The organism is Streptomyces sp. NPDC026673 (assembly GCF_040638135.1).
Taxonomy (GTDB): Bacteria; Actinomycetota; Actinomycetes; order Streptomycetales; family Streptomycetaceae; genus Actinacidiphila.
Window position 1 is genome coordinate 1 of record NZ_JBEZXR010000001.1, and the last position, 56431, is coordinate 56431.

A 56431-nucleotide genomic window follows, 5' to 3' on the forward strand; every position below is an offset into this window, starting at 1 on the left:
GCCGGGGGAGTCCCCCGGCGCCGCGGGGCCCGGCGCCGGGTCCGCCGACCAGGCGGGCCCGGCGGCCCCGGCCGGGGACGCGAACGCAGGCGTGGCTCTGCAGGCGCAGCTGGATCAGGTGCGTACGGCGCTCGGTGAGCGCACGGCGGATCTGCAGCGGCTCCAGGCGGAGTACCAGAACTACCGCCGCCGGGTGGAGCGGGACCGGATCGCGGTCCGCGAGATCGCGATCGCGAACCTGCTCACCGAACTGCTCCCGGTGCTCGACGACATCGGCCGCGCCCGGGACCACAAGGAGCTGGTCGGCGGGTTCAAGTCGGTCGGCGAGTCCCTGGAGACGGTCGCGGCCAAGATGGGCCTGCAGCAGTTCGGCAAGGAGGGCGAGCCCTTCGACCCGCTGGTGCACGAGGCCTTGATGCACAGTTACTCGCCGGACGTCACACAGACGACCTGCGTGCAGATCCTGCAGCCCGGGTATCGCATCGGTGAACGCACCATCCGCCCCGCGCGGGTGGCCGTCGCCGAACCCCAGCCGGGTTCGCAGGGCACGCAGAAGAACGACGACACGGCGGACGAGGAGAACGGTGGCCCCGAGCAGGGCTGACGTGGGTAACGCAGGGAAGGAGGGACGCCGCGGATGAGCATCAGCAGGGATTTGTTCGAGAAGGATCTCTACAAGGTCCTCGGCGTTCCCAAGGACGCCACCGAGGCGGAGATCAAGAAGGCGTACCGGAAGCTCGCCCGCGAGTTCCACCCGGACGCCAACAAGGGCGACGCCAAGGCCGAGGAGCGCTTCAAGGAGATCTCCGAGGCCAATGACGTCCTGTCGGACCCCAAGCGCCGCAAGGAGTACGACGAGGGCCGCGCCCTCTTCGGCAACGGCGGCTTCCGCACCGGTCCGGCCGGTGCGGGCGGGTTCGGCTTCGACCTCGGTGACCTCTTCGGTGGCGCTCCCGGCGGCACCACCCAGGGCGGCGGCTTCGGCGGCGGTCTCGGGGACGTGTTCGGCGGGCTGTTCAACCGCGGCGGCGGTACGACCCGTACGCAGCCGCGGCGCGGCCAGGACATCGAGACCGAGGTGACGCTGAAGTTCACCGAGGCGGTGGACGGCGCCACCGTGCCGCTGAAGATGACCAGCCAGGCCGCCTGCAAGGCATGTTCCGGCACCGGTGACAAGAACGGCACGCCCCGGGTGTGCCCGACCTGCGTCGGCACCGGCCAGGTCTCGCGCGGCGGCAGCGGCAGTTTCTCGCTCACCGACCCCTGTGCGGACTGCAAGGGCCGCGGCCTGATCGCGCAGGACCCCTGCGAGGTCTGCAACGGCAGCGGCCGGGCCCGCTCGGCGCGCACCATGCAGGTGCGCATCCCGGCGGGTGTCACGGACGGGCAGCGCATCCGGCTGCGCGGCAAGGGCGCCCCGGGCGAGCGCGGCGGCCCGGGCGGCGACCTGTACGTCACCGTGCACGTCGACGCGCACCCGGTCTTCGGGCGCAAGGGCGACAACCTCACCGTCACCGTGCCGGTCACCTTCGTGGAGGCGGCGCTGGGCGGGGAGATCAAGGTCCCGACGCTCGGCGGTCCCGCCGTGACGCTCAAGCTGCCGGCCGGCACGCCCAACGGGCGCACGCTGCGGGCCCGCGGCAAGGGCGCGGTCCGCAAGGACGGCACGCGGGGGGATCTGCTGGTCACCGTCGAGGTCGCCGTCCCGTCGGCGACCGAGGGAAAGGCGCTGGACGCCCTGGAGGCGTACCGAGTGGCGACCGCGGACACCGATCCGCGGGAAGAGCTGTTCAAGGCCGCGAAGGGAGTCTGAGCCGATGAACACGAGCGGTGGAATGCGTGGCGGACGGGGCCGCAACCCGTACGAGCTGACCGACGAATCCCCCGTCTACGTGATCTCGGTGGCGGCCCAGCTCTCGGGTCTGCATCCGCAGACCCTGCGCCAGTACGACCGCCTCGGCCTGGTCTCCCCGGACCGCACGGCCGGGCGCGGCCGCCGCTATTCGGCTCGTGACATCGAACTCCTGCGCGAGGTCCAGCGCCTCTCCCAGGACGAGGGCATCAACCTGGCCGGCATCAAGCGCATCATCGAGCTGGAGAACCAGGTGGCGGCCCTGCAGTCGCGGGTCGCCGAGCTGTCCGCGGCCCTGGAGGGCGCGGCGGCGGCGATGCAGCAGCGCGAGGCGGCCGTCCACGCCTCGTACCGGCGTGACCTGGTGCCGTATCAGGACGTCCAGCAGACCTCCGCGCTGGTGGTGTGGCGGCCCAAGCGGCCGGAGTGAGCGGGGCGTAGGCCCTACGGCCCCGAGGGGCCTCGGGGCCCCGAGGGCCTCAGATCCTCGGGCCCCTGCGACACGCGGTGCAGGAAGCGCCCCGAGGCGACCATCGCGTGCAGCAGGAGGTGGCCCTCCGCCGCGGGGACGAGCCCTTCGGCGCAGGCGTCCCGCATCAGGTCGAAGGTCTCCTTGGTGGTGATGCCGCGCCGGCGCGCGAAGTCACGGGCCGAGCGGTCGTCGGTGATCCAGACGGAGCCCCGGAACTCGCGGCGCCGGGTGATCAGCACGCAGGTCTCGGCCTCGCCGAGATGCCTGGTCGGCGCGTGGGACGGGCCGCCGAAGACCGCGCGGCGCAGCCGGTCGACCTCCCGGAGCTCGGCGGTGTCGGTGATCTCCACGGGCTCGCCGAGCCAGCCGGCCTCGGCCAGCCCGTCCAGCCGCGGCAGGAAGCGCGCGGAACGGGCTGCCTCCCAGGCCACCGCCTGGGTCCAGCGGCCGCGCCCGTCCAGCACCTTCTCCAGCAGGAGCAGCCGGTCGACGGCCGCGAAGTTGCACAGCACGGTGTTGTCGGGGAACCACCAGGTGGTCATGGCTGGAAGACCGGATCCCCTTCTTCCGCGTCCTGCTGTTCGAAGCCGTTGCCCGGGGTCGGCTCGGGGGCCAGGAGGCCGTGCAGCCGCTCCACGTCCGTACCGAGCAGCGCGGCCAGCGGGCGCAGGGTCGTCTCCCCCGCCAGATACGCCTTGTACAGCTCCGACGCGACGCGCGGCGGGAAGCGTTCCGCCGAGGCCCGGGAGGCCTGCTTCTGGTAGTCGTCGCCGGCACCCGTCAGCAGGTGGCAGGCTTCCGTGGTGAGGACGCGTAGCCGCCTGCGGCGTGCGGCGTCGATCAGCCCCAGCTGGTGGAGCCGGGCGGCGAGCGCGCTGGGCGACACCCGGAAGCGCACGACCAGCCGCTCGAAGACGGCGTCCGAGAGCCCGTCCTGCGCCGTCGCGGCCTCCGCCGTTGCGCCCTCCGCAGCCGCAGCCGCAGCCGCGGCCTCTGTCAGCTCCCGCGCGGGCATCAGCAGATGCGAGGCGAAGACATTGGCCCGGACCTCGGCCAGGTCCTTCTGCCGGCCGGGGGCGACGCGGGACTCCAGGATCACGCTCCGCGCGTCCTTGGCGAGGATGTGGCAGAGCTCGTGCGCGAGGGTGAAGCGCTGCCGCGTCCACAGGTCGGTGGGCGCGAGGAGGACGAGGCGGAAGGCGTCGGCCTGCCAGGCCAGGCCGTCCACACCCTGGGGAAGCCCGGTGATGGCGACGTCCACGCCGAAACGGTCCTCCAGCGCCGCGATCAGTTCGTCCGTCGCCATCTCCGCGACCCGCAGGCGCTCCCGGGCCTCGGCCGCCAGCCGCTCGCCCTGCGCCGCGTAGCGGTCCAGGGCCGGGTCGGGCTCCGGGACCTCGGGCAACGGCGCGGCGCGGCCCAGCAGTTCGAGCACCTCGTACGCGGTCGCGAACCGCGCGGTGACCTCCTGTGCCCCCGCCGAATCGGCGGAGGTGTCGCCTCGCGTGCGGGCCGCGAGCGCGGGACGCAGCGGCTCGGCGCCGGTCAGCAGCCAGTCCACGGTCGTGCCGCCGGCCTCCGCGATCAGCGCCAGGTCGAGCGAGGTGAAGCGGCGTACCCCGCTCAGCGACTTCGACAGCTTGTCGGGCGTGAGCCCGACCGACCGGGCGAAGGCGGCCTTGGTCATCGCCGCCGCGTCCATCACGGTGCGTACGCGTTCGATGACACATGGGTCCATGTCCACAGAGTAAGGCGGGCCTTGCGATTATCGCAAGGCCCGCCCTTTTCCGGCTGTCCCGGGGCGTTACGGTGTCACGATCGCGTAGGCCCCTCCGGGCAGCGACTCCGTTCCGTCCGCGTACACGGCGCGCACCCAGTAGAAGTGGGTGGTGCCGCGGGCGGCGGTGGTGTCGGTCCAGGCGGTGCCGGTGACCGGCTCCGGGGTGACGCTCTCGTACCGGCCGGTGTCGCGGTCCCAGCGGTAGACGAGGTAACCGACGGCGTCGGCCACGTCCTTCCACCCCAGCCGCACGCCGTCGCTGACGTCGTAGGCGGTCAAGTCGACCGGGGAACCCTCGGGGGTCCCGACGGACGGGGTGAGGTCGAGCTCGGTGAACTCCACCACATTGGTGTCGCGTTCCAAGAGGAAGAGGGAGTTGCCCCAGGTGTCCTGCGCGTCGACGAAGTAGCAGCCCTTCTCGCCGTCGGGCAGCCGCTCGGCGAGGTACTCGGTGGTGCCCGGGCTCAGCCACTCGACCGCGTGGGGGTCGTAGCAGACCCGCCCTTCCTCGTCCTCGTACAGCTCACCGCGGTAGACCGTGTAACGGGCGAGGTCCGGCTCGGTGTTGGGGTCCCAGTGCAGGCGCACCCCGTACTCGGTCGGCACAACGGTCAGACCGGCGACCTTGGCCGGGGGCTCCTCGTCGCCGGGGAAGGTGACGGCGGCCTCGCCGGAGAGGGGTGACTCGAGCCCGTCGGCGGTCTGGGTGACGGCGTAGTGGTACGTCACGCCGCGCCGCAGGGATGCGCTGTCGGTGCAGCTGAACTGGGCGGTGTCCCCGCCGAGTTCGCCCTCCCCGCGGATGGCGCAGTTCAGGGCGGTCGCGGTGGCCGGGTCCACCGGAGAGGTGGTCGAGCGGTACACCGTGTACGACCCGACGGCCTGTTCCCTGGGAAGGTTCCAGGTCACCTTGACGGCGATGACGCTCCCGGAGGCGATCGCCGCCACGTTGCGGGGCGCGTCCGGCCGGATCGCCAGCGGGGCCGCACTCGCGGCCGCCGACCTGCCGGAGATATTCGTGGCGGCGTCCATCGCGATGAGCGTGTAGAAGTACTGGGTCCTGGTGGCGACCTTGGTGTCCGTGTACGACGGGGCGGCAACGGTGCCGAGGAGCGTCCACGGGCCGTCCGCCGACGTGGACCGGTACACCTGGTACGCCGACGTGTCCGCGTTCGGGCTCCAGGTGAGCGTGTAGCCCCTGCCGTCGGCGGTCGCCGCGGCCTTCAGGCCGGTCGGCGCGGCCGGGGCCTGTTCGTCGATCGACGTGACGGTGACCGCGGCCGACAGGCCCGAGTCGTTGCCGGCCTTGTCGACGGCGGAGACCGCGTAGGAGTACGTGGCCCCCGTGGCCGCCGGCAGGTCGCGGTAGCCCGTGGTGGTGACGAGGGCGCTGCCGCTGATCCGCGTCCAGGCGCCCGTGCCCGTACGGCGGTGCACCCGGTACCCCGCGAGGTCCAGTTCCGCGCCCCGCGTCCACGCGAGCGTGAACGCGTGGCCGGTGGCCGGGGCCTTGAGACCGGTGGGTGCCAGCGGCTTCGTCTTGTCCACGGATGCCGTTGTGCGCGGCGCGTAGGTGAACTTGACGTTGGCGCTGCCCTTGAACGCGGCGAAGTCGACGCGGAGGGTGTGCTTGCCCTTGGGGATCGTGAGGTTGAGCGTCTTGTTCCGGGTGGTGGAGACGTCCTTCCACAGGTCGATCTTGCGGGTGCCGTCGAGGTAGACGCGGATGCCGTCACGGGCGGCGGCGGTGAAGGTGAAGGGCCCGCCGGAGCCGAAGTCGCGGGTGAGGCTCCAGCGGACGCCGAAGTTGTCCTTCGGCAGGGTGACGCCGGCGGGGTCCCCGGTGCCGTAGTTCTCGTTGATCGAGGTGTCGCAGGCGGTCTTCTTCGGGGTGCCCTTGAAGGTGGTGTTGGCGTAGTAGGACGCCAGCCAGACCCCGGTGGAGCAGGTGGTCGCCGCGTGGGCGGTGCCGGCGGGCACCGCGAATCCGGTGGCGGCCGTGGCGAGCGCGAGCGCGGTGGCGCGGGCGCGTATGGATGCGGTCAAAGATCCCTCCCTGAGGGGCAAGATCCTGACAGGCACCGAACACCCGTGCCAAGTCGATTCGGGTGCTCGTGATCAGGCCGTGCCGTACCGGTCCGGTGTCCGCCGAAGGGGTGGCCGTGCGGGGCGGGGCGGGCGTGTGGGTCGCGTGGTGGGGAACACGCCCCGTATGCCGCACAGAGGCGTGGAAGCCGGAGTCGTCGTGGGGCTGGCCGCGGGGACGGTGGCCGGTGCGGTGCCGCTCGGGACGAACGGGGGCGCCGCGGGTCTGGACGTGGCGCTGGCGACGGTGGCGATGTGGGCCGGGCTGCGGCTGGGGGCGCGTCGCGAGGGGCCCTGGTGGATCGCCGGGCTGATGGCGCTGGTCCTGGTGAGCGTGGGGCTCGCGGCGTACGGGGACGTGGGCGTGCCGCGGTACGCGGGGCTGGTGCCGGTCCCGGTCGTGGCGGCGCTGCTGGTGGTGGGCGGCGCCGGATCCGCGTGGTCCCGGCGCCGGGAGATGGGCGTCGCGGGTGCGGCGGTCGGCGCGGGCGCGCTGGTGGCCGCCGCGTGGCTGCCGGTCTGGGCGGCGGCCGTGCTGTGGGCCGTGGCTCAGGCCGGTTCGACCTCGCGGACCTCGCTGTCCACGAGGTAGTCCTCGGGCTGCAGCGGCATCCGCTCCCGTTCGGGGCTGTTCCAGTACCGGGCGTTGGCCGCGGCGAAGCCGTCCGCCCCCTCGTAGGCGATCAGCCAGACGAACCGGCTGCGCTCGCGGTCCACCCAGGCCGGCCCCATGTCGAAGCCGTGGGCCCGGCGCAGCGGCACGATCTCCGCGTGCCACAGGGCGAGCCAGGCGTCGAGCATCTCGGGCCTGATGGTGTACGTCCGCAGCTGAGTGGTCCTGGGCAATCCGGGGCTCCCTGGTTCCTCGGGGTCATCGGGGTCTTCGGGCTTCTGGGTCCTGGGGCTTCGCGCTCTTCGCGCTCATTCGGCCGTGTGCACGCGGACCTGCTGGGGGCGGATGACGCGGTCCCCCATGCGGTAGCCGTGGCGCACGACCTCGGCGACGTCGCCGGCGAGCTCCGGCCGGGGCGCGGGGACGGTGCCCACGGCCTCCTGGAGCGCGGGGTCGAAGCGCCCGGCGGTGACCGGGATGCGGGTCATGCCGTACTTCTCCAGGACGGTCAGCAGCTCGGCGCCGACCGAGTCGGCGAAGCCTCCGTCGAGGCCGAGGTGCCGGTCGATCCGGTCCAGGAGCAGGACGAGGTCGTAGAGCAACGGCTGCACCAGCCGGCCCTCCGCGGCCTTGCGTGCGTGGTCGAGTTCGGCGCGCAGTTCGTCCAGTCCGCGCCGCTGCTCGCGGTCGTTGAGCAGCCGGCGGCGGAACTGGTCGCCGAGCGCGGCCATCTCCTCGCGCAGACCGTCGACGGCGTCGGCGACCACGGCGAAGGGGTCCGGCGCGGGTTCCGCCGTGGCCTGCGGGCCGGGTTGCGGACCGGGTTGCGGACCGGGTTGCGGGGCGGCGTCCGCGGGGGGTTCGGGCGCGGGGGCGGTCCCGGCCGACCGGGACGTTTCCGCGGGCCGGGGCGGCTCGGCGGGCTGCGGTGGCACGGCCGGTACCGCCGGTACCGGCGGACCGGGCGGACCGGGCGGACCCAGTGGCGCGGGCGGACCGGGCGGCAGGGGCGGGGCCTGCGGCGGCTGCGGCGGAGGGGTGCTCATGCGCGGCTCCAGGACTGCTGCGGCGAGTTGAGGAGGTGCCGGGGGAGGGAGGCGCGGGTGTGCCACCAGCGCGGCTTGAAGCCGATCCACACGACGAGCGCGACGGCCGCCGCCGCCACGAGCAGGGTGTAGGCGGTCCCGATGGGCAGGAACACCGCGATGGCGGCGGGGACGACCACCCAGGCCATGGCCTTGTGCCACCGCCAGGTCTTGCCCAGGGACTCGCGGGCCAGCCCCCGGTAGAACTCCAGCCGTCCCACCAGGTCGGGGTCGGCCGGGCGTACGGCCAGGCCCTGGTCGACGCAGTGCAGGATGCGCCGCGCGTCCTCCTCGGATGCGACGACCAGCCGCCGGCTGGCCGGGTGGGTGATCATCGCGCTCTCGGCGCGCAACGACCAGATGCGGCTGATCTGGTCGCGCAGCCCCGGGTGCCGGGGGCTGTGGGCGAGGGCCTTCTCGTACCAGGTCAGGGCGTCGTCGAAGCGGGAGGAGGCGTACAGGCCGTCGCCGATGGCGAGTTCGGTCTCCAGGTCGCCCGGCGCCAGCTCGGCGGCCGTCAGATACCAGGTGAGGGCCGTGTGGTGATCGCCGAGCGCGGTGTGGACGGTGCCGATGCGGAAGTGGCTCGCGGCGTCGTCCGGCTCCAGTTCCAGCGCCCGGCGGTGCTCGTGCAGGGCGTCCTGATAGGCGCCGAGGTCCTGGTGGACGACGCCCAGCAGCCCCCAGGCGTAGGCGTTGCGGTCGTCGTGGTGCACGGCCTGGCGGAGCTCGTACTCGGCGGCCTGGAGGTCGCCGTCCTCGATGTTCCGCTCGGCGATGCCCACCCAGTCGCGCACGGTGCCGCCCGGGGCGGGCCGGCCGGACTCCGGGTCCAGGGGCCCCGGCCCCTTCGTGCGGGACCGGGCCAGCCGCCGGTCGTACAGGGCGCGGGCCGAGGGGTCGGTGAGCGCCCTGCGGGCCTCCAGGACGCGTCGCACCTTGTCCTCGGCCGCGCGGCGCTTGTCGGCGGTCGGGGCCTTGCTCGCCTTCCCCGCCCAGCTGCGGTGCTCGCGGTCGAGTTTTCTGCCGATCTCCTCGGCGGAGTCGCCGGCGCCGATCCCGAACTCGGCGTAGTAGTCGGGTACGTCGGTCGTGGTCATGGGGCGTCGGCTCCCGCTCCGGTCAGAGGGCCGCGGTGCGGGACACGCGGTCGCTGAGCTCCGCCAGTTCCTCGCCCCCCAGGTTGTCGGGGCGCTCGACCTCGAACTCGCCGAGCCACTCGCCGGAGGTCAGGTCCTTGACCTCGACGTGGATGATGCCGTCCACGTCGTAGGCGTAGAAGACCTCGAAGGGCGCGCCCTTGGCGTACGGAGGGATCTTCAGGGTGCTCTCGCCGACGACCTTCACGTAGTCCAGGTCCTCGCCCTCGCCCTCGGTGACCTGGACGCGCAGCGCGGTCTGGCGCGCCCTGATCGTGTAGAAGGTGTCGCTCTTCTTCGCGGGCACCGTGGTGTTGTGCGGGATGATCACCGCGTTGTACTCGGGCGCGCCGGGGGCGTCGTCGTGCACGGCGACCATCCCGAGGGACTGCGAGGTGACGTCCTTGATGGACGTGACCCTGCCCTTGGTGAGCCGGGCGAGGCCGTCGCCGGGGGAGGACTCCACGTGGGCGCCGCTGCCGAGGTACTTCTTCCGCTCCGCGGCCTGCTCGGCGCGGACCTCGGCGTCCAGGGCGATCAGCGCGGCCCCCAGGGCCACCACCTCGTCCTGGTTGACGCCGCGTTCCGCGGCCTTCCCGGACAGCCCCTCCACCAGGGCGGGGACCTGCGGCATCCGGGTGGAACCGCCGACGAGCAGCACCTTGTCGATGTCGTCCCAGGTGAGTCCGGACTCCTCCAGGACGCCCTCGGTGAGGATGCGCGTGCGGTCCAGCAGTTCCGCGGTGAGCTCGTCGAACTTCTCGCGGGTGACGCGAATCTGCTCGTGGCGGCCGCCGGCCGAGAGCATGACGACGGCCTGCGGGGCGTTGGACAGCGTGCGCTTGGCGATCTCCGCCTTGTCGCGCAGTTCGGCGAGGGTGGCGGTGTCGTCGGTGAGGTCGGGGCCGCCGGCCGCCATGAAGGCGCCGTTGAGGTGCTCCATCAGCGCGCCGTCCCAGTCGAAGCCGCCGAGGTTGCGGTCGCCGTCGGTGGCGATGACGTCGTACTCGCCGTCCTCGACCCTCATCACGGTGACGTCGAAGGTGCCGCCGCCGAGGTCGTAGACGAGGACGGTGCCGACCCGCTCGTCCTCGTCCCGGTCCAGGCCGTACGCGAGGGCGGCCGCGGTCGGCTCGTTGACGATCCGCAGCACCTCCAGGCCGGCGATCCGGCCGGCGTCCTGGGTGGCCTTGCGGCGGGCGTCGTCGAAGTAGGCGGGGACGGTGATCACGGCGCGCTCGACGGACTCGCCGAGCATCATCTCGGCGTCCTCCTTGAGCCGCTTGAGGATCAGCGCGGAGATCTCCTCGGGACGGAACGGGGTGCCGGACTCCGAGGTGTAGACGGGGGTGGGCTCGCCCATGTAGCGCTTGACGAACTGCACCACGTGGTCCGGGGCGGTGGCCGCGGACCGCTTCGCCTGCGATCCGACGACCACGATGCCGCCCTGGAACATCACGACGGACGGGGTGATGTTCTCGCCCTCGCGATTGCGGACGATGGACGCGGTGCCGGTCCGGTCCGCCACCGCGACCGCGGAGTACGTCGTGCCCAGATCGATTCCCACAACCCGTGCCACAGCCGGGCACCTCCCCGTAGCCGTACGTCGCCCGAATCATCCGGAGCGTCAATCATGCAGCACGCAGGGGTGTTTGCGGGATGGGATCGGCAGGGCCGCACGGCCGCGGGGCTCAGGCGCGGCCCATGGCGCGGGTCAGCGCGATCTCGACGACGACCCGGTCGGGGTTGGGGGCGGGGGTGCGGCCGTAGCGATCGGCGTAGCGCCGGACGGCGTCGGCGACGGCGTCCGGGTCGGTGTTGATCCGGGCCACGCCCTCCAGCGTCGCCCACCGCCCCTTGTCGACCTGGCACACGGCGACCCGGGCGCCGTCCGCGCCGGCGGCCAGGATGTGGGCGACCTTGCGGCTCGCCTTGTTGGTGATCACGCGGGCGAGCCCGGCCTCCGGGTCGTACGTCACGCCAACCGGCACGACGTGCGGGGTGCCGTCGGCGCGGTGGGTGGTGAGGGTGCTCATGAGGTACTCCCGCCAGAAGGCGAGGTAGCCGGGGTCGGGGGAGCGCGGGTCGATGGCCATGGCACCGACGGTACCGGGGTGAGCGGGGGGTGCGGCCGGGCCGTACCCGTGGGGAGGGCACCCCGCGCCGCGCTCCCGCCTTGGAAAGCAACCTTGAGTGGAATAGACTCAACTTGTCTTACGCTGGAAAAGGCAGCTTCGATGGTGGGCCGAGAAGGAGGAGTACGCGCACGTGGATGCCGAGCTGACCAACAAGAGCCGGGAGGCCCTGAACGCCGCCAACACCAAGGCGGTCTCGACCGGGCATGCGGATCTGACCCCCGCGCACCTGCTGCTGGCGCTGCTGGAGCAGCCGGAGAACGACAGCGTGCTGGACGTCCTCGCGGCCACCGGCGCGGACGCCGCCGCCGTGCGGTCCGGGGCCGAGCGCCTGCTGGGCGGGCTGCCCAGCGTCCAGGGGAGCACGGTGGCGCCGCCGCAGGCGAACCGCGACCTGCTCGCCGTGATCGCCGACGCGGCGGGGCGCGCGAAGGAACTCGGGGACGCGTACGTGTCCACCGAGCATCTGCTCATCGGCATCGCCCTCAAGGGCGGCGCGGCCGGTGAGCTGCTGAAGCAGTACGGTGCGACCGGCAGCAGGCTGCAGGACGCCTTCGAGCAGATCAGGGGAGGTCAGCGCGTGACGACACCCGACCCCGAGGGCACGTACAAGGCGCTGGAGAAGTACGGCACGGACTTCACCGCGGCGGCCCGCGAGGGCAAGCTCGACCCGGTCATCGGCCGGGACAACGAGATCCGGCGCGTGGTGCAGGTGCTGTCCCGGCGCACCAAGAACAACCCGGTGCTCATCGGAGAGCCCGGCGTCGGCAAGACCGCCGTCGTCGAGGGCCTGGCCCAGCGCATCGTCAAGGGCGACGTGCCCGAGAGCCTGCGCAACAAGCGCCTGGTCGCCCTCGACCTGGGCGCGATGGTCGCCGGCGCCAAGTACCGCGGCGAGTTCGAGGAGCGGCTGAAGGCCGTCCTGGCGGAGATCAAGGCCAGCGACGGCCGGATCATCACCTTCATCGACGAGCTGCACACCGTGGTCGGCGCGGGCGCCGGCGGCGACTCCGCCATGGACGCGGGCAACATGCTCAAGCCGATGCTGGCCCGCGGCGAGCTGCGCATGGTCGGCGCGACCACCCTCGACGAGTACCGCGAGCGGATCGAGAAGGACCCGGCCCTGGAGCGCCGCTTCCAGCAGGTGCTGGTGGCCGAGCCGAGCGTCGAGGACACCATCGCGATCCTGCGCGGACTCAAGGGGCGCTACGAGGCGCACCACAAGGTGCAGATCGCCGACGCCGCGCTGGTCGCGGCCGCGACCCTCTCCGACCGCTACATCACCGCCCGCTTCCTGCCCGACAAGGCCATCGACCTGGTGGACGAGTCGGCCTCCCGGCTGCGCATGGAGATCGACTCCTCGCCCGTCGAGATCGACGAGCTGCAGCGCTCCGTCGACCGGCTGCGCATGGAGGAGATGGCGCTGGAGAAGGAGACCGACGAGGCCTCCAAGCAGCGCCTGGAGAAGCTCCGCAAGGACCTCGCCGACAAGGACGAGCAGCTGCGCGGTCTGACCGCCCGCTGGCAGAAGGAGAAGGAGGGCCTGAACCGGGTCGGCGAGCTCAAGGAGCGCCTGGACGACCTGACCACCCGGATCGAGCGCGCCCAGCGCGACGGCGACTTCGAGGCCGCGTCCAAGCTGCTGTACGGCGAGAAGCCGAAGCTGGAGGCGGAGCTGGCCGAGGCCACCGAGGCCGAGGAGGTGGCCAAGCGGGAGACCATGGTCAAGGAGGAGGTCGGCCCGGACGACGTCGCCGACGTGGTCGCCGCCTGGACCGGCATCCCGGCCGGCCGCCTGATGGAGGGCGAGACCCAGAAGCTGCTGCGCATGGAGGACGAACTCGGCAAGCGCCTGATCGGCCAGGGCGAGGCCGTGCGCGCGGTCTCCGACGCGGTGCGCCGCTCACGCTCCGGCATCGCCGACCCCGACCGCCCCACCGGCTCGTTCCTCTTCCTCGGCCCGACCGGTGTCGGCAAGACGGAGCTGGCCAAGGCGCTCGCGGACTTCCTCTTCGACGACGAGCGGGCGATGGTCCGCATCGACATGAGCGAGTACGGCGAGAAGCACTCCGTCGCCCGCCTGGTCGGTGCCCCGCCCGGCTACGTCGGCTACGAGGAGGGCGGCCAGCTGACCGAGGCGGTGCGCCGCCGCCCGTACTCCGTGGTGCTGCTGGACGAGGTGGAGAAGGCCCACCCCGAGGTCTTCGACATCCTGCTCCAGGTGCTCGACGACGGCCGGCTCACCGACGGCCAGGGCCGCACGGTGGACTTCCGCAACACCATTCTCATCCTCACCTCCAACCTCGGCAGCCAGTACCTGGTCGACCCTGTGCTCGGCGACGAGCAGAAGAAGGAGAGCGTGCTGGAGACGGTGCGGGCGTCCTTCAAGCCCGAGTTCCTCAACCGGCTCGACGACATCGTGGTCTTCACCGCGCTGAACAAGGACGAGCTGCGCCGCATCGCCCGGCTGCAGACCGACCGCCTCGCGGCCCGGCTGCGCGACCGGCGGATCGTCCTCGACGTCACCGACGGGGCCCTGGACTGGCTCGCCGAGGAGGGCAACGACCCCGCCTACGGCGCCCGTCCGCTGCGCCGCCTGGTGCAGACCGCCATCGGCGACCAGCTGGCCAGGGAGATCCTGGCCGGGGAGGTCAGGGACGGCGACACGGTGCGGGTCGACCGGGCCGGCGACCGGCTGCTGGTCGGCACCGCCACCGGCAAGACCCTCTGAGGCCTCCCGCGGGAATCCCACGCGAATGGGGCACGGCGGGCCGCGCTTGCACGGAGCGGCCCGCCGTGAGGGAGGATGGGGTTATCCGTACGAAGGGAACTCCAAGGTGAGCATCGACCCGTCCTCGATTCCGAATTTCGGGGGCCAGCCGGACCCCCAGCCCGGCTCTGCCGGGAACGTGGTCATTCCTGACCAGGATCTGGTCAAGCAGCTGCTGGAGCAGATGGAGCTCAAGTACGTCGTCGACGAGGAGGGCGACCTCGCCGCGCCGTGGGAGGAGTTCCGCACCTACTTCATGTTCCGCGGGGAGGAGGACCAGCAGATCTTCGCGGTCCGCACCTTCTACGACCGCCCGTACAGCATTGAGGACAAGCCCCAGCTGCACGAGGCGCTCGACGACTGGAACCGCCGCACCCTGTGGCCGAAGGTGTACACCCACACCCACGACGACGGCACCGTCCGCCTGATCGGTGAGGCCCAGATGCTGATCGGCCTCGGCGTCGGTCTGGAGCACTTCGTCTCCAGCACCGTCAGCTGGGTCCGGGCGTCCATCGAGTTCGAGAAGTGGATCCTCGAGGCCCTGGGACTGGAGAAGGACGCGGAGTCCACGGACGACGACGGCGAGGACTGAGCGTCCGCCGCGGGGAGGTACACGACCCGCGCGGCGGTGGCCCGGCCGCGACGCGACCGCCTTCGAGGCGGGCGCGCGGCCGGGCTGCCGTCTTTTGGGGGTGCTGTCCGCGCTCAGGGCCGCATCGGGGCTGCCCCCCAGGGCTTCCCCCCAGGGCGAGGGGAAGCGCCCCGGCGCCCCGTGCGCGCCGGCCTCACAGCCGGCGCAGCCGCTCCACACTCTCCCGCAGCACGTCCTCGCGCTTGCAGAAGGCGAAGCGCACCAGGCTGCGGCCCTCCTCCGCGTTGTCGTAGAAGATCACGTTCGGCACGGCCACGACCCCGCAGCGCTCGGGAAGCGCCCGGCAGAAGGCGAGGCCGTCCTTCTCGTCGAGCGGCCGGATGTCCGTGGTGACGAAGTAGGTGCCCTCCGGGCGGAAGACCCTGAAGCCGGCCTCCTCCAGGCCGTCGGAGAGCAGGTCGCGCTTGCGCCGCAGGTCCTCGCGGAAGTCCCGGAAGTACGCGTCCGGCAGCGCCAGCGCCTCGGCCACCGCGTACTGGAACGGCCCGGCGCTGACGTAGGTCAGATACTGCTTGGCCGCGCGTACGGCGCTGACCAGGGTCGGGGCGGCGGTGACCCAGCCGACCTTCCAGCCGGTGAAGGAGAAGGTCTTGCCGGCGCTCGAGATGGTGACCGTGCGGTCCCGCATGCCCGGGAAGGACGCGAGCGGCACGTGCTCGGTCCCGTACGTCAGGTGCTCGTAGACCTCGTCCGTGACCACGATCAGATCGCGCTCGACGGCGAGCTCCGCGATGGCCGCCAGCTCCTCGCGGGTGAGGACCATGCCGGTGGGGTTGTGAGGGCTGTTGAGCAGCAGCAGCCGGGTCCGCGGGGTGACCGCCTCGCGCAGCGCGTCCAGATCGGGGCGGAAGGAGGGGGCGCGCAGGGTGAGCGGCACACGGCGGGCGCCGGCCATGGCGATGCAGGCGGCGTACGAGTCGTAGAAGGGCTCGAAGGCGATCACCTCGTCGCCGGGCTCCAGCAGCCCGAGCATGGCCGCCGCGATGGCCTCGGTGGCGCCCGCGGTGACCAGCACCTCGGTGTCGGGGTCGTACCCGAGCCCGTGGAAGCGCAGCTGGTGCTCCGCGACGGCCCGGCGCAGTTCGGGGACCCCGGGACCGGGCGGGTACTGGTTGCCCCGGCCGTCGCGCAGCGCCCTGACGGCAGCCTCGCGGACCTCCTCGGGGCCGTCGGTGTCCGGGAAGCCCTGACCGAGGTTGATCGCGCCGGTACGGGTGGCGAGGGCGGACATCTCGGCGAAGATCGTGGTCCCGAACTCGGCGAGTGCGCGGTTGAGCGGGGGTCGCGAGGAGGTCATGCCCGCCATCCTCCGCCGAACCTCTGGACTTCCTCAACTTTGCTTTCGGCCGGAGAGGACGGGGGCATCACCGTCGCACAACGGAAAGCACGGAAAGCGGGGGTGGGAACGATGACGGTCTTCGTCATTCTGCTGGTCTTCAGCGCGATAGTCGTGCTCGTCATGGCGGTCCGGAACGCCACCCGGCGCCACTGGCGGCGGCGCTCGGGCAGCTCCGCGGTGGCCGAGGGCGGCGTGATGAGCTGGTGGGCGGGGGACGCCGGTTCTCCCAGCGGCGGAGGCGCCGGTCACGGGGGCGGCCACCACTCCTGCGGTGGGAGCAGCTCGTGCGGCGGCGGGAGCTCCTGCGGCGGGGGCAGCTCGTGCGGCGGCGGCGGTGGTGGTGGCGGATGCGGCGGCGGAAGCTGACGATACGAAATTGCGTATTGCCCGTGCCGAATCGCATATGCGCCCGACGGGTTACTCACCCGTCGGGCGCATTCGTGGTGAACACCTGAACCCGTCCGAGTCCTTGGGGATGTAAAGCGGGTGGAGATGGGTAAAAACGCTGAAGGCGACGCGCCATTCATGATTGCGTATTCACCGACCCCTCGTGGGCACGAGCCGACGGACGTTCTCCCCACAGGCGCGGGTCGGCGCGTCCTCTCCCCATACCCGTGACCTTCCCTCGCTTGCTCGCTATGTGCCTGCGGAGCCGACTTCATGCTCACCACGCTTCAGACCGCCTACACCGACACACGCGCCGGGGACCTGGCCTGGTGTCTGGGGAAGGACGAACTCCCGGCGCTCGCCGTGCTCGACCGCGAACTCCCCGGCCCCGGCGACGGCCCCGGCCCCGGCGACGGCCCCGGTCCCGGCGACGGCACCGCCGCCTTCGCCACGCCTTCCGTGCAGGTCCAGCTGCGGCTGCTCGGCGCCTCCCACCAGGTCGTCCTGGACTCGCCACGCGGCCGCTGCTCGGAGACCGTCGCCTGTATGCCGGGCAGCAGCACACCGCTGCCGTTCGGCGTGGCCCGGCGGATCGCCGGCTGGGACTACGAGTTCGCGGCGCGGATCGAGACCCTCTCGCGGGGCTGCTTCGCCGGGCGCGCGCAGGAGCTGCTCGCCCTGGTGGCCGATCACCCGAACGGTCTGGCGGGGACGTTCCCGGGTGACCCGCACGCCTTCACCGCGATGCTCGTGCAGTACCGCGGCGGCAGCGTGCTCTGGCGCACATGGCACGCGTACCCCCAGGAAGGACGGCTGGTGGCGACCCGTTCGACCCTCAGCGCACAGTCGTGAGCGCGGTGGTACGGGCCCGGCCGACAGGGCGTCAACCCGCCGCCAAGTGCCGCGGATTGCACCCCTGCGGGTGACGTGGACCGCCATATACCTGACATAGCGTGCAGTCATGATCGACCAGTCCGCCTCCCGTACGGCCCGAGCCGCCCCGCGCGCCTGCCGGCTGCGGCTCCCCGTCCCGGTGGCCGCGGCCCGGGCGCTGGTCCTGGCCGCGGTCTTCGTCTGCGCCGCGTGCGGCCTGGTGTACGAGCTCGAACTGGTCGCGCTCGCCTCCTACCTGGTCGGGGACTCGGTCACCCAGGCGTCGATCGTGCTGTCCGTGATGGTCTTCGCCATGGGCGCCGGATCGCTGCTCGCCAAACGGCTGAGCTGTGCGCCGGCCGTCGGCTTCGCCGCGGTGGAGATCGTGCTGGCGCTGGTCGGCGGGCTCTCGGTGATGGCGCTCTACGCGAGTTTCGCCTGGCTGGGCCAGTCGCGGCCCGCGATGGCGGTCTTCGCCTTCGCCATCGGCGTGCTCATCGGCGCCGAGATCCCGCTGCTGATGACGCTGATCCAGCGGATCCGGCGGCAGGACGCGGGCGGCGCCGTCGCCGACCTCTTCGCCGCGGACTATGTGGGCGCGCTGGTCGGCGGGCTCGCCTTCCCCTTCCTCCTGCTGCCCTGTTACGGCCAGCTGACCGGGGCGCTCGTCACGGGCGCGGTCAACGCGGTCGCGGGCGGCTTCCTCGTTCTGTGGCTCTTCCGCAGTGACCTCACGCCGCGGGCCCGCGGCCGGCTGCTCGCCGCCAACGTCGTGGTCCTCGCGGTGCTCGCGGGTGCGGCCTGGGCCGCCGGCCCCTTCGAGCGGGCCGCCCGGGAGGCGGTCTACGGCGGGGACGTACGGCTGGCCGAGCAGACCGCCGTCCAGGAGGTCGTGCTCACCGGTGCGCCGCTCCAGCTGTTCCTGGACGGCCGGTTGCGGGTGCGCGCGCGGGACGAGTACCGCTACCACGAGGCCCTGGTGCACCCCGCCATGGCCGGCCGGCACCGCCGCGTGCTGATCCTCGGCGGCGGCGACGGGCTCGCGTTGCGCGAGGTGCTGGGCTACCCGGGAGTCGGCTCGGTGACCGTGGTCGACCCCGACGCCGAGCTGGTGGCCCTGGCGCGGGACGACCGCGCGCTGGCCGGGCTCAACCGGCACGCCTACCGCGATCCGCGGGTCCGGGCGGTCGCCGCGGACACCTTCGACTGGCTGCGGTGGGCACGGCCGTCCGGCGCGCGCGGCGGGTACGACGTCGTGCTCGCCGACCTCCCCGACCCGGGGATCTCACGCAGCGCGAAGCTCTACTCGCAGGAGTTCTACGGCCTGGCCGAGCGCGCGCTCGCCCCGGGCGGACGGCTCGCCGTGCACGCGGGGGCGCCGAGCGCCGGGCGGCGCGGCTTCTGGACGGTCGACGCGACGATACGGGCGGCCGGGCTGCGCACCGCCGCCTACTGGATCGGCCCCGGACACGGGGGAGGCGACTGGGGCTTCGTCCTCGCCGCCCGGCACCGCGCCCCGGCACTGCGCCTGCCCGCGGACGCCCCGCGGTTGCGGTCGCTGACGCCCGCCGCCCTCGCCTCGGCGGCCCGGCGGGCCGCGCGGGCTCCGATGCGGGGCCTGCCGCCGTCGACGCTGATGCATCCGCGCTCCGGGTGAGGGCGAACCGGCGCCGAATCCGCACCGAAGCGCCGCCCGGCGGATTAGGCTCGCGGCATGGAGCCGCATGAGGTGTTCGTTCCGTTTCCGGCCGAGACCATCCGCCGGTCCCTCGCCGACCTGGAGCGCGTGGCCCGCTGTGTGCCCGGCCTCCAGCGGGACGCCGGCGCCGAGGAGGGGCTCGCCGGCCGCCTCAGGCTCAGGATCGGCGGCTCGACCATCACCTATCGCGGCACCCTGCGGCTGGTCCCGCGCGGCGCGGGGCTGACCGCCGAGGGCGAGGCGGTGGAGGCGCGGGGCGCGGGCGCGGTGAAGCTGGCGCTGGAGGTCGGCGTGGACGCGGTCTCGGGCGGCACGCTGCTGACCTTCACCGGCACCGTACTGGCCGACGGCCGGCTCGCCGAGTACGAGGAGGAGGTCGTCACCGCGACGGGCCACCGCCTGCTGGACCGTTTCGTCGCCGCGCTCACCTCCGACCTGGAGGAGACCCCGGCCGGGGCGCCCGAGCCCGCCGCGGGGGACGCCGGGGCCGTCGAGGACCTCGCGGACGACCTGCCCGCGCAGCTCGACGAGTTCGCCGGACACGACGTCCAGGAACTGCGGGAGCTGGGGGAACTCCCGGACCTTGAGGGCGATGAGGGCGATGAGGGCGTCGCGGAGGTGCTGCCCGTGGCGGACGCGGTGCCGGAGGTTCCCGAGAACCCCGCCGGGATCGACCTGCCCGCCGAGGCCGCGCACGCCCGCCGCACCCTGATCGGCCGCAGTGCCGAGGAGGTCGACCACGCCCCGCCGCGCGGCCGGTACGCCCCGGTGCCCGCGCCGCAGAGCGGTGCCGCGACCGCCTCGCTGCGCCGGTACGCGCCCGCCGCGGCGGCGCTGCTGCTGTCGGCCGTGGTCGCGGGGCGAGTGCTGCGGCGGCGCAGGCGCTCGTTCCCGTAGGGTCTGTGCCGTGGCCACGGACAAGACCCCTGACGGGCGAGACGACGAGCACGCAGTCCAACTCGAAGCCGGACCGGCGCGGCTGACGATCCTTCCGGATCTCGGCTGCCGGGTCGGCTCGCTGACCGTCGGCGGCGTCGAGCTGCTGCGGCAGGGGCCGAACTTCGGGTCCTTCCCGATGGTGCCGTGGTGCGGCCGCACCCGGGACGGGCAGTTCCGCAACGGCGGCGAACTGCACCAGATGCCGCGCGACGCGGGGCCGCACGCCATCCACGGCACCGGCCGGCATGTCGCCTGGCAGGCCGCCCCGGGGACCACCGGCACCAGCGCCTGCTTCTTCTACGACCTGGCCGAGCCCTGGCCGTACAAGGGCCGGGTCAGTCAGCGCTTCGAGCTCTCCGAGGACCGCCTCGACCTCACGATGAGCGTGGAGACCACCGGCGACTCCTTCCCGGCCCAGGCCGGCTGGCACCCCTGGTTCCTGCGCAACCTCGGCCGGGGCGGGCAGGACGCCCTGATCGACTTCACGCCGGGCTGGATGGAGGAGCGCGGCGAGGACCATCTCCCCACCGGCCGCCGGGTGGACCCGGGGCCCCGCCCGTGGGACGACTGCTTCGGCATGCCGGACGGTGTGGACGTCACGCTGACCTGGCCCGGCGAACTCCGGTTGCGGGTCACCAGCCCCGACGCCTGGGTGGTGGTCTACGACGAGCAGCCGCCGGCGATCTGCGTGGAGCCGCAGTCGGGTCCCCCGAACGGGTTGAACACCGCGCCGCGGCTGGTCACCCCGATCGACCCGCTGGAGATGCGCGCGACCTGGGCCTGGGAGCGGCTGGGCTAGGCTCGTGGCCATGAGCGACGCGCGTGATGCCCTCCTGCAGCAGATCAAGGACAAGGCCGTGGTGCACGGCAAGGTGACCCTCTCCTCGGGTCTCGAGGCCGACTACTACATCGACCTGCGCCGGATCACGCTGGACGCCGAGGCCGCCCCGCTGGTCGGTCAGGTCATGCTCGACACCACCGCCGACCTGGACTTCGACGCCGTCGGCGGGCTCACCCTCGGCGCCGACCCGGTCGCCACCTCCATGCTGCACGCCGCCGCGGCCCGCGGCCGCAAGCTGGACGCCTTCGTCGTGCGCAAGGCGCAGAAGGCGCACGGCATGCAGCGCCGCATCGAGGGGCCGGACATCAAGGGCCGCCGGGTGCTGGTGGTCGAGGACACCTCGACCACCGGCGGTTCGCCGCTGACCGCCGTGGAGGCCGCGCGCGAGGCCGGCGCCGAGGTCGTGGCCGTCGCCGTGATCGTCGAGCGCGGTGCCGCTCCGGCCATCGCGGAAGCGGGTCTTCCGTACTACCGCGCCTTTGGCCTGGATGATCTCGACCTGGCCTGATTGCCCGTCTGACCTGCGCTTTCCCTCAGGGGTGGAGGGTTTCACGTGAAACCCTCCACCCCTGAGGTATGTCCGTGGTGCGCAGTGTGTGGAGCTCTCGCGCGCGTCTGCCAAGATGGGGGCGACGATGACGTCGATCCCAGGTCAGGGTCACTCACCGAACACCCGCACATCACAAGGAGCGGACAGATGCCCATCGCAACCCCCGAGATCTACAACGAGATGCTCGACCGGGCGAAGGCCGGCAAGTTCGCCTACCCGGCCATCAACGTGACCTCGACCCAGACCCTGCACGCCGCGCTGCGCGGTTTCGCGGAGGCTGAGAGCGACGGCATCGTCCAGATCTCGACGGGCGGCGCCGAGTTCCTCGGCGGCCAGTACAAGAAGGACATGGTCACCGGATCGGTCGCGCTCGCGGAGTTCGCGCACATCGTCGCCGAGAAGTACCCGGTCAACATCGCGCTGCACACCGACCACTGCCCCAAGGACAAGCTGGACGGGTATGTGCGCCCGCTGCTGGCGGTCTCCCAGGAGCGCGTGGCGGCCGGCCGCAACCCGCTCTTCCAGTCGCACATGTGGGACGGTTCCGCCGAGACCCTCGACGACAATCTCGCCATCGCCCAGGAGCTGCTGGCCGAGGCCGCCAAGGCGAAGATCATCCTCGAGGTGGAGATCACCCCCACCGGTGGCGAGGAGGACGGCGTCACCCACGAGATCAACGACAAGCTCTACACCACGGTCGAGGACGCCATCCGCACGGCCGAGGCGCTGGGCCTGGGCGAGAAGGGCCGTTACCTGCTCGCCGCCTCCTTCGGCAACGTCCACGGCGTCTACAAGCCCGGCAACGTCGTGCTCCGCCCCGAGCTGCTGAAGGAGCTCGCGGAGGGCGTCGCCGCCAAGTTCGGCAAGCAGGACCCGTTCAACTTCGTCTTCCACGGCGGCTCCGGCTCCACCAAGGAGGAGATCGCCACCGCGCTGCAGAACGGCGTCGTCAAGATGAACATCGACACCGACACGCAGTACGCGTTCACCCGTCCGGTCGCGGACCACATCCTCCGCAACTACGACGGCGTGCTGAAGATCGACGGCGAGGTCGGCGACAAGAAGACCTACGACCCGCGCAGCTGGGGCAAGCTGGCCGAGGGCGGCATGGCCGCCCGCGTCCTCGAGGCCTGCCAGGACCTGCGTTCCGCGGGCACCAAGCTCGCGTAACCACCGCGCGTCGCGCCGCGCACGGCATCGCGCCGCGCACCGGGCCCGGCCCTTCCACGTGGAGGGCCGGGCCCCGGCCATACTGGAACCCATGGCCATTCACGAGAACCTGCTCGGGGGACCGCCCCCGACGAACCTGCCCGACGAGCCCGAGCCGCGCGAGCTGCTCGCCTCGGGCGCGGCCCCCTCCGAGGTCGCCGCCAAGTACCCCTCGTCCTCACTGGCCTGGGCCCAGCTCGCGGACGACGCGTTCGAGGCCGGCCGGGTCGTCGAGTCGTACGCCTACGCCCGCACCGGCTACCACCGCGGCCTGGACGCGCTGCGCCGCAACGGCTGGAAGGGGCACGGTCCGGTGCCCTGGGAGCACGAGCCCAACCGCGGCTTCCTGCGGGCGCTGCACGCCCTCGCGCGTGCCGCCCAGGCGATCGGCGAGCAGGAGGAGTACGAGCGCTGCAGCGCCTTCCTGCGGGACTCCTCCGAGACCGCCGCCGAGACCCTCGGCTGAGTCACCGTCCGCCGCTGACCACGGCTTTCACCCCCGACCTGTCCGGCGCATCCGCCGGACAGGTCTTGCCGTACCGTGTCCTGACCACGCATGATGCGCGGTGGGCCCGGCGCCGATCGAGCGCGGGCCCGAGGGGACCGGGGCCCCGGCGCCGAAGCGCGCGGGGCAGACCGCTACCCGGTAGCTCGTATCCACGGAGACACCGATGTCCCACCTCCCCGACGTTTCCCAGGCCGGCGCCGAGGCCCCGAACCTGGACTTCGAAGGGACCACGCCCTACGAGGACTACGTCCAGGCGGACGTCCTCACCCATCTGCAGCACCCCCGTTCCGACGACCCCGGCGAGATGGTCTTCCTCGTGACCACCCAGGTCATGGAGCTGTGGTTCACCGTCATCGTGCACGAATGGGAGACCGCCTCCCGGGCGCTCGCCGCCGACGACCTGCCGACGGCGCTGGCCGCGCTCAAGCGGAGCACCTATGAGCTCCAGTCGCTCAACGCGTCCTGGGAGCCGATCGCGCACCTCACCCCGGGGCAGTTCAACGCCTACCGCGCGGCCCTGGGCGAGGGCTCCGGCTTCCAGTCGGCGATGTACCGGCGCATGGAGTTCCTGCTCGGCGAGAAGTCGGCGTCCATGCTGGTCCCGCACCGCGGCTCGCCGCGCGTGCACGACGAGCTGGAGAAGGCGCTGCACCAGCCGAGCCTCTACGACGAGGTGCTGCGCTTCCTCGCCCGCCACGGCCACGACATCCCGCAGCGCGACGACCTGTCGCAGCGCTACGAGGCCGACCCCGCGGTCGAGCGGGCCTGGCAGTCGATCTACTCCGGTGACCAGGAGACCGAACTCGTCCGGCTGGGCGAGGCGCTGACCGAGGTGGCCGAGCTGGTGTGGCGCTGGCGCAACGACCACCTGGTGGCGACCCGCCGCGCGATGGGCGCCAAGACCGGCACCGGAGGCTCCGCAGGGGTGTCCTGGCTGGAGAAGCGCGCGAGCAAGAACGTGTTCCCCGAGCTCTGGACGGCCCGCAGCCATGTCTGACGCGATGAATCCCACCGAGACCCCGGAGGCGCGGGCGGCCCGCCTCGACACCGCCGACGAGCTGGCCAAGCTCCGCGACCGCTTCACGCTGGACGAGGTCGTCTACCTCGACGGCAACTCACTGGGCGCGCTGCCCGCCGGCGTGCCGGCCCGCATGGCCGACGTCATCGAGCGGGAGTGGGGGGCCCTGCGCATCCGCTCCTGGAGCGAGAGCGGCTGGTGGACGGCGCCGGAGCGGATCGGCGACCGCATCGGCGCGCTCATAGGCGCGGCCCCCGGCCAGGTCGTGGCCGGCGACTCCACGAGCGTCAACGTCTTCAAGGCCGTCGTCGGCGCGGTGCGGATCGCCCGGCAGGCCGATCCCGCCCGCGACGAGGTGCTGGTCGACGCCACGACCTTCCCCACCGACGGCTACATCGCGGAGTCCGCGGCCCGGATGACCGGGTGCACGATCCGCGCGGTCGACGCCGCGGACATCGCCGCCGCGGCGGGTCCGCGCACCGCCGTCGCGCTGGTCAACCACGTGGACTACCGCACGGGCCGGCTGCACGACCTGCCGGGCACCACCGCCGCCGTGCACGCGGCCGGCGCCCTGGTGGTCTGGGACCTCTGCCACACCGCGGGGGCGGTGCCGGTGGGCCTGGACGAGCACGGCGTGGACCTGGCGATCGGCTGCACGTACAAGTACCTCAACGGCGGCCCCGGCGCGCCCGCGTACCTGTACGTCCGCCGTGACCTGCAGCCGCTCTTCGACTCCCCGCTGCCCGGCTGGAACTCCCACCGCGACCCGTTCGCGATGGAGGCCGCCTACCGGCCCGCCGACGGCAGCGTCCGCGGCCGGGTCGGCACCCCGGAGATCCTGTCGCTGCTGGCGCTGGACGCGGCCCTCGACGTCTGGGACGGCGTGTCCCTGGACGCCGTTCGGGCCAAGAGCCTCGCCCTCACCGACTTCTTCCTGGAGTGCGTCGCGGCCTATGTGCCGGACGGCCTCGTCCGGTCGGTCACCCCGGCCGCCCACGCGGAGCGGGGCAGCCAGGTCGCGCTGCGCTGCTCCGACGCGGGCGCGGTGATGCGGGAGCTCATCGCCAGGGGTGTCGTCGGCGACTTCCGGGAGCCGGATATCCTCCGCTTCGGATTCACCCCGCTGTACACGCGCTTCGCGGACGCCGAGCGGGCGGCGCGGGTGCTGGCCCAGGTCCTGGAAGGGACGCGGTAACCCATGTCCGACCCCACCTCGCCGAGCGACACCATTCCGGCAGGCGCCGACGGCCGCGCCGACGCGGTGGGGCCGGACCCCGCCCCGCGGGATCCCGCGGGGCGGGCCGCGGCCGAGGAGGCGTCCGCGTTCTCGCACGCCCCCGTCCCGCCGGACGCCACCGCCGCCTACGGGGAACACCCCGACCAGATCGTGGACTTTTACCGCCCGCGGGGCGAGGCGGGCGGCGCGCGGCCGGGGCCGCTGGTCGTGCTCTTCCATGGCGGGGCCTGGCGGGCGCCGTACGACCGCACGCATGTCTCGCCGCTCGCGGGCTTCCTCGCCGGCCACGGCTTCGCGGTGGCCTCGGTGGAGTACCGCCGCGGCAACGGCGGTACGGTCGCGGGCCGCTGGCCGGACACCTTCGACGACGTGGCGGCGGCCACCGACGCCGTGCAGGCGCTGGCCGTGGCCGCACTCGGGGCGGAGGCCGTGGACGTCCGGCGGACCGTCCTCACCGGGCACTCGGCCGGCGGTCACCTCGCGCTGTGGGCGGCCGCCCGGCACGTGCTGCCGCCCGGGTCGCGCTGGCACCGTCCCGCCGCCCCGGCGCTGCGCGGTGTGGTCGCGCTCGCGCCGATCGCGGACTTCGGGGCCGCGGTCGAACTGGACGTGTGCTCCGGTGCCGTCGCCCAGCTCCTCGGCGGGCCGGAGCAGCTCGCCGCGCGCGGTGCGGAGACCGATCCGGCCGCGCTGCTGCCCACCGGCATCGCCGTGACCGTGGTGCACGGCGACGCGGACGACGTCGTCCCGCCGCAGGTCGCGGAGGCCTTCGCGGCCGCCTCGGCGAAGGCGGGGGAGGAGATCCAGCTGACCCTGCTGGAGGGCGTGGGCCACTTCCCGGTGATCGACCCGGCGGCCGACGCGGCGGCCGTGGTCGCCGAGGAGATCGCCCAGCTCGCCTGGTGAGGCGTTCTCCTGCGGCGGGTCCTACTTGAGGATGACGCCGATACATCGTCTTCGCCGGTGACGACGCCGACGTGCCGAGTACCTACGGTGAGAGCGTGACCGAGACAAGCCAGACCTCGCTGCGGACCGAACTCCGCATGGCCCGCGGTGCCCTCAGCGGGCTGCGGCACGACCTGATCACCGACGCCTTCGCCTTCCGTCCGATGGAACCGCTCCGCGAAGGGCACCCGCTGCTCGGCCTGGTGCCGCGCAGGTTCCGGGGGTACGCGCGCTGGCTGCCGCACGCGGTGCTGACCGGGTTCGCGCTCTTCCTGATGTTCGTCTCGGCCGAGAGCTACGGGGGTCCGGGCGGCGCGGTGATGGCCGTGCTGGCCGGGGTGCCGCTGCTCACCACGATGTTCCGGCCCATCGGCGCCTGGTGGCTGTCCGTGGGAGCCGCGGTGCTCACCGGGGTGATCTTCTTCGAGTCGTGGTCCTCCACCTGGCCGTGGACCGACGCGGGCTTCGTCTCGCACCTGGCGGTGATGTCCGTGGTGGCCGCGCGCACCCGGACGCGGGTGGCCGCCGAGATGTGGCTGCTCACCGCCGTGCTGGCGCTGTCCTTCCAGCCGCTCTCCCACTCGTACGGGGCCGACCCGTTCATCATGATCTTCCTGTCCGGCCTCGTCCTCTTCGTCGTCTCGACGGTGCGCGGGCTGCGGCAGTCCCGCCGGGAGGTGGCCGCCCAGGTCGCCGTGACCGAGGTCGAGCGGACCCGGCGCACCCTGCTGGAGGAGCGCACGACGATCGCCCGCGAGCTGCACGACGTCGTCGCCCACCACATGTCCGTGATCGCGATCCAGGCGGAGGCCGCGCCGTACCGGGTGGAGAACCCGCCCGAGGAGCTGACCAGGAGCTTCTCGATCATCCGCGAGAACGCCGTCGTCGCCCTCACCGAGCTGCGCCGGGTCCTCGGGGTCGTACGCGCCGAGGACTACCAGGCCCCCGACGCGCCGCAGCCGACCCTCGCCGACCTCGACCGGCTCGTCGCCAATGTGCGCGACGCGGGGCTGGAGGTGGAGCGGACGGTGACCGGAGCGGCGCGCGAACTTCCCCAGGGCGTCGAGCTGTCGGCGTACCGGATCATCCAGGAGGCACTGAGCAACACACTGCGGCACGCGCCGGGCGCGAGCGCCAAGGTGGAGGTCTCGTACGTGCTGGGCGGTCTGGGGCTGCGGGTCGTCAACGGCCCGCCGCGCGGACTGGTCAAGCCCTCGCCGGGCGCCGGGCACGGCATCGCCGGCATGCGGGAGCGGGTGGCGATGCTCAGCGGCGAGATGACGGACGGGCCCACCGAGGACGGCGGCTACGAGGTCGCGGTCTTCATCCCGGTCGCCGGGGAGCGCGCATGAGCGGGAACACCATCCGGGTGCTGATCGCGGACGACCAGATGATGGTCCGCGAGGGCTTCTCGGTGCTGCTGAACGCCCAACCGGACATCGAGGTCGTCGGCGAGGCCGTCGACGGGCGGCAGGCGATCGAGCAGGTCGCGGCACTGCGGCCGGACGTCGTGCTGATGGACATCCGCATGCCCGAGCTCAACGGCCTGGAGGCGACCCGGGAGATCGTCGCCGCGGACGCCGCCGCGAAGGTGCTGGTGCTGACCACCTTCGATCTGGACGAGTACGTCTACCAGGCGCTGCGCGCGGGAGCGTCGGGTTTCCTGCTCAAGGACGCCTCGGCGCGCCAGCTCGCGGACGGCGTGCGGATCGTGGCGGCCGGTGACGCGCTGCTCGCCCCGGCCGTCACCAAGCGGCTCATCACCGAGTTCAACCGGCTGGGCACGCCCCGGCCGCCGACCCAGGACCGGGTCGGGGAGCTGACCGAGCGCGAGACGGAGGTGCTCGTGCTGGTCGCCCAGGGGCTGTCCAACGCGGAGATCGCCGACCATCTGGTGGTCGCCGAGTCGACGGTCAAGACGCATGTCAGCCGGATCCTGGTGAAGCTGGGGCTGCGCGACCGGACACAGGCGGCGGTCTTCGCCTACGAGGCGCGTCTGGTCACCCCCGGCGGCTGACGCGCGGCTGACGGGCGGCTGATGGGCGGCCCGCCGGCGAGCGGACGGCCGACCGGGCGCGGCCCAGGCGGAGGGTAGTCTCCGCACATGAGCAGCACTGCCACCGCCTTCGATCCCTGGTCGCCGCAGTTCGTCGCCGACCCCTACCCGGCGTACGCCCGGCTGCGGGCGGAGGGCCGCGCGCACTGGTTCGAGCCGAGCGGTCAGTGGCTGATCCCGCACTTCGCGGATGTGAGCGCGCTGCTGCGGGACCGGCGGCTCGGGCGGACGTATCTGCACCGCTTCACCCACGAGGAGTTCGGGCGCACCGCGCCGCCGCCGGAGCACGAGCCCTTCACCACGCTCAACGGCAACGGTCTGCTCGACCTCGAGGCGCCCGACCACACCCGCATCCGGCGGCTGGTCTCCAAGGCGTTCACCCCGCGCACGGTCGAGCGGCTCACGCCGACAGTGCAGCGGCTCGCGGGCGAACTCGTCGAGCGGCTGGTCGCGGAGGGCGGCGGCGATCTCATCGCCATGGTCGCCGAGCCGCTGCCGGTCGCCGTCATCGCCGAGATGCTGGGGATACCGGTCGCCGACCGCCATCTGCTGCGGCCCTGGTCGGCCGACATCGTCGGGATGTTCGAGCTCAACCCGAGCGAGGACGCGGCCCGCCGCGCGGTCCGGGCGAGCGTCGAGTTCTCCGAGTACCTGCGCGAACTGATCGCCGAGCGCCGCAAGGCGCCCGGTGAGGACCTGATCAGCGCGCTGATCGCCGCGCACGACGAGGGCGACCGGCTCAGCGAGCAGGAGATGATCTCCACCTGCGTGCTGCTGCTGAACGCCGGGCACGAGGCGACCGTCAACACCACGGGCAACAGCTGGTGGACGCTCTTCCGGCACCCGGAGCAGCTGGCGGCGCTGCGCGCGGCACCGGAGGAACTGCTGCCGACCGCCATCGAGGAGCTGCTGCGCTTCGACACCCCGCTGCAGATGTTCGAGCGGTGGGTGCTGGACGACATCGAGGTGGGCGGCACGGTCATCCCGCGGGGCAGCGAGGTGGCGCTGCTGTTCGGCTCCGCCAACCGCGACCCGGAGCGTTTCGAGGATCCCGACCGGCTGGACCTCTCCCGCGCCGACAACCCGCACATCACCTTCGGCGCGGGCATCCACTACTGCCTCGGCGCGCCCCTGGCCCGCATCGAACTCGCCGCCTCCTTCTCGGCCCTGCTGCGCCGCGCTCCGCGGCTGGAGCTCTCGGCGGAGCCCGCATGGCACGAGGGCTACGTCATCCGCGGCCTGCGCGAGCTGCGGGTGAGCTGTTAGGACGGCACGGCTGGGCCCGGGTCGAATCCGCCTTTCGGCCTGCCCGGCCGGCGAGCCCCGGCCTCATGACCGGGGCTCGCCGGCCCCGCCGGGCCCCGGTCAGGCCGTGATGTCGCGACGGCGCAGCGCCAGCAGGCCCAGAGCGGCGAGCGCCAGCGCCAGTACGGTGAGCACCGCCAGCGGGGCCACCGTGACATCCGCCGACGGCACCTTCGGCAGGTGCGTGAAGACGGACAGGTCCATCACCCAGGGTGAGAGCTTCAGCGCCGGCCCGTAGAGCCCGATGGCGAGCGTCAGCGACGCCACTCCCCAGCCCGCCCGCGCCAGCCTGGGCGCCGTGCCGTACAGCAGGAGCGCCACCGCCGCCACGCACCAGACCGCGGGCAGCTGCACGAGGCCGGCCCCCGCCAACCGCCCCGTCTGGCCGCCGGTGTCGCCGACCGTCACTCCGTACCCCAGGCCCATGGCGAGGCCGGAGACGGTCATGAGGAGTACGGAACCGGCGAACGCGACAAGGGCGTGGCCCGCGGCCCAGCGCACCCGTCCCACGGCGGTGGCGAGCACGGGTTCGGCGCGGCCGGAGCTCTCCTCGCCCTGGAGCCGGAGGACCGCCTGGACCGCGTAGATCGCGGCGATCATGCCCATCACCCCGGTCATGGAGGCGAGGTAGGAGTCGACCAGCCCGGAGGCTCCGCCCATGTCACGCATGACGTCCGCGAGTTGCTCGTTGTCCCGGACGAGGTCGGCCGCGCCGTTGGCGAGGCCGCCGAGCGCAGCGCCGCCCACGGCGAAGCCGGCCGTCCACCCCCACAGCGAGCCGCGCTGGAGCCGCCAGGCCAGCCCCTGGGCGGAACGCAGGCGGCAACCGGCGGCGGCCGGTCCGGGGCGCGGCGGCAGCAGGGAGGCGTCGATGTCGCGGCGGGCCACCAGGGCGTACGCGACGCCGACGAGCGTGGCGGCCCAGGCCGCGAACAGCGCGGCCACCCACCAGCGTTCGTCCGCGTAGGGGCGTATGTTCTCGGCCCATCCGAGCGGCGAGAGCCAGGTCAGCGTGCCGGAGCCGGCGTCGCCGACGGCCCGCAGCAGGAAGGCGAGGCCGAGGACGGCACCCGCGATGCCCCGGGCGGCGCGGGCGCTCTCCGTCAGCTGCGCGGCGACCGCCGCGACCGCGGCGAAGGCGCATCCGGCGCCCGCGAAGGCGATCCCGAAGGCGACCGCGCCACGCGCCCCCTGCCCGAGCAGGGCCAGAGTGACCAGCAGCCCCAGGAGCAGCGAGGCCCCGAAGCCGGTGACCAGGGCGGCGGCCAGCGGCGCCCGGCGGCCGACCGCGCCCGCGCCGACGAGCTCCAGCCGCCCGGCCTCCTCTTCCTCCCGGGTGTGGCGGACGACCAGCAGCATCGCCATCAGCCCGGCGAGCGCGGCGCCGAAGGCCATCATGCGCCAGGCCGTCAGGCCGCCGATGCTCGTGTCGAACACCGGCCCGTACAGGGCGCGCAGCGAGCCGTTGCCCGCGGAGCTCGCGGCGATCCCGGCGCGTTCCGCCGGGGTGTCGTAGAGGCCGCCGAAGGCCGAGGCGGTGGAGGCGACCAGCAGGGCGATCGGCACGACCCACGCCGGGATCGTGATCCGGTCCCTGCGCAGCGCGAGCCGGGTGAGGGTGCCCGTCCCGGTGAGGGCGCTCACGGCCGCGCCTCCGCGTTCGCGGGGGCGGCACCAGAGGCGCCGGAGGTACCGGGAGCGCCGGGAGCGCCGTCTTCGTAGTGCCGCAGGAACAGCTCCTCCAGGGTCGGCGGTGTGCTCGTGAGGCTGCGCACGCCCGTCTCGCTCAACTGCCTGAGCACGCCGTCGAGCTTGTCGGTGTCGACCTGGAGCCGGACGTGGCTGCCGCGCACGTCGAGATCGTGCACGCCGGGCAGCCCGGCGAGGCCGTTCGGCCGGCCGGCCAGCTCCGCGGTGACCGAGATCCGGGTGAGATGCCGCAGCTCGCCGAGGCTCCCGGTCTCGACCGTGCGCCCGCCCCGGATGATGCTGACCCGGTCGCACAGGGCCTCGACCTCGCTGAGGATGTGACTGGACAGCAGCACCGTCCGGCCGCGGTCGCGTTCCTCGCGGACGCAGTCGCGGAAGACCTCCTCCATCAGCGGGTCGAGCCCGGAGGTGGGCTCGTCGAGTATCAGCAGATCCACGTCCGAGGCGAACGCGGCGACGAGCGCGACCTTCTGCCGGTTGCCCTTGGAGTACGCGCGGCCCTTCTTGGTCGGGTCCAGCTCGAACCGCTCCAGCAACCGCCGCCTGCGCGCCTCGTCCAGCCCGCCGCGCAACCGCCCCAGCAGGTCGATGACCTCGCCGCCGCTGAGGTTGCGCCAGAGCGTGACGTCGCCCGGGACGTACGCCAGCCGCCGGTGCAGCGCGACGGCGTCCTGCCACGGATCGCCGCCGAGCAGCCGGGCGGCCCCGCGGTCGGCGCGCAGCAGCCCGAGCAGGATGCGGATGGTGGTGGACTTGCCGGCGCCGTTGGGCCCCAGGAAGCCGTGCACCTCGCCCTCTTCGACGGCCAGGTCGAGGCCGTCCAGTGCGTGCGTGCGGCCGAAGGACTTGTGCAGTCCGGCCACACTGATTGCCTTCGTCATGATTCTGAACGTACAGTAGATTCACAAATTTGTGAAGTTAAGGAAGTGTATAAACTTCGGGACGGGAGGCGATGGCGGTGGCTGATGAGTCCTTGGAGCCGATGACGTTCGTCGAGCGCTTCGCGGCGGAGCTCGTCGAGGCGGGCATGCAGCGCATGGCGGCGCGGGTGTTCGCCGCGCTCCTCGCCTCGGAGACCGGCGCGCTGAGCGCCGCCGAGCTGTCCGAGCGACTCCAGGCCAGCCCCGCCGCGATCTCCGGCGCGGTCCGCTACCTGGCGCAGGTCGGCATGCTCACCCGCGAGCGCGAACCGGGCTCGCGGCGCGAGCGCTACCGGGTGCACAGCGACCAGTGGTACGAGACCTTCACCCGCCGCGACCAGGTCCTCGCCCGCTGGGAGAACACCCTGCGGGCCGGCATCGACGCGCTCGGCCCCGACAGCGCGGCGGGCCACCGGATCGCGGAGACCGCGGCCTTCTTCGACTTCCTGCAGAAGGAACTCGTCGACATGATGGACCGCTGGCGCGAGCGCAAGGCGGAGCTGCGCGAGCAGGGCGTGCTCTGACCGGCCCTCCGCGCGCGGCGGCCGCCGCGGCAAGGCCCCCGCGGCCGGCCCCCACCCCCCTCAGTAGGCGGACCGCGGCACGGTCAGTCGCCACGCCGCCGGCATGACCGTCCACGTCCGGCGCCGGACCGGACCGGCCAGGGCCGCGTCCGCCGTGTAGCGGAAGTCCCGCCCGGAGACGGTGACCGTCCGCGCGTGCACCGGTCCCGCGGGCGCCGCGCCCTCCCTGCGGACCAGCACTTCGGCCAGGCCGGGCGCCGCCGTGGAGACCGACACCTCCTCGACGCAGTCGTCCAGGTCGGCCAGGACCATCCCGTCCGCCTCGATCCGCAGCCGCTGCCCGCCGCGCAGCCCGAGCCCCAGATGCGGGGTGTGGCCGTTCAGGCTCAGCGTGCGCGCCAGCGAGCGCGCCCGGCGCTCCACCGGCACCCACCAGGCCGGCGTCGCCGAGTTGATGCGCAGCGCGCCCAGCACGATGCCCCCGCTGTCGTCGAGCAGCAGGTCCAGCTCGCGTTCCGCGCCGTCCAGCACGGCCCGCGCCGCGCTCACCGCCCCGCCGGGCACGCCCAGCGCCAGCGCCAGGCCGGTGCGCCGGCCCACCGGCACGAGTCCGACGACCGCCTCGCCCAGTCCCCGCGCCGCGTGCAGTGCCCGGACCGTGCGCAGCAGCGCCGCGTCGTCGCCCACGACCACCGGGCGCCGCCGCCCCCGGTGTTTCAGCACTCGGACGGCCTCTTCCTCGGACTCCGGTAGGGCGATCTTCACGGAGGAGGCTCCCCCGCACAGCACATCCTTCGCGATGCGTACGGATTCGCCGTCCATGATGCGGGCGGCGGGGTCGATGACCACGAGCAGAGGCTGCCCGGACGGTCGCTGAGCCGACACCTTGGTCCTTCCTCAGGTAACATCTCGGTGCAAGAGCCCCTTGCGCTGCCTTGCGCCAGGGGCTTCGTCTATTCCGGGGCACCGGTCCGACGGCTCTCCCCGCCATGGGGAGCCACGTTGGACATGCCCCGCCCGGAAGGGGTGTACGCCTGTGCCCGCACTTGTGCTGCTCGGTGCTCAGTGGGGTGACGAGGGCAAGGGAAAGGCCACCGACCTGCTCGGTGGCTCCGTGGACTATGTGGTGCGCTACCAGGGCGGCAACAACGCCGGCCACACGGTCGTCGTCGGCGACCAGAAGTACGCGCTTCACCTCCTGCCTTCCGGGATCCTGTCACCGGGGTGTACCCCGGTGATCGGCAACGGAGTGGTCGTCGACCCGGCGGTCCTGCTCTCCGAGCTGAGCGGGCTGAACGAGCGCGGCGTCGACACGTCCAAGCTCCTCATCAGCGGTAACGCCCACCTGATCACGCCGTACCACCAGACGATCGACAAGGTGACGGAACGCTTCCTCGGCAAGCGCAAGATCGGCACCACCGGCCGCGGCATCGGCCCCGCGTACGCCGACAAGATCAACCGTGTGGGCATCCGGGTCCAGGACCTCTTCGACGAGTCGATCCTCCGCCAGAAGGTCGAGGCGGCGCTCCACGACAAGAACCAGGTCCTGGTCAAGCTCTTCAACCGCCGTGCCATCAGCACGGACCAGGTCGTCGAGGAGTACCTGGGCTACGCGGAGCAGATCAGGGACTACGTCGCGGACACGACGCTGGTCCTCAACACCGCGCTCGACGAGGGCAAGGTCGTCCTCCTCGAGGGCGGTCAGGGCACCCTGCTGGACGTGGACCACGGCACGTACCCCTTCGTGACCTCGTCGAACCCGACGGCCGGCGGTGCCTGCACCGGCTCCGGCATCGGCCCCACCAAGATCAACCGGGTGATCGGCATCCTCAAGGCCTACACCACCCGCGTCGGCGCCGGCCCGTTCCCGACCGAGCTGTTCGACGCGGACGGCGAGGCGCTGCGCCGCATCGGCGGCGAGCGGGGCGTCACCACCGGCCGCGACCGCCGCTGCGGCTGGTTCGACGCCGTGATCGCCCGCTACGCGACCCGGGTCAACGGCCTCACCGACTTCTTCCTCACCAAGCTCGACGTGCTCACCGGCTGGGAGCGGATCCCGGTCTGCGTCGCCTACGAGATCGACGGCAAGCGCGTCGAGGAACTGCCGTACAGCCAGACGGACTTCCACCACGCGAAGCCGGTCTACGAGACGCTGCCCGGCTGGAACGAGGACATCAGCCAGGCGAAGACCTTCTCCGACCTGCCGAAGAACGCCCAGGCGTACGTCAAGGCGCTGGAGGAGATGTCCGGCGCCCCGATCTCGGCCATCGGCGTCGGCCCCGGCCGCACCGAGACCATCGAGATCAACTCCTTCCTCTGAGCGGCGGCGGCGCGCGGGCCCTACAACCTGTCGGCGCGCGCGCCCACCGCCATACAGGGTGCCAATGTCGGTGCGCCCGGGCCGTTGCCTAGCCTGGGCGCATGACCCCTCCCTTCGCCGACCCCGAGACCGGCGCCGCCGTCAAGGCCGCCGACCGCGCCCACGTCTTCCACTCCTGGTCCGCGCAGGGCCTGATCGACCCGCTGGCGGTCGCCGGGGCCGAGGGCGCGTACTTCTGGGACTACGACGGCAACCGCTACCTGGACTTCACCAGCGGGCTGGTGTTCACCAACATCGGCTACCAGCACCCCACGGTCGTCGCCGCCATCCAGGAGCAGGCCGCGAAGCTCGTCACCTTCGCGCCCGCCTTCGCCGTGGAGGCGCGTTCCGAGGCCGCCCGGCTGATCGCCGAGCGCACCCCGGGCGACCTGGACAAGATCTTCTTCACCAACGGCGGCGCCGAGGCCGTCGAGAACGCGGTACGGCTGGCCCGCCTGCACACCGGCCGCCACAAGGTGCTCTCGGCGTACCGCTCGTACCACGGCGCCACCTCGGCCGCGATCAACCTGACCGGCGACCCGAGGCGCTGGCCCTCCGACAACGGCTCGGCCGGAGTCGTCCACTTCTGGGCGCCGTTCCTCTACCGCTCGCCGTTCCACTCGGAGACCGACGAGCAGGAGCGCGACCGCGCGCTGCAGCACCTCGAGGACACCATCGTCTTCGAGGGCCCGCAGACCGTCGCCGCGATCGTCCTGGAGACGGTGCCCGGCACCGCGGGCATCATGGTGCCGCCGCCCGGCTACCTCGCCGGCGTGCGCGAGATCTGCGACCGGTACGGGATCGTCTTCGTCCTCGACGAGGTCATGGCCGGTTTCGGCCGCACCGGCGGCTGGTTCGCCGCCGATCGGTTCGACGTCACCCCCGACCTGCTCACCTTCGCCAAGGGCGTCAACTCCGGCTATGTGCCGCTGGGCGGTGTCGCGATCAGCGAGGAGATCGCCGCGACCTTCGCCACCCGTCCGTACCCGGGCGGGCTGACCTACTCCGGCCATCCGCTGGCCTGCGCCGCCGCCGTCGCCACGATCCGGGTGATGGAGGACGAGGGCGTCGTCGAGCACGCCGCCGCGCTCGGCGAGAACGTGCTCGGTCCCGGGCTGCGGGAGCTCGCCGAGCGCCACCCGTCGGTGGGCGAGGTGCGGGGCCTGGGCGCCTTCTGGGCGCTGGAGCTGGTGCGCGACCGGGAGACCCGTGAGCCGCTGGTCCCTTACAACGCGGCGGGCGAGGCCAACGCCCCCATGGCGGCCTTCGCGGCGGCCTGCAAGAAGAGCGGGCTGTGGCCGTTCGTCAACATGAACCGCACCCATGTGGTGCCCGCGTGCAACATCACCGAGGCCGAGGCCAAGGAGGGGCTCGCGCTCCTCGACGCGGCGCTGACCGTCGCCGACGAGCACACGCGCTGAGGGCACGCGCCCCCAGGGCGCGCGCTGAGCACACGCGCCGGGCGGACCGCCGGAAGGCGCCGGGCCCGGCGCCTCCCCGCGGCGGTGGCGGCGGGTGACCCGTGCCACAGGGGCGGGCCATCCGTCACCGGGCCTCGCATAAGGTGTGGCGGAGCCGAAACGCACCGCACATCTGTAGGGAGGCACCGGGCATGCCGGAAGGCCCAGCGGGTGGACCCGTCCGACGGAGCAGTCTGCGGCAGCAGATAGCCGACGCGCTCCGCGACGAGGTGCTCACCGGGCGCATGGCGGCCGGACGGCACTTCACGGTCAAGGAGATCGCGGAGCTGTACGGCGTGTCCGCCACCCCGGTCCGCGAGGCCCTGGTCGATCTGGCCGCGCAGGGGCTGCTCGACGTCGAGCACCATCGCGGCTTCCAGGTGCGCCGCTTCACCGACGCCGAGTTCCGCTCCATGGTCGAGGCCCGCACCCTGGTCGTCGAGGGCATCTTCCGCCGCATCGCCACGCGCGGCATGCGCGAGGTCGACCCCGCGGCGCTCGCCTCCGTACGCCGCCGGGCCGAGGCCGCGGCCCGGGCCGCCCGCTCGGGCGAACTGGACGTCCTCATCGGCTACGACATCCGCTTCTGGCGCGAGCTGACGGCACTGGCCGGGAACGCCCACGTGGGCGAGTTCCTGGACCGGATCCGCACCCAGACCTGGGTGTACGCGGTGCCCTTCCTGCGCGGCAGGCCGGATGCGGAGGGGCTGTGCTGGTCCGATCACGTCGCCCTGGTCGCGGCGATCGAGAAGCGCGACACAGAGACGGCCCAGCGCATCGTCGAGGAGTTCAACGACCACTCCCTGGAACTCATGCGGCGACTGGCGGCGGGCCGCTAGAGCTGCTCTGGGACGGGCTCCCGCCCACTACGCTGGTCCGACGACGCACGGAAGGACTTGGAGCGCCTGTGGCCTGCGACTTGTGGCTGGTTCCCCTGGTGGACGTGCTCTGCCACAGCCCGGACAACCCGTTCGCCGAGGAGATCGCCCGCTATGACAAGGCGTTGAGCGAGGCCGGTCTCCCGCCGGTGCCCGTCTACACCTATATGCCGGGCCTGTCCGGCGACGTGGCCCCGGTCGCGGGCTTCGACTACGACGCGCTGCACTTCCTGCGGCGTGCGTACCTGCTGCACATCCAGGGCCTCGCGGTCACGCCGGTCGACGAACTCGGCGGCGACTACGAGCAGTTGCTGGAGATGTTCGAGACCACCGCCCAGCAGTCGCACCTGGTCTGGCACTACGACCACGCGGGCGGATACGTCCCCCTGGACTTCGCCCATCCGCTGGTCAACGACGAACTCCTCGACGCGGGCGGCCCCCTGGGCTCCGCCCACGGCCTCCTCCGCGAGCTGGAACTCGTCGCCCCGGTGATCGGCATCGACCCGCGCAACCCGCCGCCCGCCCCGGTTCCGCCGGCCGGTCCCACCGAGCTGGAGGAGCCGGCCGCCCAGCCCGCGTACGACGGCAGCCCCTTCGCGCGGGAACGCCACGTGTGGCTGGGACTGCACGCGGCCGCGACGCGCGCGCTGGGCCAGGGTTCGATGATCGTCTTCAGTTAGACGACCCATACGACCCATACGACCCGAGCGATCCGGGCGGCGGGTTTCAGGACCCCGGGAGGGGCCCCGGCGGCGGTCAGCTCGCGCGGGGGCCCTCCGGGGGGCGCTGGCGCGGCATGCTCGGCCGTCCGCCGGGCAGCAGTGGGAACCGGGCGCCGGTGCCGGGGGCGGCGCCCTCCGCACCCCGGGCGCCCCCCGCCCAGGTCAGGGACTGGGTCCGCAACGGGGCGGCGCCGGCGCGGAAGTCCACCATCCAGTCAGCGGTCTCGCAGCGCACCAGCTCCGAGACGTCCTCGGTGAAGCGGCGCAACACCGTCAGGCACCGCTCGGCCGCCTCGGCCGCGGTGCCCTCCGTCGGGCCCAGGACCTCGCGGACGGACTCCGACGCCCAGTCGAAGCGCAGCGCCTCCAGCCGGCGCTGTACGGCCTGGGCGGTCGCCATGTCCCGCATCCAGCCGGCGGTCAGCCCGAGGTAGCGGTCCAGGCCCGCGCACACGACCGCCAGCACCAGGGCGGCGTACGCCCAGCGGACGCGCCCGCCCGTGCCGGTGACGGCCAGAACCGCCCCGGACGTCGCGAAGAGGGCCGCGCCGACCCGCAGCGAACGGGCCCAGCGGCGCTTGCGCAGGCGGTCGGCGAGATACCAGTCGACGGTGCGCAGGGCGTCCGCCTCCGCCCAGCGGTAGAGCTCCTCCAGCCGTTCGGCCGGCTCCCCCCAGTCGCCGAGCGGAAAGGGCAGCGCCCGCAGGTCCTCCTGCCTGTGCAGCGCGCGCCGCTTCGGCTCCTCCCGGGGGACCTCCTCGGGATACATGTCCGGCTGGCTCACCTGCACGCTCCCTCGCGACTTCCGATGACGCGCACCTTCTTACCGCCGAACGGCTGATGCCGCGAGGGTCATCCGGCAGTTTCCGCCCTTACGAGTCGCTTGATCAGGTATGGGTCCCCGCTCCGGCCACCCGAAAGAGTGACCCGGGAGCCCCGGCGACCGGCCCGCGGGGCGGGCGGCGGCAGCCGATACCCTGGGCACCGTGAACGTGCTTGTCATCGGCGGCGGAGCCCGCGAACACGCCCTGTGCCGTGCCCTTTCCCTCGACCCCGACGTGGAGGCGCTGCACTGCGCCCCGGGGAACGCCGGCATCGCCGAGGTGGCGGAGCTGCACCCGGTCGACGCCCTGGACGGCGCTGCCGTGGCCGACCTCGCAGAGCGGCTCGGCGCCGACCTCGTCGTGGTGGGCCCCGAAGCCCCGCTCGTGGCGGGAGTGGCGGACGCCGTACGCGCCCGCGGCATCGACTGCTTCGGCCCCAGCGGGCAGGCGGCGGCCCTGGAGGGCTCGAAGGCGTTCGCCAAGGACGTGATGGCCTCGGCCGGCGTGCCCACCGCCCGCTCCTATGTCTGCACGACCCCCGCGGAGGTGGACGACGCGCTGGACGCCTTCGGCGCGCCGTACGTCGTGAAGGACGACGGCCTGGCCGCGGGCAAGGGCGTCGTGGTGACCGAGGACCTCGAGGCCGCCCGGGCGCACGCCAACGCCTGCGAGCGCGTCGTCATCGAGGAGTACCTCGACGGCCCCGAGGTGTCCCTGTTCGCCGTCACCGACGGCGTGAGCGTGGTGCCGCTGCAGCCCGCCCAGGACTTCAAGCGCGCCTACGACGCGGACGAGGGCCCCAACACCGGTGGCATGGGCGCGTACAGCCCGCTGCCGTGGGCCGATCCCGGGCTGGTCGAGGAGGTGGAGCGCACCGTGCTCCAGCCGACCGTCGACGAGCTGCGCCGCCGTGGCACCCCCTTCGCCGGACTGCTGTACGCGGGGCTGGCGATCACCTCGCGCGGTGTGCGGGTGATCGAGTTCAACGCGCGCTTCGGCGACCCGGAGACCCAGGTCGTGCTGGCCCGGCTGAGGACCCCGCTGGCGGGCCTGCTGCGTGCCGCGGCGACCGGCCGGCTGGCCGACTTCCCGCCGCTGCGCTGGAGCGACGGCGCCGCGGTGACCGTCGTCGTCGCCTCCGAGAACTACCCGGACACCCCGCGCACCGGTGACCCGATCACCGGCCTGGACGAGGTCGCGGAGCGGGACGAGCACGCCTACGTGCTCCACGCCGGCACCAAGGCGGACGCCGAGGGCCGTGTGGTGAGCGCGGGCGGCCGCGTACTGTCCGTCACGGCGACGGGCGGGGATCTGGCCAAGGCCAGGGAGCGCGCCTACCGGGCGGTGGGACGGATCGGGCTGAAGGGCTCGCACCACCGTTCGGATATCGCAGAGAAGGCCGCTCAAGCCTGAATCAGCGGGCAAGGCCACTCCAAGGGGTGATGCCTTCGCCATCCTGCTGACGTGAGCCCCGAGCCCAACTACTGTGCCCGGCAAGCGCACTGCGGAACGCCGCGAGCACTGCACTATCGGCCCTACCGACATTGCGGTGTCGGTGGGCGGTGCGACAGTGGGGGCATGCAGTCGCGTCAGCAGCTTGGGGGTGAGCACACCGTTGGCCGGGGAAGCAGGTGAGGGACACGCGCGATCTCGCGCGCTCGCCGTCCTGCGCATCCGCAGCGCCGCGCTGGCGGTCGCGCTGCTGCCCGCGGCGGTGGCGGTCGTGCTGCTGGTCGGCGGCGCGACGGGCCGCATCGTCGGCGACGCGTCCGAGGTCCTGCGCTGGGCGGTGGTCGCGGGCGCGCTCCTCGTGCTGCTGCTCGCGGGCGGTGTCGCGGCGGTGATCGTACGGGCCAGGCCCGCGATGAGCCCGACCGTGGCGGTCTCCGAGAAGGCCGCCCCCGATCTGTACCGGATGGTGCGCGACCTGGCCGTCCGCCTGCAGGTGCCCGCCCCCTCGGCGATAGAACTGACCCCGGACTGCGACAGCTGGCTGGAGGACCGCAGCCACCGGCGCCGGCGCGGCGCGCCCGCCGAGGCGCCCGCACTGGTGATCGGCTCACCGTTCATGTGGTGGATGCGGGTCGCCGAGCTGCGTGCCCTGCTCGCGCCGGTCGTGGCGGGCACGGGACCGGCCGCGGACCCGGACATCGCGGCCGCGCGCCGCTTCGTGCGCGGCCTGGACGCCGCCGTCGGCGTGGCGACCGCGGCGCGGGAGCCCTCGGCCGTCGGGCTGGTGCGCCGTCCCGCGTACGGGTTCCTGGGCTGGGTCGCCAAGCTGCTGCTGCGCGGCTGCCGGGCGCACGCGGCGGAGATGGAGCGCGCGGTGGCCGCCTCCGCCTCCGAGCGGGCCCAGGCGGTGGACTACGGGCTGCGCATCGTCGCCCAGGAGCAGGTGGGCCTGGCGTACGCGGGCTGGGACCGGCTGCTGACCCGGGTGGCGCTGCCGGCCTGGCGGATGGGGCGCTGGCCGTCCCGGCTCGACGCGGGCGTGGTGGCGGCGCTGACCGAGCTGTCCCGGCGGGACCGGCTGGCCGAGGGCTTCGAGTCCCGGCTGGGCGAGCGCCCGGCCTGCGACCTGCTGGAGGAGCCCGGCACGGTGGACGAGGCGGCCTCGCTCCTCGCCGCGCGGCTGTTCCACGGCGGGCCGCAGCGGCCGGGCCCCGAGTGGTCTCCGGTCGGCTGGGACACGTATCCGCAGGAGGTCGTGGACCGCATCTGGCGCAGCGACGCCTCCCGGCTGATCAGCGTCCTGGACGAGGTGCACGAGCCGGCCGGGGTCGCCGGCAGCCGGCGCATATCCGTGGTCTCCGGCGGGTCGAGGACCGCCGTAGGCGCCTGCGACGAACCGGGGCACGCCACCCTCGCCCGGGTGCTGGACCGGCTCTCCGCGGGCGGCAGCGAGGAGCTGGCGGCGCGTATCACCCGGCACGTCGCCCGCGAGGAGGCCGTGCGCGAGACCGCCTCGCGCGAGGAGACCGCCGACCGGGTTCCGCCGGACGCTGCTTTCACCCCCGTCTACCAACTGCTGCCCCCGCGCACCGGCCGGGAACTGCTCACCGACCACGTGACGGCGATGGTCTGCTGCGCCGCCGTGGACACCGCCGGTGCCGCCCCGGGTCTGGACTGGTTGGACGGACCGGCCCTGCTGGTCGGCGGCGTACGCCGGGGTGATCTGACCTGGCCCGTGCTCCGGCTCGTGGAGAACGGCGACGCCGCTCCGCTGCGTTCCTGGCTCAGTGCCGTGGGCGTACGCCCCGAGAAGCCGATACGGCTCATCTGACGGAATTCCGGCGGGGTTTGTCCGCCGCAACGCCGATCCCTGGCGATAATGCGCCACGAACAGTAACCAAGACAGCGCATTGTGTGATGTGCTGGAGGTGCGCACACACGCACACCACCTCGGGGGACGACGAGGAGGGGACCATCGTGGTGAAGGAGCAGGTCCGCCGCTGGCAGTCCGGAGCACTGGCGCACGGGGTCACCGACCCCTTCGGGCAAGGCCCGGTGCCGTGGCTGCGCGGTGCGGTGCAGTATCTGGACGACACCGGCCAGGTCGTGCCCTGGTACGTCGATCTGGCCGCCGGCCGTGGCGAGGCCGGGGGGTTCCCCGGCGACGCGGTGGGGCGTGCGCCCCGCGTGCCCGGCCCGCGCGCGGCGGACGACGTGCGGTGCCAGATCAAGGGCTTCGCCCCGGGTGCCTCCGTGGCCCCCGGCGACGCCATCGACTTCCGCATCACCGTCGACCCGCCGCAGAGCTACGGCGTCGACGTCTACCGGATCGGGCACTACGGCGGCGACGGCGCCGCCCAGTTCACCTCCAGCCCCCGGCTGTCGGGAATCGTGCAGCCCACACCGCTCGCCGCCGGGCGCACGGTCTCCTGCCACCACTGGTGGCAGTCCTGGCGGCTGCAGGTGCCCTCCTACTGGAAGCCCGGCGCCTATGTCGCCGTCCTCACCACGCAGGACGGCTACCGCAGCCACATCCCCTTCACGGTGCGCGACGACCGCCCCGCCGACCTGCTCCTGCTGCTGCCCGACGTCACCTGGCAGGCTTACAACCTCTACCCCGAGGACGGCCGCACGGGCGCCAGCCTCTACCACGCCTGGGACGAGAAGGGCCGGCTGCTGGGCGAGGAGGAGGCCGCGGTCACCGTCTCCTTCGACCGGCCCTACGCGGGCGCCGGGCTGCCGCTGCACGTGGGCCACGCCTACGACTTCATCCGCTGGGCCGAGCGCTACGGCTACGACCTGGCCTACGCCGACGCCCGCGACCTGCACGCGGGGAGGATCGATCCTTCGCGCTACCGGGGCATGGTCTTCCCCGGCCACGACGAGTACTGGACGGTCCCCATGCGGCGGGCCGTCGAGGCCGCCCGGAACGGCGGCACCTCCCTGGTCTTCCTGTCCGCCAACACCATGTACTGGCAGACCGAGCTGGGCCCCTCCCCGTCCGGCGACCCCGACCGGCTGCTCAGCTGCCGCAAGCGCCGCGGCCACCCGCCGGGCCGCAGCGCGCTGTGGCGCGACATGGGCGAGCCCGAACAGCTGCTGATCGGCGTGCAGTACGCGGGCCGGGTGCCCGAACCGTCCCCGCTGGTGGTGCGGAACGCCGGCCACTGGCTGTGGGAGGCGACCGGCGCCGAGGAGGGTGACGAGATCCCCGGTCTGGTCGCGGGCGAGGCGGACCGCTACTTCCCCCGCACGCCACTGCCCGACTACATGGAGCGGATCCTGCTCGCCCACTCCCCGTACGAGGACTCCGCGGGCCGCCGCGCGCACCAGGAGACCTCCCTGTACCGGGCGCCCGGCGGGGCCCTGGTCTTCGCCTCCGGCACCTTCGCCTGGTCCCCGGCGCTGGACCGCCCGGGCCATGTCGACCCGAGGATCCAGCGCGCCACGGCCAATCTGCTGGACCACATCTGCAAGCACGGCTGACCCCGCGTCGCGCCCGTCGGGAACAGGTACGGGAGAATCGTGAGCCGAACCGCCGATCGGGGAGGACCCATGTCCGGATTCGTCCACAAGCCCGAGCCCGCGCACGTGCCGGGCCTGGTGCACCTGCACACCGGCAAGGTGCGCGAGCTGTACCAGAACGAGGCAGGGGAGCTGGTGATGGTCGCCAGTGACCGGATGTCCGCGTACGACTGGGTGCTGCCCACCGAGATCCCCGACAAGGGCCGCGTCCTGACCCGGTTGTCCCTGTGGTGGTTCGACCAGATCGCCGACCTCGTGCCGCACCACGTGCTGTCCACCGAGCTCCCCGAGGGCGCCCCGGCCGACTGGGAGGGGAGGACGACGATCTGCAAGCCGCTGGAGATGGTCCCGGTCGAGTGCGTGGCCCGCGGCTACCTGGCCGGGTCGGGCCTGCTGGAGTACAACGCCGACCGCACCGTGTGCGGGGTGACCCTCCCCGAGGGCCTGGTGGACGGTTCCGAGCTGCCCGCGCCGATCTTCACCCCGGCCACCAAGGCCGAGGTGGGCGAGCACGACGAGAACGTCAGCTACGAGGAGGTCGCCCGCCGGGTCGGCGCCGACACCGCCGCGCAGCTGCGCCAGAGCACCCTCGCGGTCTACGGCCGGGCCCGGGACATCGCCCGTGAGCGCGGCATCCTCCTGGCGGACACCAAGTTCGAGTTCGGCTTCGACGGAGATGTGCTGACCATCGCCGACGAGGTGCTGACCCCGGACTCGTCGCGCTTCTGGCCCGCCGACCTGTGGGAGCCGGGCCACGCCCAGCCCTCGTACGACAAGCAGTTCGTCCGCGACTGGCTGACCTCCGCCGAGTCCGGATGGGACCGCCGCAGCGAGCAGCCCCCGCCGCCCCTGCCGGAGCGGGTGGTGGAGCAGACCCGCGCCAAGTACATCGAGGCGTACGAGCGGCTCACCGGCCTCAGCTGGTAGCCCGCCACGGCTCGCGCCGTCCGCCGGTCCTCCGGTCGGCGGCCGGCGCGGCAGCGCGGCAGCGCGGGGGTGAGAGCGGTGCGGCGGTGTGAGCGGCGGCAGCCGCGGCGCATCAGCCGCCCCAGGAACACCGAAGGCCCCGGTCGTGACGACCGGGGCCTTCTTCTGCTGAGCGGACGACGAGGCTCGAACTCGCGACCTCAACCTTGGCAAGGTTGCGCTCTACCAACTGAGCTACGTCCGCCTGCTCCGCGCGTTCCCGTGCGGTGCGACACCCACTATAGCCAACCCGCGCGGTGTCCGGCACGCACCGCGGCACGACGGTTCTCCGCGCCCCGTCCCGCGGCGGACGCCGAGGGGGTGGGCGAGCCCGCCGGGGCGCCGCCGCCACCACCGTGGCGCGCTCGGCGGCACTGCCGGCCGGATGCCCAACTCCGGTTCCACGGCGAGTCCCAGGACCGCCCGCGCCGCGCCCCGGAAGCCCCGGCGGAGGATGCGTCCCGTGATGTGCGCGGGCCGGCGCGGGGCGGCGCGAGGCGACGATCACCCTTCCGCACCGGGGAGTTCGGGCTCCGGCGTGTGGCGACCGTCACACATGTTCCCGGTGTGCCGCCGGCCCGCCGGGAACACGAAAAAGGTCCCGGTCGGTGATCCGACCGGGACCTTCTCTCAAGAGCGGACGACGAGATTCGAACTCGCGACCCTCACCTTGGCAAGGTGATGCTCTACCAACTGAGCCACGTCCGCACGGCGACTACTCTACCCGATCCTCAGGACCGGTCGAGCAATCAGAGCGGGTGACAGGAATCGCACACTGCGCCTTCCCCCTGGAAGGAGGATGTTCTGCTACTGAACTACACCCGCGTGGCCCGGGAGCCTGGCCTTTCGGCCTGCCCTCGGCGTGCTCCAGACTCTAGCGGATCAAGGGGGGTGGCTGTCCAATCGCTTCTTCCGGGCGACGGTGCGGTCCGGTGACCCGGTCCGGCGCGTCCCCGCGCCGGACCGGGTCAGCTCGCCTCGGCGTAGGCCTCGTAGAGCTTCTTGGGGATACGGCCGCGCGGCGGCACGTCGAAGCCCCGGGAGAGCGCCCACGCGCGGACCGCGGCGGGGTCGGGGGCGAGTGAGGTGTGCTTGTACGCCTTGCCGAGCCGGCTGCGGCGGCGTCCGGCCTCGACGTAGGGCGCGAGGGCCTCGCGGAGTTTGTCGGCGTTGCCGGCGGACAGGTCGATCTCGTACGACTTCCCGTCGAGGCCGAAAGTGACCGTTTCCGCCGCTTCGCCGCCGTCGAGGTCGTCGGAGAGCGTGACCACTACGCGTTGCGCCATGGATGCCGGTCCTTTCAATGGAGAAGGCCTGGGGCCTGCGTTGGCCCCGTTGTTGTACCGAAGTCGGCGGGCCGGGGTCAATGCTTTCCCAATTACCGGGCGGCGGTTTTCCGCCGGAAGCGCCCGGCCATTTCCTTCGGGTGTCCCGGGGGCAATCCGGGCAACGGATATTCCGTGACCATTCTGGAATATCTACCCGCGTAGATTTTCTGGCGGGGTACTGTGATGACATCTCACCGCAGCACACCACCGGGAGTGACCGTGGCACGCGTCGTAGTCGACGTCATGCTCAAGCCGGAGATCCTCGACCCGCAGGGCCAGGCGGTGCAGCGTGCGCTGCCGCGCCTCGGGTTCGAGGGAATCGCCGACGTCCGCCAGGGCAAGCGTTTTGAGCTCGAACTGGAGGGGCCGGTCGACGACGCCGCCCTCGCCCGTATCCGCGAGGTGGCAGAGACCTTCCTCGCCAACACCGTGATCGAGGACTTCACCGTGAAGGTGGAGTCGTGACGGCACGCATCGGTGTCGTCACCTTCCCCGGGACGCTCGACGACCGGGACACCCAGCGCGCGGTTCGCGTCGCCGGCGCCGAGCCGGTGCCGCTGTGGCACCGCGACAAGGATCTGCACCAGGTCGACGCCGTCGTCCTGCCCGGCGGATTCAGTTACGGCGACTATCTCCGGGCGGGGGCGATTTCCCGCTTCTCGCCCGTGATGGAGTCGATCATCGCAGGTGCCAAGGACGGCCTTCCCGTACTCGGTATCTGCAACGGCTTCCAGGTGCTCACCGAGACGCATCTGCTGCCCGGCGCCATGCTGCGCAACAATCACCTGCACTTCATCTGCAGGGACCAGAAGCTGCGCGTCGAGAACAACTCGACCTCCTGGACCGCCGATTACGAGCAGGACCAGGAGATCAGCATCCCGCTGAAGAACATCGACGGCCGCTACGTCGCCGACGAGCGCGTCCTCGACGAGCTCGAGGCGGAGGGTCGTGTGGTGTTCCGCTACGCGGACTGGAACCCCAATGGCTCGCTCCGGGACATCGCCGGCATCACCAACGCCGCGGGCAATGTCGTCGGCCTCATGCCGCACCCCGAGCACGCCGTCGAGTCGCTGATCGGGACCGGCCGCACCGACGGCCTCGGATTCTTCACCTCGATCCTCAAGAAGCTGGTTCACGCGTCATGACCCTCGATTCCGTGAAGCACGCCACCGAGACTCCGGACACCGAGCAGCCGTGGGCCGAACTCGGCCTGAAGCAGGACGAGTACGAGCGCATCCGGGAGATCCTGGGCCGCCGCCCGACCGGTGCCGAGCTCGCCATGTACTCCGTCATGTGGTCCGAGCACTGCTCGTACAAGAGCAGCAAGATCCACCTGCGCCAGTTCGGCGAGAAGGCACCCGCCAACGACGCCCTGCTGGTCGGCATCGGCGAGAACGCCGGCGTCGTGGACGTCGGCCAGGGGTACGCGGTCACCTTCAAGGTCGAGTCGCACAACCACCCCTCGTACATCGAGCCCTACCAGGGCGCGGCCACCGGCGTGGGCGGCATCGTCCGCGACATCCTCGCCATGGGCGCCCGCCCGGTCGCCGTCATGGACCCGCTGCGCTTCGGCGCGCCGGACCACCCCGACACCAAGCGCGTCCTGCCGGGCGTCGTCGCGGGCGTCGGCGGCTACGGCAACTGCCTGGGCCTGCCCAACATCGGCGGCGAGGTCGTCTTCGACCCCTGCTACCAGGGCAACCCGCTGGTCAACGCCCTGTGCGTGGGTGTGATGAAGCACGAGGACATCCACCTCGCCAAGGCCTCCGGCGCCGGCAACAAGGTCATCCTGTACGGCGCCCGCACCGGCGGCGACGGCATCGGCGGTGTCTCCGTGCTCGCCTCGGAGACCTTCTCCGACACCGGCCCGGCCAAGCGCCCCGCCGTCCAGGTCGGCGACCCCTTCCAGGAGAAGCTGCTCATCGAGTGCACCCTGGAGATCTTCAAGGAGAAGCTGGTCGCCGGCATTCAGGACCTCGGTGGCGCCGGCCTGTCCTGCGCCACCTCCGAGCTGGCCTCGGCCGGCTCCGGCGGTATGCGCGTGGAACTGGACACCGTGCCGCTGCGCGACGCGACGCTCTCGCCCGAGGAGATCCTCATGAGCGAGTCGCAGGAGCGCATGTGCGCCATCGTCGAGCCGCGGTACGTGGACCGCTTCCTGGAGATCTGCGAGAAGTGGGACGTGATCGCCACCGTCATCGGTGAGGTCACCGACGGCGACCGGCTGGAGATCTTCTGGCACGGCGAGCAGATCGTCGACGTCCCGCCGCGCACCGTCGCCCACGAGGGCCCGGTGTACGAGCGCCCCTACGCCCGCCCCGCGTGGCAGGACGCGCTCCAGGCCGACGACGCCAACAAGCTGCCGCGCCCGGCGGACGGCGACGAGCTGCGCGCCCAGGTCCTGACGATGGTCGCGCACCCGAACCAGGCCTCCAAGGCGTGGATCACCGACCAGTACGACCGCTTCGTGCAGGGCAACACCGTGCTGGCGCAGCCGGAGGACTCCGGCATGATCCGCATCGACGAGGACACCAACCTCGGCGTCGCGGTCGCCACCGACGGCAACGGCCGCTACGCCAAGCTCGACCCGTACACGGGCGCGCAGCTGGCGCTCGCCGAGGCGTACCGCAACGTCGCCACGACCGGCGCCAAGCCGCTGGCGGTCTCGGACTGCCTCAACTTCGGCTCGCCCGAGGACCCGGCCGCCATGTGGCAGTTCGCCGAGGCGTGCCGCGGCCTGGCCGACGGCTGCCTGGAGCTGGGCACGCCGGTCACCGGCGGCAATGTCTCGCTCTACAACCAGACCGGTGACGTGGCCATCCACCCGACGCCCGTCGTGGCGGTGCTCGGTGTGATCGACGACGTCACGCGCCGCACCCCGGTCGCCCTCAAGGACCAGGGTCAGCTGCTCTACCTGCTGGGCGACACCAAGGAGGAGCTGGGCGGCTCCGCCTGGTCCCAGGCGATCCACGACCACCTCGGCGGACTTCCGCCGGCCGTGGACCTGGAGCGCGAGAAGCTGCTCGGCGAGATCCTCATCTCGGCCTCCCGGGACGGGATGATCGACGCGGCCCACGACCTGTCGGACGGCGGGCTCGTCCAGGCCGTCGTCGAGTCCTGCCTGCGCGGCGGGAACGGCGCGCGGCTGGTCGTGCCGGACGGCCTCGACCCCTTCGTCTTCCTCTTCTCGGAGTCGGCGGGCCGGGCGGTCGTCTCGGTGCCGCGCAGCGAGGAGCTCCGCTTCACCGACATGTGCGGTGCGCGTGGTCTGCCCGCGACGCGGATCGGTGTCGTCGACGGCGACGCGGTCGAGGTGCAGGGCGAGTTCGCCATCGCGCTGGACGAGCTCCGCACGGCTCACGAGGGCACGATTCCGGCGCTCCTGGCCTGATTCGTCCGCCCTCCCGACGCGCCCCCGTGCCGCCAGGCGCGGGGGCGCTTTGCGGGGGCCCTGGCGGACACCACGGGGGATGGCCTCATACTCCTGGCGTGAGCGAGCGCGATACCCCCGCTGAACTGCCCCGCTGGCGCGACCGTGACGCCATGCGCTGGGCGGCGTGCCGCCCCGCCGGGTGGGCACACCCGCTCTGGGGCGCCCTGGCGCTGACGGCGGCCGTAGCCGTCGCCGCGGCCGTCGTCCCGGGAGCCCTCGGGACGGTGCACTACGGTCTGGCCGCCGCCCAGATCTACTGGCTTTTCGGCCTCCCGGAACTCACCCTCATATCGGGGCCGGTGTTCGCGGTGCTCCTGATGTGGCGGATGGAACCGGAGATCTCGGTCCCCGGTGTCGCCGCCCTGCTGCTGTGCTGGGGCGGCGCCCGCCACCGCCTGGGGGTCCGCCGCCGGCAGCGGCTGCTCGCCGCCAACGCCGCCCTCGGTGTGCGGCTGCCGCTTCCCGGTCCCCTCCCGCCGCTGCGCCGGGGCCTGGTCCCGATCGCGCTCGGGCTGCTGCTGTGCGCCGCCGCGATCCCGCCGCAGACCCGCCTGCTGGCACCGGTCGGCGGCACGCTGCTGGCCGTGGGCGTCCTGGCCCGGGGACGGGCGGCCGCCCTGCGGCGCGGCGGGCGGCCGGTGCTGCGCGTACTGACCCGTGCGGACGAGGACGCCCGGACGTGGGTGTACGCGGCCGACGACCACGCGGGCCGCAGGCCGCTGTTCTCCTGTCCCACCGACCCCGAGCCCGAGCTGCCCGAGGGGCCCCGTGACGGTGTTCTGCGCAACTCCCTGCTGTTCGGTACGCCGTACGAGGGCGCCGAGCTGGTGCTCCTGTCCGCCGACACCGACGACGGCCCGCTCGTCGACCGGGCGGCCGGGCCGGTCCGCCCCGCGTAGCGGGGGCCGCGACCGCCGGTACTACTGTGCGTCCCGCAACCACCGGTACGACAAGGGGTGTCAACGATGCACGAGTACAAGGTCGTCAGCTTCCGCGAGTCGCTGATAGGCGACGCCATCGACGACGACAAGCTGGAGAAGACGCTCAACAAGCACGCCGAGGACGGCTGGCAGCTGAAGGCGATCACCTCGGCCGACGTCAAGGGCCGCATCGGCCCGGGCGCCGTGCAGGGGCTGCTGCTCACCTTCGAGCGGCCGCGTCAGGCCTGACCGCACGGGTCGGGGTGCGGGCCGGGCCCGGCGCGTAGGCTGCGGGGCATGCCGCCCACCGCCCGCCGAGCCCGCACCTATGACCCCGCCAGGACGCGCGCCGCGCTCACCGCGCAGGTGGACCATGTCCTGCGGGTCGCCATCGGGCTGACCGCGGCTCAGCTGGCCGCGCCCTCCGGGCTGCCGGGGTGGGACGTGCACGCGCTGGTGGCGCACATCGCCCGTCAGGTGGAGGCCGTCGCCCAGGCGGTGGCCGCACCGGCCCCGGCCAGGGCGGACCTCGACCTCACCGCGTGGGCGGGCTCCACGGCGCGCATCGCCGGCCCGCCGGACGCCGACACCCGCCAGGCCGCCGCGGAGACCGCCGACGCCGCCGTCCGCCTGGAGGAGGCCGCCCGCGGGCTCGCCGGGGTGCTGGACGAGGCGGTGGCGCCCGGGCGCCTGGTGGCGATCACGCCCGGTGCGATGCGGTCCGCGGACTTCCTGGTGACCCGGCTCGTCGAGCTGGTCGTCCACAGCGACGACCTCGCCGTGGCGACCGGGGTCCCCGTCACACTGGAGCGCCAGGCCGTCGCCGCCGTCGTGCGGCTCCTGGCCGACACCCTGGCCGTCGCCGTACCGGGCAACTCCGTCGAGGTCCGTGTGCCGCCGTACGCGGCCGTCCAGTGCGTGCCCGGCCCCCGCCACACCCGGGGCACGCCGCCCAACGTCGTCGAGACGGACCCGCTGACCTGGATCCGCCTCGCCACCGGCCGTACGGCGTGGGCGGACGCCCTCGCCGCCGCGGCGGTCTCCGCGAGCGGCGAGCGCGCCGACCTGTCCCCGTATCTGCCCCTGCTCGGCTGAGGCGGCGCGGCCGTCCGCATAATGCGCCGGTGACCTCGACGACCTCCCCCGCGGCCGTACCGGCCCGCCCCTGGCTCTCCGCCGACGCACGCCGCTGGGCCGCCGTCCGCCTGCCGGGCTGGGCGCGCCCGCTGTGGTGCGCCTCGGTGCTCGTGGTGGCGGCGATCGTGATGCTCGCCCCCTTCGGGTGGGACGACCGGTGCACGGTGGCGGCACCCTGCGGGCCGGACTGGTGGTACGCGGTGGGCGCGGCCGGCTTCTTCGTCCACGCGCTGTGGCTGTTCGCGCTGCCCGAGGTGGCGCTGGTCTCGGCGCCCCTGCTGCTGCTCTGGATGACCGATCCCGGCTTCCGGGCCGACGGCGCGGCCGGGCGGGTGGCGGACGCCGCGGTGGTGGCCGCGCTGTGCTGGGGCTGGGCCGCGGCTTTCGTGCGGTCGCGGGTGCGCCGCGAGCAGCGCGCGCTGGCCCTGGAGGCCGCGGGAGGGGTTCTGCTCCCGGTACCGGAGCAGGCGGCGCCGGTGCGGCGGGGCGTGGTCCGGATCGCCCTCGGTCTGGCGGGCCTGGTGGTCGCGGCGGTGGCCGCGGGCGTCGCGGTGTCCGGGGAGCGGGCGGACCGGGCGCACGCGGCCGCGGCCGTCCGCGTCGAGGCGGTGGTCGTCGCCAACGGCGCCGAGGACCACGTCGTCGCCCGCTTCGGCGACGGTACGCGGCACCGCGTCGGGGTGACGCTCCCGGAGGAGCACGAGATCGGTGCCCCGGTGCCCGTCCTGGTCGACGGCGGATGGCGGCGGTTCGCCGCCGAGCCGTACGAGGACCGCACGGGGCCGCGGCTGCTGGCGCTCACGGCGGGCGGCGCCGGTGTCACCCTGCTGTTGTCGGGGGCGGTGGCCGCGCTCCGGGCCCGTGCGGTGCGGCGTGGCCCCGTTCCCGTGCTCAGAGTGCTGGCGGACCGCGCGGACGGTCGTACCGTCATCCGGCCGGTGGACGGCGCGGACGCTCCGCCGGTCCTGGCGTACCACGCGGTCGGGGCCGGGGCGTGGGCCCGCGGCGAGTGCGTGCTCTTCGGCCTGCCGGCCGAGGGGGCGGTGGAACTCGTGCTGGTGGGCGCCACGGCCTCCGGGGACGTCGTGGTCGGGACGGCCGACTCGCCCGTGCGGCGGTGGACGGAGCCGGCGGCGGAGCCGGGACCCGACGCCGAAGGGCGGAGGCAGGCCGAGCACCGCCGCGAGGCGGAGGCCCGGGTCGCCGAGGCGGCCGCGGCCATGAAGCCCGGCGCGGGCCCGCTGCGGTGGCGGGGCGGTACGGCCGGGCGCGTGGCCGCCGCCGCGGCGCTCCTGGGCGAGGCGGCCGTGCTGGCGTCCGACCCGCCCTTCGACGAGGGCTGGTGGCAGTGCGTGGGGTGGGTCCTCGGCGCCTGGTGGTTCGCGTCGGTGGTGCTGTCCCCGGTCACCTGGCGGATCACCGCCGACGCCACCGGCCTGCGGGTCCGTGGCTGTCTGCGGACCCGGCACGTCCCCTGGGCCGACGTGACCCGTGTCGTCCGCACCCTGCACGGGGAGCTGATCGTGCGCCGCGTCGCGGGGCAGGAGGACCTCTCGCTGGGCGTCGTGGTCCTCCCGTGGTGGGAGCGGAAGCTGCGCCGCCCGTCCGCCGCGACACGGGCCGCGGCCGAGCTGACGGCCATGGCCCGCGACCCCGGAATGCGCCCCTAGATCCCCCTAGACCAAGGTCACATGCCCAGGCGCCCCATGGGTTTACGCGCATAGAACGCGCTTTTGTCGGGTTCCCTCGTTCGGACGACACCGGAACCTGCCCTAGACTCGGTGCCGTGCCACGTGGTGACGGACGACTCAACCACGACCTGCTCCCCGGCGAGAAGGGCCCCCAGGACGCTTGCGGCGTCTTCGGTGTCTGGGCCCCCGGCGAAGAGGTCGCCAAACTCACCTACTTCGGGCTGTACGCCCTGCAACACCGCGGACAGGAGTCCGCGGGCATCGCAGTGAGCAACGGCTCCCAAATCCTGGTCTTCAAGGACATGGGACTGGTGTCCCAGGTCTTCGACGAGACCTCCCTGGGTTCCCTGCAGGGCCACATCGCGGTCGGGCATGCCCGTTACTCGACCACCGGTGCCTCGGTCTGGGAGAACGCCCAGCCCACCTTCCGCGCCACGGCCAGCGGCTCCATCGCCCTCGGCCACAACGGCAACCTGGTCAACACCGCGGAACTGGCCGAGATGGTCGCCGCGCTGCCCCAGGGCAACGGCCGGGCCACCAAGGTCGCCGCGACCAACGACACCGACCTGGTGACGGCGCTGCTCGCCGGCCAGGCGGACGAGGACGGCAAGCCGCTCTCGGTCGAGGAGGCCGCGCGCCAGGTGCTGCCCCAGGTCCAGGGCGCCTTCAGCCTGGTCTTCATGGACGAGCACACGCTCTACGCGGCCCGCGACCCGCAGGGCATCCGCCCGCTGGTCCTCGGCCGTACCGAGCGCGGCTGGGTGGTGGCCTCCGAGACCGCCGCCCTCGACATCGTCGGCGCCAGCTTCGTCCGCGAGATCGAGCCCGGCGAGCTGATCGCCATCGACGAGAACGGGCTGCGCGCCTCCCGCTTCGCCGAGGCCAAGCCCAAGGGCTGCGTCTTCGAGTACGTCTACCTCGCCCGCCCCGACACCGACATCGCGGGCCGCAACGTCTACCTCTCCCGGGTCGAGATGGGCCGCCGGCTGGCCAAGGAGGCCCCGGTCGAGGCCGATCTGGTGATACCGACCCCGGAGTCCGGCACCCCGGCCGCGGTCGGCTACGCCGAGGCGAGCGGCATCCCGTACGGCTCGGGCCTGGTGAAGAACTCGTACGTGGGCCGGACCTTCATCCAGCCCTCGCAGACCATCCGGCAGCTCGGCATCCGCCTGAAGCTCAACCCGCTCAAGGAGGTCATCCGGGGCAAGCGCCTGGTGGTCGTGGACGACTCGATCGTCCGCGGCAACACCCAGCGCGCGCTGGTCCGGATGCTCCGCGAGGCGGGCGCCGCCGAGGTCCACATCCGGATCTCCTCGCCGCCGGTGAAGTGGCCGTGCTTCTTCGGCATCGACTTCGCCACCCGCGCCGAGCTGATCGCCAACGGCATGACGGTCGAGGAGATCGGCAAGTCGCTGGGCGCGGACTCGCTCGCCTACATCTCCATCGACGCGATGGTCGAGGCGACCACGATCGCCAAGCCGAACCTCTGCCGTGCGTGCTTCGACGGCGAGTACCCGATGGCGCTGCCGGACCCGGAGTTGCTGGGCAAGCAGCTGCTGGAGACCGAGCTGGCCGGCGGCCCCGACGCGGCCGACGCGCTCCGTCGCCCGTAAGCATTCGACGCAAGGACACAACACAGCCATGTCCGAGAACACCGGTGCCAGCTACGCCGCGGCGGGAGTCGACATCGAGGCGGGCGACCGCGCGGTCGAGCTGATGAAGGAATGGGTGAAGAAGGCCACCCGCCCCGAGGTCGTGGGCGGTCTCGGCGGCTTCGCCGGCCTCTTCGACGCCTCCGCGCTCAAGCGGTACGAGCGGCCCCTGCTGGCCTCCGCCACCGACGGCGTGGGCACCAAGGTCGACATCGCCCGCCGCATGGGCGTCTACGACACCATCGGCCACGACCTCGTCGGCATGGTCGTCGACGACCTGGTCGTGTGCGGCGCCGAGCCGCTCTTCATGACCGACTACATCTGCGTCGGCAAGGTCTTCCCGGACCGGGTCGCCGCCATCGTCAAGGGCATCGCCGAGGGCTGTGTGCTCGCGGGCTGCGCCCTGGTCGGCGGCGAGACGGCCGAGCACCCGGGGCTGCTCGGCGAGGACGAGTTCGACGTCGCCGGCGCCGGTACGGGCGTGGTGGAGGCCGACCGGCTGCTGGGTGCGGATCGCATCCGTAAGGGTGACGTGGTGATCGCCATGGCGTCCTCCGGTCTTCACTCCAACGGGTACTCGCTCGTCCGGCACGTGCTCTTCGACCGGGCCGGCTGGGCGCTCGACCGCGAGGTCCCGGAGTTCGGCCGCACCCTCGGCGAGGAGCTGCTGGAGCCGACCCGGATCTACTCGCTGGACTGCCTGGCGCTCACCCGCACCACCGAGGTGCACGGCTTCTCGCACGTCACCGGCGGCGGTCTGGCCAGCAACCTGGCCCGGGTCGTGCCGGACCACCTGCACGTCACCGTGGACCGCTCGACGTGGACCCCGGGCGCGGTGTTCACCACGGTCGGCGAGCTCGGCGGGGTGGAGCGGCTGGAGCTGGAGAAGACCCTCAACATGGGTGTCGGCATGGTCGCCGTGGTGCCCGAGGGCTCGGTGGACGCGGCGCTCACCACGCTGGCCGACCGGGGCCTGGACGCCTGGGTGGCGGGCGAGGTCGTGGAGCGCGGCGGGCACGCCGAGGCCGTCGAGTTGACCGGCGCGTACGCGGGCTGACCGGAGTGGGACAGCACAAAGCCCGGTCCGGGCGATGCCCGGACCGGGTCAGTGGTCAAGCTGGAACGGAATGTGTTGCGTCAAGCGCGACGGCGTTGTGAGGGGGACTGGGACTCGTCGTCCTCGTCGTCGTCCTCGTCGTCGCCGTAGAGATCCGCGTACCGTGCGTACGGGTCGTCTTCCAGCTCGTCGTCATCGTCGTCTTCCTGTACCTCCGGATTGACCGGCAGTGTCGACGATGCGCCCAGCTCTTCGGCCAGACGTGACAGGTCCGTACCGCCGCTGTTGTACTTCAGCTGGCGGGCGACCTTCGTCTGCTTGGCCTTGGCCCGGCCGCGCCCCATTGGCTCGACCCCCTCAACGGTGGGGCTCGACGGCCCCGAG

General features: G+C 72.9%; 53 protein-coding genes and 3 tRNA genes. 38 read left to right on the forward strand and 18 right to left on the reverse strand.

Going from position 1 to position 56431, the window contains the following annotated elements; translation table 11 throughout:
- From grpE (AB0F62_RS00005) to AB0F62_RS00015, 3 genes are all read left to right on the forward strand, one after another.
- Positions 1–604: nucleotide exchange factor GrpE (gene grpE / locus AB0F62_RS00005; protein ID WP_361789979.1), on the forward strand; the 604-nt coding region annotated here is incomplete at its 5' end.
- 33 nt (positions 605–637) lie between these two features.
- Complete coding sequence (dnaJ, locus tag AB0F62_RS00010; RefSeq protein WP_361789982.1) at positions 638–1813, forward strand: molecular chaperone DnaJ; 1176 nt, start codon at positions 638–640, stop codon at positions 1811–1813.
- 4 nt (positions 1814–1817) lie between these two features.
- Entirely contained in the window at positions 1818–2282 is a 465-nt protein-coding gene (locus tag AB0F62_RS00015; protein WP_361789985.1) for a helix-turn-helix domain-containing protein, read from the forward strand.
- Positions 2283–2296: 14 nt separating this feature from the next.
- On the opposite strand, the gene AB0F62_RS00020 is transcribed toward AB0F62_RS00015, so the two are convergent.
- The 3 genes from AB0F62_RS00020 to AB0F62_RS00030 form a co-directional block, all read right to left on the reverse strand.
- Positions 2297–2866, reverse strand: a complete 570-nt coding sequence (locus AB0F62_RS00020; RefSeq protein WP_361789988.1) for a hypothetical protein — start codon at positions 2864–2866, stop codon at positions 2297–2299.
- Complete coding sequence (locus tag AB0F62_RS00025) at positions 2863–4062, reverse strand: ImmA/IrrE family metallo-endopeptidase (RefSeq protein ID WP_361789991.1); 1200 nt, start codon at positions 4060–4062, stop codon at positions 2863–2865. The genes AB0F62_RS00020 and AB0F62_RS00025 overlap by 4 nt, the downstream gene beginning before the upstream one ends.
- Before the next feature lie 66 nt (positions 4063–4128).
- Positions 4129–6150: a PA14 domain-containing protein gene (locus tag AB0F62_RS00030; RefSeq protein ID WP_361789994.1), complete on the reverse strand. Its 2022-nt coding sequence runs from the start codon at positions 6148–6150 to the stop codon at positions 4129–4131.
- 166 nt (positions 6151–6316) lie between these two features.
- Here AB0F62_RS00030 and AB0F62_RS00035 point away from each other — a divergent pair, with 166 nt between their 5' ends.
- On the forward strand, positions 6317–6781 hold the full coding sequence (locus tag AB0F62_RS00035; RefSeq protein WP_361789997.1) for a hypothetical protein: 465 nt from the start codon (positions 6317–6319) through the stop codon (positions 6779–6781).
- On the opposite strand, the gene AB0F62_RS00040 is transcribed toward AB0F62_RS00035, so the two are convergent.
- The 5 genes from AB0F62_RS00040 to AB0F62_RS00060 form a co-directional block, all read right to left on the reverse strand.
- Positions 6739–7035 carry an NIPSNAP family protein gene (locus AB0F62_RS00040; RefSeq protein ID WP_361790000.1) on the reverse strand — a complete coding sequence of 99 codons (297 nt, stop codon included), beginning with the start codon at positions 7033–7035 and terminating at the stop codon, positions 6739–6741. The two genes, AB0F62_RS00035 and AB0F62_RS00040, sit on opposite strands and share 43 nt — an antisense overlap.
- 75 nt (positions 7036–7110) lie before the next feature.
- Positions 7111–7848, reverse strand: a complete 738-nt coding sequence (grpE, locus tag AB0F62_RS00045; RefSeq protein WP_361790003.1) for a nucleotide exchange factor GrpE — start codon at positions 7846–7848, stop codon at positions 7111–7113.
- The gene (locus AB0F62_RS00050; protein WP_361790006.1) at positions 7845–8987 is read right to left on the reverse strand and encodes a tetratricopeptide repeat protein; all 1143 of its coding nucleotides are present in this window, start codon (positions 8985–8987) and stop codon (positions 7845–7847) included. The genes grpE (AB0F62_RS00045) and AB0F62_RS00050 overlap by 4 nt, the downstream gene beginning before the upstream one ends.
- A 22-nt stretch (positions 8988–9009) precedes the next feature.
- Positions 9010–10605, reverse strand: coding sequence for an Hsp70 family protein (locus tag AB0F62_RS00055; RefSeq protein WP_361790009.1), 1596 nt, complete (start codon positions 10603–10605; stop codon positions 9010–9012).
- Positions 10606–10717: 112 nt separating this feature from the next.
- Positions 10718–11122, reverse strand: coding sequence for a TIGR03618 family F420-dependent PPOX class oxidoreductase (locus tag AB0F62_RS00060; RefSeq protein ID WP_361790012.1), 405 nt, complete (start codon positions 11120–11122; stop codon positions 10718–10720).
- 172 nt (positions 11123–11294) lie between these two features.
- Here AB0F62_RS00060 and clpB point away from each other — a divergent pair, with 172 nt between their 5' ends.
- The gene (clpB, locus tag AB0F62_RS00065; protein WP_361790015.1) at positions 11295–13892 is read left to right on the forward strand and encodes an ATP-dependent chaperone ClpB; all 2598 of its coding nucleotides are present in this window, start codon (positions 11295–11297) and stop codon (positions 13890–13892) included.
- A gap of 106 nt (positions 13893–13998) precedes the next feature.
- Entirely contained in the window at positions 13999–14523 is a 525-nt protein-coding gene (locus AB0F62_RS00070; protein ID WP_026250857.1) for a YbjN domain-containing protein, read from the forward strand.
- A 193-nt stretch (positions 14524–14716) separates the two neighbouring features.
- Here AB0F62_RS00070 and AB0F62_RS00075 read toward each other — a convergent pair whose 3' ends face one another.
- The gene (locus AB0F62_RS00075; RefSeq protein WP_361790019.1) at positions 14717–15880 is read right to left on the reverse strand and encodes a pyridoxal phosphate-dependent aminotransferase; all 1164 of its coding nucleotides are present in this window, start codon (positions 15878–15880) and stop codon (positions 14717–14719) included.
- A 111-nt stretch (positions 15881–15991) separates the two neighbouring features.
- On the opposite strand from AB0F62_RS00075, the gene AB0F62_RS00080 reads away from it, so the two are divergent.
- The 14 genes from AB0F62_RS00080 to AB0F62_RS00145 all read left to right on the forward strand — a co-directional run bounded on the left by AB0F62_RS00080 (position 15992) and on the right by AB0F62_RS00145 (position 29450).
- Entirely contained in the window at positions 15992–16288 is a 297-nt protein-coding gene (locus AB0F62_RS00080) for a hypothetical protein (protein ID WP_361790022.1), read from the forward strand.
- A 294-nt stretch (positions 16289–16582) separates the two neighbouring features.
- Positions 16583–17161: a DUF2617 family protein gene (locus AB0F62_RS00085; RefSeq protein ID WP_361790025.1), complete on the forward strand. Its 579-nt coding sequence runs from the start codon at positions 16583–16585 to the stop codon at positions 17159–17161.
- Positions 17162–17270: 109 nt separating this feature from the next.
- Positions 17271–18839 (forward strand): polyamine aminopropyltransferase, encoded by a 1569-nt coding sequence (locus AB0F62_RS00090; RefSeq protein ID WP_361790028.1) that lies wholly within the window; start codon positions 17271–17273, stop codon positions 18837–18839.
- Between the two features lie 57 nt (positions 18840–18896).
- Positions 18897–19778: an SRPBCC domain-containing protein gene (locus AB0F62_RS00095; protein WP_361790031.1), complete on the forward strand. Its 882-nt coding sequence runs from the start codon at positions 18897–18899 to the stop codon at positions 19776–19778.
- Positions 19779–19788: 10 nt separating this feature from the next.
- Positions 19789–20619, forward strand: a complete 831-nt coding sequence (locus AB0F62_RS00100) for an aldose 1-epimerase (protein WP_361790034.1) — start codon at positions 19789–19791, stop codon at positions 20617–20619.
- Between the two features lie 10 nt (positions 20620–20629).
- On the forward strand, positions 20630–21169 hold the full coding sequence (pyrE, locus tag AB0F62_RS00105; protein ID WP_361790037.1) for an orotate phosphoribosyltransferase: 540 nt from the start codon (positions 20630–20632) through the stop codon (positions 21167–21169).
- Positions 21170–21358: 189 nt separating this feature from the next.
- Entirely contained in the window at positions 21359–22381 is a 1023-nt protein-coding gene (fbaA, locus tag AB0F62_RS00110) for a class II fructose-bisphosphate aldolase (protein ID WP_361790040.1), read from the forward strand.
- 91 nt (positions 22382–22472) lie between these two features.
- Complete coding sequence (locus tag AB0F62_RS00115; RefSeq protein ID WP_361790043.1) at positions 22473–22886, forward strand: DUF3151 domain-containing protein; 414 nt, start codon at positions 22473–22475, stop codon at positions 22884–22886.
- Between the two features lie 205 nt (positions 22887–23091).
- Entirely contained in the window at positions 23092–23925 is an 834-nt protein-coding gene (locus tag AB0F62_RS00120; protein ID WP_361790046.1) for a tryptophan 2,3-dioxygenase family protein, read from the forward strand.
- Complete coding sequence (gene kynU / locus AB0F62_RS00125) at positions 23918–25141, forward strand: kynureninase (RefSeq protein ID WP_361790049.1); 1224 nt, start codon at positions 23918–23920, stop codon at positions 25139–25141. Before AB0F62_RS00120 ends, kynU begins: the two co-directional genes overlap by 8 nt.
- A gap of 3 nt (positions 25142–25144) precedes the next feature.
- Complete coding sequence (locus tag AB0F62_RS00130) at positions 25145–26089, forward strand: alpha/beta hydrolase (protein ID WP_361790052.1); 945 nt, start codon at positions 25145–25147, stop codon at positions 26087–26089.
- 137 nt (positions 26090–26226) lie between these two features.
- Entirely contained in the window at positions 26227–27480 is a 1254-nt protein-coding gene (locus AB0F62_RS00135) for a histidine kinase (RefSeq protein WP_361790762.1), read from the forward strand.
- The gene (locus AB0F62_RS00140; RefSeq protein ID WP_361790055.1) at positions 27477–28145 is read left to right on the forward strand and encodes a response regulator transcription factor; all 669 of its coding nucleotides are present in this window, start codon (positions 27477–27479) and stop codon (positions 28143–28145) included. Before AB0F62_RS00135 ends, AB0F62_RS00140 begins: the two co-directional genes overlap by 4 nt.
- An 87-nt stretch (positions 28146–28232) precedes the next feature.
- Positions 28233–29450: a cytochrome P450 gene (locus tag AB0F62_RS00145; protein ID WP_361790058.1), complete on the forward strand. Its 1218-nt coding sequence runs from the start codon at positions 28233–28235 to the stop codon at positions 29448–29450.
- A 99-nt stretch (positions 29451–29549) separates the two neighbouring features.
- Here AB0F62_RS00145 and AB0F62_RS00150 read toward each other — a convergent pair whose 3' ends face one another.
- Both AB0F62_RS00150 and AB0F62_RS00155 read right to left on the reverse strand, forming a co-directional pair.
- Positions 29550–31133 (reverse strand): ABC transporter permease, encoded by a 1584-nt coding sequence (locus tag AB0F62_RS00150; protein WP_361790061.1) that lies wholly within the window; start codon positions 31131–31133, stop codon positions 29550–29552.
- Complete coding sequence (locus AB0F62_RS00155; RefSeq protein WP_361790064.1) at positions 31130–32080, reverse strand: ABC transporter ATP-binding protein; 951 nt, start codon at positions 32078–32080, stop codon at positions 31130–31132. The genes AB0F62_RS00150 and AB0F62_RS00155 overlap by 4 nt, the downstream gene beginning before the upstream one ends.
- A gap of 71 nt (positions 32081–32151) precedes the next feature.
- Here AB0F62_RS00155 and AB0F62_RS00160 point away from each other — a divergent pair, with 71 nt between their 5' ends.
- On the forward strand, positions 32152–32643 hold the full coding sequence (locus tag AB0F62_RS00160; protein ID WP_361790067.1) for a MarR family transcriptional regulator: 492 nt from the start codon (positions 32152–32154) through the stop codon (positions 32641–32643).
- A gap of 60 nt (positions 32644–32703) precedes the next feature.
- Here AB0F62_RS00160 and AB0F62_RS00165 read toward each other — a convergent pair whose 3' ends face one another.
- Positions 32704–33492: a diacylglycerol kinase gene (locus tag AB0F62_RS00165; protein ID WP_361790765.1), complete on the reverse strand. Its 789-nt coding sequence runs from the start codon at positions 33490–33492 to the stop codon at positions 32704–32706.
- Positions 33493–33679: 187 nt separating this feature from the next.
- On the opposite strand from AB0F62_RS00165, the gene AB0F62_RS00170 reads away from it, so the two are divergent.
- The 4 genes from AB0F62_RS00170 to AB0F62_RS00185 all read left to right on the forward strand — a co-directional run bounded on the left by AB0F62_RS00170 (position 33680) and on the right by AB0F62_RS00185 (position 38020).
- A complete protein-coding gene (locus AB0F62_RS00170; protein WP_361790070.1) occupies positions 33680–34963 on the forward strand; it encodes an adenylosuccinate synthase in 1284 nt (427 codons plus the stop codon).
- Positions 34964–35064: 101 nt separating this feature from the next.
- Entirely contained in the window at positions 35065–36423 is a 1359-nt protein-coding gene (locus AB0F62_RS00175; RefSeq protein WP_361790073.1) for an aspartate aminotransferase family protein, read from the forward strand.
- A gap of 191 nt (positions 36424–36614) precedes the next feature.
- Complete coding sequence (locus AB0F62_RS00180) at positions 36615–37301, forward strand: GntR family transcriptional regulator (protein ID WP_361790076.1); 687 nt, start codon at positions 36615–36617, stop codon at positions 37299–37301.
- Between the two features lie 68 nt (positions 37302–37369).
- Positions 37370–38020: a hypothetical protein gene (locus AB0F62_RS00185; protein WP_361790079.1), complete on the forward strand. Its 651-nt coding sequence runs from the start codon at positions 37370–37372 to the stop codon at positions 38018–38020.
- A 76-nt stretch (positions 38021–38096) separates the two neighbouring features.
- Here the strand turns inward: AB0F62_RS00185 and AB0F62_RS00190 are convergent, their stop codons facing one another.
- Positions 38097–38846 carry an SLATT domain-containing protein gene (locus AB0F62_RS00190; RefSeq protein ID WP_361790082.1) on the reverse strand — a complete coding sequence of 250 codons (750 nt, stop codon included), beginning with the start codon at positions 38844–38846 and terminating at the stop codon, positions 38097–38099.
- A gap of 202 nt (positions 38847–39048) precedes the next feature.
- Here AB0F62_RS00190 and purD point away from each other — a divergent pair, with 202 nt between their 5' ends.
- The 4 genes from purD to AB0F62_RS00210 all read left to right on the forward strand — a co-directional run bounded on the left by purD (position 39049) and on the right by AB0F62_RS00210 (position 44790).
- The gene (gene purD / locus AB0F62_RS00195) at positions 39049–40299 is read left to right on the forward strand and encodes a phosphoribosylamine--glycine ligase (protein WP_361790085.1); all 1251 of its coding nucleotides are present in this window, start codon (positions 39049–39051) and stop codon (positions 40297–40299) included.
- A 190-nt stretch (positions 40300–40489) separates the two neighbouring features.
- Complete coding sequence (locus tag AB0F62_RS00200; protein WP_361790088.1) at positions 40490–42169, forward strand: hypothetical protein; 1680 nt, start codon at positions 40490–40492, stop codon at positions 42167–42169.
- Between the two features lie 146 nt (positions 42170–42315).
- A complete protein-coding gene (locus tag AB0F62_RS00205) occupies positions 42316–43824 on the forward strand; it encodes a N,N-dimethylformamidase beta subunit family domain-containing protein (RefSeq protein ID WP_361790091.1) in 1509 nt (502 codons plus the stop codon).
- A 69-nt stretch (positions 43825–43893) separates the two neighbouring features.
- Positions 43894–44790 carry a phosphoribosylaminoimidazolesuccinocarboxamide synthase gene (locus AB0F62_RS00210; protein ID WP_361790094.1) on the forward strand — a complete coding sequence of 299 codons (897 nt, stop codon included), beginning with the start codon at positions 43894–43896 and terminating at the stop codon, positions 44788–44790.
- Positions 44791–44961: 171 nt separating this feature from the next.
- Here the strand turns inward: AB0F62_RS00210 and AB0F62_RS00215 are convergent.
- The 4 genes from AB0F62_RS00215 to AB0F62_RS00230 all read right to left on the reverse strand — a co-directional run bounded on the left by AB0F62_RS00215 (position 44962) and on the right by AB0F62_RS00230 (position 46115).
- Positions 44962–45034: transfer RNA gene (locus AB0F62_RS00215), tRNA-Gly, on the reverse strand.
- Positions 45035–45464: 430 nt separating this feature from the next.
- A tRNA-Gly gene (locus AB0F62_RS00220) sits at positions 45465–45537 on the reverse strand.
- 45 nt (positions 45538–45582) lie between these two features.
- Positions 45583–45654 (reverse strand) — tRNA-Gly (locus AB0F62_RS00225).
- Between the two features lie 143 nt (positions 45655–45797).
- The gene (locus AB0F62_RS00230) at positions 45798–46115 is read right to left on the reverse strand and encodes an Lsr2 family protein (protein WP_361790097.1); all 318 of its coding nucleotides are present in this window, start codon (positions 46113–46115) and stop codon (positions 45798–45800) included.
- Positions 46116–46376: 261 nt separating this feature from the next.
- Here AB0F62_RS00230 and purS point away from each other — a divergent pair, with 261 nt between their 5' ends.
- From purS to purM, 9 genes are all read left to right on the forward strand, one after another.
- The gene (gene purS, locus AB0F62_RS00235; protein WP_361790100.1) at positions 46377–46622 is read left to right on the forward strand and encodes a phosphoribosylformylglycinamidine synthase subunit PurS; all 246 of its coding nucleotides are present in this window, start codon (positions 46377–46379) and stop codon (positions 46620–46622) included.
- Complete coding sequence (gene purQ, locus AB0F62_RS00240; RefSeq protein ID WP_018558394.1) at positions 46619–47302, forward strand: phosphoribosylformylglycinamidine synthase subunit PurQ; 684 nt, start codon at positions 46619–46621, stop codon at positions 47300–47302. Before purS ends, purQ begins: the two co-directional genes overlap by 4 nt.
- On the forward strand, positions 47299–49548 hold the full coding sequence (gene purL, locus AB0F62_RS00245) for a phosphoribosylformylglycinamidine synthase subunit PurL (protein WP_361790104.1): 2250 nt from the start codon (positions 47299–47301) through the stop codon (positions 49546–49548). Before purQ ends, purL begins: the two co-directional genes overlap by 4 nt.
- Positions 49549–49646: 98 nt before the next feature.
- Positions 49647–50489, forward strand: a complete 843-nt coding sequence (locus AB0F62_RS00250; RefSeq protein ID WP_361790107.1) for a hypothetical protein — start codon at positions 49647–49649, stop codon at positions 50487–50489.
- A 66-nt stretch (positions 50490–50555) separates the two neighbouring features.
- Positions 50556–50759 (forward strand): DUF4177 domain-containing protein, encoded by a 204-nt coding sequence (locus AB0F62_RS00255; RefSeq protein ID WP_018558397.1) that lies wholly within the window; start codon positions 50556–50558, stop codon positions 50757–50759.
- Between the two features lie 48 nt (positions 50760–50807).
- A complete protein-coding gene (locus AB0F62_RS00260; RefSeq protein WP_361790110.1) occupies positions 50808–51605 on the forward strand; it encodes a sterol carrier family protein in 798 nt (265 codons plus the stop codon).
- A gap of 29 nt (positions 51606–51634) precedes the next feature.
- Complete coding sequence (locus AB0F62_RS00265; RefSeq protein WP_361790113.1) at positions 51635–53317, forward strand: PH domain-containing protein; 1683 nt, start codon at positions 51635–51637, stop codon at positions 53315–53317.
- Between the two features lie 116 nt (positions 53318–53433).
- Positions 53434–54951 carry an amidophosphoribosyltransferase gene (gene purF / locus AB0F62_RS00270; protein ID WP_361790116.1) on the forward strand — a complete coding sequence of 506 codons (1518 nt, stop codon included), beginning with the start codon at positions 53434–53436 and terminating at the stop codon, positions 54949–54951.
- 28 nt (positions 54952–54979) lie between these two features.
- Positions 54980–56047, forward strand: coding sequence for a phosphoribosylformylglycinamidine cyclo-ligase (gene purM, locus AB0F62_RS00275; protein WP_361790119.1), 1068 nt, complete (start codon positions 54980–54982; stop codon positions 56045–56047).
- Positions 56048–56127: 80 nt separating this feature from the next.
- Here the strand turns inward: purM and AB0F62_RS00280 are convergent, their stop codons facing one another.
- Positions 56128–56391, reverse strand: coding sequence for a DUF3073 domain-containing protein (locus tag AB0F62_RS00280; RefSeq protein ID WP_361790122.1), 264 nt, complete (start codon positions 56389–56391; stop codon positions 56128–56130).
- Positions 56392–56431: the final 40 nt, after the last annotated feature.

What these genes read in the sequence shown, in the direction of transcription:
- dnaJ (WP_361789982.1), top strand. Translation starts at nt 638, where the DNA reads ATGAGCATCAGCAGGGATTTGTTCGAGAAGGATCTCTACAAGGTCCTC.
- AB0F62_RS00015 (WP_361789985.1), top strand. Translation starts at nt 1,818, where the DNA reads ATGAACACGAGCGGTGGAATGCGTGGCGGACGGGGCCGCAACCCGTAC.
- AB0F62_RS00020 (WP_361789988.1), bottom strand. Translation starts at nt 2,866, where the DNA reads ATGACCACCTGGTGGTTCCCCGACAACACCGTGCTGTGCAACTTCGCG.
- AB0F62_RS00025 (WP_361789991.1), bottom strand. Translation starts at nt 4,062, where the DNA reads ATGGACCCATGTGTCATCGAACGCGTACGCACCGTGATGGACGCGGCG.
- AB0F62_RS00035 (WP_361789997.1), top strand. Translation starts at nt 6,317, where the DNA reads ATGCCGCACAGAGGCGTGGAAGCCGGAGTCGTCGTGGGGCTGGCCGCG.
- grpE (WP_361790003.1), bottom strand. Translation starts at nt 7,848, where the DNA reads ATGAGCACCCCTCCGCCGCAGCCGCCGCAGGCCCCGCCCCTGCCGCCC.
- AB0F62_RS00050 (WP_361790006.1), bottom strand. Translation starts at nt 8,987, where the DNA reads ATGACCACGACCGACGTACCCGACTACTACGCCGAGTTCGGGATCGGC.
- AB0F62_RS00060 (WP_361790012.1), bottom strand. Translation starts at nt 11,122, where the DNA reads ATGGCCATCGACCCGCGCTCCCCCGACCCCGGCTACCTCGCCTTCTGG.
- AB0F62_RS00075 (WP_361790019.1), bottom strand. Translation starts at nt 15,880, where the DNA reads ATGACCTCCTCGCGACCCCCGCTCAACCGCGCACTCGCCGAGTTCGGG.
- AB0F62_RS00080 (WP_361790022.1), top strand. Translation starts at nt 15,992, where the DNA reads ATGACGGTCTTCGTCATTCTGCTGGTCTTCAGCGCGATAGTCGTGCTC.
- AB0F62_RS00085 (WP_361790025.1), top strand. Translation starts at nt 16,583, where the DNA reads ATGCTCACCACGCTTCAGACCGCCTACACCGACACACGCGCCGGGGAC.
- AB0F62_RS00090 (WP_361790028.1), top strand. Translation starts at nt 17,271, where the DNA reads ATGATCGACCAGTCCGCCTCCCGTACGGCCCGAGCCGCCCCGCGCGCC.
- AB0F62_RS00095 (WP_361790031.1), top strand. Translation starts at nt 18,897, where the DNA reads ATGGAGCCGCATGAGGTGTTCGTTCCGTTTCCGGCCGAGACCATCCGC.
- pyrE (WP_361790037.1), top strand. Translation starts at nt 20,630, where the DNA reads ATGAGCGACGCGCGTGATGCCCTCCTGCAGCAGATCAAGGACAAGGCC.
- fbaA (WP_361790040.1), top strand. Translation starts at nt 21,359, where the DNA reads ATGCCCATCGCAACCCCCGAGATCTACAACGAGATGCTCGACCGGGCG.
- AB0F62_RS00115 (WP_361790043.1), top strand. Translation starts at nt 22,473, where the DNA reads ATGGCCATTCACGAGAACCTGCTCGGGGGACCGCCCCCGACGAACCTG.
- AB0F62_RS00120 (WP_361790046.1), top strand. Translation starts at nt 23,092, where the DNA reads ATGTCCCACCTCCCCGACGTTTCCCAGGCCGGCGCCGAGGCCCCGAAC.
- kynU (WP_361790049.1), top strand. Translation starts at nt 23,918, where the DNA reads ATGTCTGACGCGATGAATCCCACCGAGACCCCGGAGGCGCGGGCGGCC.
- AB0F62_RS00130 (WP_361790052.1), top strand. Translation starts at nt 25,145, where the DNA reads ATGTCCGACCCCACCTCGCCGAGCGACACCATTCCGGCAGGCGCCGAC.
- AB0F62_RS00135 (WP_361790762.1), top strand. Translation starts at nt 26,227, where the DNA reads ATGGCCCGCGGTGCCCTCAGCGGGCTGCGGCACGACCTGATCACCGAC.
- AB0F62_RS00140 (WP_361790055.1), top strand. Translation starts at nt 27,477, where the DNA reads ATGAGCGGGAACACCATCCGGGTGCTGATCGCGGACGACCAGATGATG.
- AB0F62_RS00145 (WP_361790058.1), top strand. Translation starts at nt 28,233, where the DNA reads ATGAGCAGCACTGCCACCGCCTTCGATCCCTGGTCGCCGCAGTTCGTC.
- AB0F62_RS00155 (WP_361790064.1), bottom strand. Translation starts at nt 32,080, where the DNA reads ATGACGAAGGCAATCAGTGTGGCCGGACTGCACAAGTCCTTCGGCCGC.
- AB0F62_RS00160 (WP_361790067.1), top strand. Translation starts at nt 32,152, where the DNA reads ATGGCGGTGGCTGATGAGTCCTTGGAGCCGATGACGTTCGTCGAGCGC.
- AB0F62_RS00175 (WP_361790073.1), top strand. Translation starts at nt 35,065, where the DNA reads ATGACCCCTCCCTTCGCCGACCCCGAGACCGGCGCCGCCGTCAAGGCC.
- AB0F62_RS00180 (WP_361790076.1), top strand. Translation starts at nt 36,615, where the DNA reads ATGCCGGAAGGCCCAGCGGGTGGACCCGTCCGACGGAGCAGTCTGCGG.
- AB0F62_RS00210 (WP_361790094.1), top strand. Translation starts at nt 43,894, where the DNA reads ATGTCCGGATTCGTCCACAAGCCCGAGCCCGCGCACGTGCCGGGCCTG.
- AB0F62_RS00230 (WP_361790097.1), bottom strand. Translation starts at nt 46,115, where the DNA reads ATGGCGCAACGCGTAGTGGTCACGCTCTCCGACGACCTCGACGGCGGC.
- purL (WP_361790104.1), top strand. Translation starts at nt 47,299, where the DNA reads ATGACCCTCGATTCCGTGAAGCACGCCACCGAGACTCCGGACACCGAG.
- AB0F62_RS00255 (WP_018558397.1), top strand. Translation starts at nt 50,556, where the DNA reads ATGCACGAGTACAAGGTCGTCAGCTTCCGCGAGTCGCTGATAGGCGAC.
- AB0F62_RS00260 (WP_361790110.1), top strand. Translation starts at nt 50,808, where the DNA reads ATGCCGCCCACCGCCCGCCGAGCCCGCACCTATGACCCCGCCAGGACG.
- purM (WP_361790119.1), top strand. Translation starts at nt 54,980, where the DNA reads ATGTCCGAGAACACCGGTGCCAGCTACGCCGCGGCGGGAGTCGACATC.
- AB0F62_RS00280 (WP_361790122.1), bottom strand. Translation starts at nt 56,391, where the DNA reads ATGGGGCGCGGCCGGGCCAAGGCCAAGCAGACGAAGGTCGCCCGCCAG.